42 protein-coding genes (1 of these 42 running past the window's edge) are annotated in these 49,916 nt (G+C 33.1%); 11 read left to right on the top strand and 31 right to left on the bottom strand.

Features of this window, described 5'->3' with window-relative positions; translation table 11 throughout:
• Nucleotides 1-271: 271 nt before the first annotated feature.
• The 5 genes from B0A81_RS11530 to gcvT form a co-directional block, all read right to left on the bottom strand.
• Nucleotides 272-928 carry a hypothetical protein gene (locus tag B0A81_RS11530; protein ID WP_089058174.1) on the bottom strand — a complete coding sequence of 219 codons (657 nt, stop codon included), beginning with the start codon at nt 926-928 and terminating at the stop codon, nt 272-274.
• A gap of 21 nt (nt 929-949) precedes the next feature.
• Nucleotides 950-1,378, bottom strand: coding sequence for an SMI1/KNR4 family protein (locus tag B0A81_RS11525; RefSeq protein ID WP_089058173.1), 429 nt, complete (start codon nt 1,376-1,378; stop codon nt 950-952).
• Between the two features lie 364 nt (nt 1,379-1,742).
• Nucleotides 1,743-2,456, bottom strand: coding sequence for a YebC/PmpR family DNA-binding transcriptional regulator (locus B0A81_RS11520; protein ID WP_026729302.1), 714 nt, complete (start codon nt 2,454-2,456; stop codon nt 1,743-1,745).
• 191 nt (nt 2,457-2,647) lie between these two features.
• Nucleotides 2,648-4,678: a S41 family peptidase gene (locus B0A81_RS11515; protein WP_089058172.1), complete on the bottom strand. Its 2,031-nt coding sequence runs from the start codon at nt 4,676-4,678 to the stop codon at nt 2,648-2,650.
• A gap of 220 nt (nt 4,679-4,898) precedes the next feature.
• Nucleotides 4,899-5,981 (bottom strand): glycine cleavage system aminomethyltransferase GcvT, encoded by a 1,083-nt coding sequence (gcvT, locus tag B0A81_RS11510; protein ID WP_089058171.1) that lies wholly within the window; start codon nt 5,979-5,981, stop codon nt 4,899-4,901.
• A gap of 344 nt (nt 5,982-6,325) precedes the next feature.
• Here gcvT and B0A81_RS11505 point away from each other — a divergent pair, with 344 nt between their 5' ends.
• The 3 genes from B0A81_RS11505 (at nt 6,326) to B0A81_RS11495 (ending at nt 8,602) form a co-directional block, all read left to right on the top strand.
• Nucleotides 6,326-7,174 carry an NAD(P)H-hydrate dehydratase gene (locus B0A81_RS11505; protein ID WP_089058170.1) on the top strand — a complete coding sequence of 283 codons (849 nt, stop codon included), beginning with the start codon at nt 6,326-6,328 and terminating at the stop codon, nt 7,172-7,174.
• A gap of 272 nt (nt 7,175-7,446) precedes the next feature.
• Nucleotides 7,447-8,229 carry a HipA family kinase gene (locus B0A81_RS11500; RefSeq protein WP_089058169.1) on the top strand — a complete coding sequence of 261 codons (783 nt, stop codon included), beginning with the start codon at nt 7,447-7,449 and terminating at the stop codon, nt 8,227-8,229.
• Nucleotides 8,219-8,602 carry a DUF3037 domain-containing protein gene (locus B0A81_RS11495; protein ID WP_089058168.1) on the top strand — a complete coding sequence of 128 codons (384 nt, stop codon included), beginning with the start codon at nt 8,219-8,221 and terminating at the stop codon, nt 8,600-8,602. Before B0A81_RS11500 ends, B0A81_RS11495 begins: the two co-directional genes overlap by 11 nt.
• Before the next feature lie 241 nt (nt 8,603-8,843).
• On the opposite strand, the gene B0A81_RS11490 is transcribed toward B0A81_RS11495, so the two are convergent.
• The gene (locus B0A81_RS11490) at nt 8,844-9,392 is read right to left on the bottom strand and encodes a HutD family protein (RefSeq protein WP_089058167.1); all 549 of its coding nucleotides are present in this window, start codon (nt 9,390-9,392) and stop codon (nt 8,844-8,846) included.
• A 284-nt stretch (nt 9,393-9,676) separates the two neighbouring features.
• Entirely contained in the window at nt 9,677-10,183 is a 507-nt protein-coding gene (locus tag B0A81_RS11485; protein ID WP_089058166.1) for a GNAT family N-acetyltransferase, read from the bottom strand.
• 235 nt (nt 10,184-10,418) lie between these two features.
• On the opposite strand from B0A81_RS11485, the gene B0A81_RS11480 reads away from it, so the two are divergent.
• A complete protein-coding gene (locus B0A81_RS11480; RefSeq protein ID WP_089058165.1) occupies nt 10,419-11,483 on the top strand; it encodes an endonuclease/exonuclease/phosphatase family protein in 1,065 nt (354 codons plus the stop codon).
• A 125-nt stretch (nt 11,484-11,608) separates the two neighbouring features.
• Nucleotides 11,609-12,001, top strand: coding sequence for a helix-turn-helix domain-containing protein (locus tag B0A81_RS11475; RefSeq protein WP_089058164.1), 393 nt, complete (start codon nt 11,609-11,611; stop codon nt 11,999-12,001).
• A gap of 190 nt (nt 12,002-12,191) precedes the next feature.
• Here B0A81_RS11475 and B0A81_RS11470 read toward each other — a convergent pair whose 3' ends face one another.
• From B0A81_RS11470 to thrA, 6 genes are all read right to left on the bottom strand, one after another.
• A complete protein-coding gene (locus tag B0A81_RS11470; RefSeq protein ID WP_089058163.1) occupies nt 12,192-13,301 on the bottom strand; it encodes an MBL fold metallo-hydrolase in 1,110 nt (369 codons plus the stop codon).
• A gap of 2 nt (nt 13,302-13,303) precedes the next feature.
• The gene (locus tag B0A81_RS11465; protein ID WP_089058162.1) at nt 13,304-13,894 is read right to left on the bottom strand and encodes a hypothetical protein; all 591 of its coding nucleotides are present in this window, start codon (nt 13,892-13,894) and stop codon (nt 13,304-13,306) included.
• Entirely contained in the window at nt 13,876-14,529 is a 654-nt protein-coding gene (locus tag B0A81_RS11460; protein ID WP_089058161.1) for a hypothetical protein, read from the bottom strand. The genes B0A81_RS11465 and B0A81_RS11460 overlap by 19 nt, the downstream gene beginning before the upstream one ends.
• Nucleotides 14,530-14,722: 193 nt before the next feature.
• Nucleotides 14,723-16,012: a threonine synthase gene (gene thrC, locus B0A81_RS11455; protein ID WP_089058160.1), complete on the bottom strand. Its 1,290-nt coding sequence runs from the start codon at nt 16,010-16,012 to the stop codon at nt 14,723-14,725.
• A gap of 205 nt (nt 16,013-16,217) precedes the next feature.
• Nucleotides 16,218-17,138, bottom strand: coding sequence for a homoserine kinase (locus tag B0A81_RS11450; protein ID WP_089058159.1), 921 nt, complete (start codon nt 17,136-17,138; stop codon nt 16,218-16,220).
• A 151-nt stretch (nt 17,139-17,289) separates the two neighbouring features.
• On the bottom strand, nt 17,290-19,737 hold the full coding sequence (gene thrA, locus B0A81_RS11445) for a bifunctional aspartate kinase/homoserine dehydrogenase I (RefSeq protein ID WP_089058158.1): 2,448 nt from the start codon (nt 19,735-19,737) through the stop codon (nt 17,290-17,292).
• A gap of 558 nt (nt 19,738-20,295) precedes the next feature.
• On the opposite strand from thrA, the gene hutH reads away from it, so the two are divergent.
• Genes hutH through B0A81_RS11430 form a run of 3 tightly spaced genes read left to right on the top strand, consistent with a single transcriptional unit; the run spans nt 20,296 to nt 23,868 of the window.
• The gene (gene hutH / locus B0A81_RS11440; RefSeq protein ID WP_089058157.1) at nt 20,296-21,810 is read left to right on the top strand and encodes a histidine ammonia-lyase; all 1,515 of its coding nucleotides are present in this window, start codon (nt 20,296-20,298) and stop codon (nt 21,808-21,810) included.
• A gap of 48 nt (nt 21,811-21,858) precedes the next feature.
• Nucleotides 21,859-22,503, top strand: coding sequence for a DUF47 domain-containing protein (locus tag B0A81_RS11435; protein ID WP_089052333.1), 645 nt, complete (start codon nt 21,859-21,861; stop codon nt 22,501-22,503).
• A 30-nt stretch (nt 22,504-22,533) separates the two neighbouring features.
• Complete coding sequence (locus B0A81_RS11430) at nt 22,534-23,868, top strand: inorganic phosphate transporter (protein ID WP_089058156.1); 1,335 nt, start codon at nt 22,534-22,536, stop codon at nt 23,866-23,868.
• Nucleotides 23,869-23,956: 88 nt separating this feature from the next.
• Here B0A81_RS11430 and B0A81_RS11425 read toward each other — a convergent pair whose 3' ends face one another.
• The 3 genes from B0A81_RS11425 to B0A81_RS11415 all read right to left on the bottom strand — a co-directional run bounded on the left by B0A81_RS11425 (nt 23,957) and on the right by B0A81_RS11415 (nt 28,641).
• The gene (locus tag B0A81_RS11425) at nt 23,957-24,478 is read right to left on the bottom strand and encodes a DUF421 domain-containing protein (protein WP_089058155.1); all 522 of its coding nucleotides are present in this window, start codon (nt 24,476-24,478) and stop codon (nt 23,957-23,959) included.
• Nucleotides 24,479-24,586: 108 nt separating this feature from the next.
• Nucleotides 24,587-25,954, bottom strand: a complete 1,368-nt coding sequence (gene rimK, locus B0A81_RS11420; RefSeq protein ID WP_089052330.1) for a 30S ribosomal protein S6--L-glutamate ligase — start codon at nt 25,952-25,954, stop codon at nt 24,587-24,589.
• 140 nt (nt 25,955-26,094) lie between these two features.
• Nucleotides 26,095-28,641 carry an ATP-dependent Clp protease ATP-binding subunit gene (locus B0A81_RS11415; protein ID WP_089052329.1) on the bottom strand — a complete coding sequence of 849 codons (2,547 nt, stop codon included), beginning with the start codon at nt 28,639-28,641 and terminating at the stop codon, nt 26,095-26,097.
• A 258-nt stretch (nt 28,642-28,899) separates the two neighbouring features.
• Between B0A81_RS11415 and gyrA the strand changes: the two genes are divergently transcribed.
• A complete protein-coding gene (gyrA, locus tag B0A81_RS11410) occupies nt 28,900-31,542 on the top strand; it encodes a DNA gyrase subunit A (RefSeq protein ID WP_089058154.1) in 2,643 nt (880 codons plus the stop codon).
• A gap of 43 nt (nt 31,543-31,585) precedes the next feature.
• Nucleotides 31,586-32,857 (top strand): tetratricopeptide repeat protein, encoded by a 1,272-nt coding sequence (locus tag B0A81_RS11405; protein WP_089058153.1) that lies wholly within the window; start codon nt 31,586-31,588, stop codon nt 32,855-32,857.
• Nucleotides 32,858-32,930: 73 nt separating this feature from the next.
• On the opposite strand, the gene B0A81_RS11400 is transcribed toward B0A81_RS11405, so the two are convergent.
• The 8 genes from B0A81_RS11400 to B0A81_RS11365 form a co-directional block, all read right to left on the bottom strand.
• Nucleotides 32,931-33,350 (bottom strand): OsmC family protein, encoded by a 420-nt coding sequence (locus B0A81_RS11400; protein WP_089058152.1) that lies wholly within the window; start codon nt 33,348-33,350, stop codon nt 32,931-32,933.
• A gap of 359 nt (nt 33,351-33,709) precedes the next feature.
• Nucleotides 33,710-35,701 carry a DUF349 domain-containing protein gene (locus tag B0A81_RS11395; RefSeq protein ID WP_089058151.1) on the bottom strand — a complete coding sequence of 664 codons (1,992 nt, stop codon included), beginning with the start codon at nt 35,699-35,701 and terminating at the stop codon, nt 33,710-33,712.
• Between the two features lie 293 nt (nt 35,702-35,994).
• Nucleotides 35,995-36,756 (bottom strand): lipid A phosphoethanolamine transferase, encoded by a 762-nt coding sequence (locus B0A81_RS11390; protein WP_089058150.1) that lies wholly within the window; start codon nt 36,754-36,756, stop codon nt 35,995-35,997.
• A gap of 66 nt (nt 36,757-36,822) precedes the next feature.
• The gene (locus B0A81_RS11385; protein WP_089052323.1) at nt 36,823-37,572 is read right to left on the bottom strand and encodes a shikimate dehydrogenase family protein; all 750 of its coding nucleotides are present in this window, start codon (nt 37,570-37,572) and stop codon (nt 36,823-36,825) included.
• Nucleotides 37,572-38,969, bottom strand: coding sequence for a tetratricopeptide repeat protein (locus B0A81_RS11380; protein ID WP_089058149.1), 1,398 nt, complete (start codon nt 38,967-38,969; stop codon nt 37,572-37,574). Before B0A81_RS11380 ends, B0A81_RS11385 begins: the two co-directional genes overlap by 1 nt.
• 226 nt (nt 38,970-39,195) lie before the next feature.
• The gene (locus B0A81_RS11375) at nt 39,196-40,389 is read right to left on the bottom strand and encodes an aspartate aminotransferase family protein (RefSeq protein WP_089058148.1); all 1,194 of its coding nucleotides are present in this window, start codon (nt 40,387-40,389) and stop codon (nt 39,196-39,198) included.
• A gap of 102 nt (nt 40,390-40,491) precedes the next feature.
• The gene (locus tag B0A81_RS11370) at nt 40,492-40,971 is read right to left on the bottom strand and encodes a hypothetical protein (RefSeq protein WP_089058147.1); all 480 of its coding nucleotides are present in this window, start codon (nt 40,969-40,971) and stop codon (nt 40,492-40,494) included.
• 38 nt (nt 40,972-41,009) lie between these two features.
• Nucleotides 41,010-42,692: an OstA-like protein gene (locus B0A81_RS11365; RefSeq protein WP_089058146.1), complete on the bottom strand. Its 1,683-nt coding sequence runs from the start codon at nt 42,690-42,692 to the stop codon at nt 41,010-41,012.
• 375 nt (nt 42,693-43,067) lie between these two features.
• On the opposite strand from B0A81_RS11365, the gene B0A81_RS11360 reads away from it, so the two are divergent.
• Entirely contained in the window at nt 43,068-44,939 is a 1,872-nt protein-coding gene (locus B0A81_RS11360; RefSeq protein WP_089058145.1) for an alpha-amylase family glycosyl hydrolase, read from the top strand.
• A 51-nt stretch (nt 44,940-44,990) separates the two neighbouring features.
• On the opposite strand, the gene B0A81_RS11355 is transcribed toward B0A81_RS11360, so the two are convergent.
• The 7 genes from B0A81_RS11355 to ftsH form a co-directional block, all read right to left on the bottom strand.
• Nucleotides 44,991-46,049: a glycoside hydrolase family 130 protein gene (locus tag B0A81_RS11355; RefSeq protein WP_089058144.1), complete on the bottom strand. Its 1,059-nt coding sequence runs from the start codon at nt 46,047-46,049 to the stop codon at nt 44,991-44,993.
• 64 nt (nt 46,050-46,113) lie between these two features.
• Complete coding sequence (locus B0A81_RS11350) at nt 46,114-46,893, bottom strand: superoxide dismutase (RefSeq protein ID WP_089058143.1); 780 nt, start codon at nt 46,891-46,893, stop codon at nt 46,114-46,116.
• A gap of 9 nt (nt 46,894-46,902) precedes the next feature.
• Nucleotides 46,903-47,172, bottom strand: a complete 270-nt coding sequence (locus tag B0A81_RS11345; RefSeq protein ID WP_089052316.1) for an acyl-CoA-binding protein — start codon at nt 47,170-47,172, stop codon at nt 46,903-46,905.
• Nucleotides 47,173-47,826, bottom strand: a complete 654-nt coding sequence (locus B0A81_RS11340) for a phosphatidylserine decarboxylase family protein (RefSeq protein ID WP_089058142.1) — start codon at nt 47,824-47,826, stop codon at nt 47,173-47,175. It abuts the gene before it with no gap.
• The gene (locus tag B0A81_RS11335) at nt 47,816-48,706 is read right to left on the bottom strand and encodes a phosphatidate cytidylyltransferase (protein ID WP_089058141.1); all 891 of its coding nucleotides are present in this window, start codon (nt 48,704-48,706) and stop codon (nt 47,816-47,818) included. The genes B0A81_RS11340 and B0A81_RS11335 overlap by 11 nt, the downstream gene beginning before the upstream one ends.
• A gap of 1 nt (nt 48,707) precedes the next feature.
• Nucleotides 48,708-49,313 (bottom strand): lactate utilization protein B/C, encoded by a 606-nt coding sequence (locus B0A81_RS11330; protein WP_089052313.1) that lies wholly within the window; start codon nt 49,311-49,313, stop codon nt 48,708-48,710.
• Nucleotides 49,314-49,428: 115 nt separating this feature from the next.
• A protein-coding gene (gene ftsH / locus B0A81_RS11325) for an ATP-dependent zinc metalloprotease FtsH (protein ID WP_089058140.1) crosses the window boundary here: on the bottom strand, nt 49,429-49,916 show its 3' end. The gene runs 1,438 nt beyond the window's last position; the window shows 488 of its 1,926 coding nt (coding positions 1,439-1,926); the start codon falls outside the window, past its right edge; it ends in the stop codon at nt 49,429-49,431.

Here is a 49,916-nt window from a genome sequence, read left to right as displayed (position 1 = left end):
TTTCTCTGGAGTTCAATTTTATAATATAAAAAGAAAAGACTATGCAATCCGGAAAGCTTTAGGAACTGACTTTGCATCATTTAAATATAAATCTACTTTAAGAAAACCGAAATTTTATACAGTCTGAGACTTTAAATGTTAAGTGCTTTTGATATGTAAACATTTAAGTAGTAAAAAAATAGAGTTAAAATATTAAATTCTAAAACAATAAGAAATTGAAGTTTAAATTTAAAAATTACGTTAATGGGGCAATTATTGCGATAGAGAAAAATTAAACTTCCATTTTTGCTAAGTATTCATTTATGTTAAAATCAGGATTCGGATTCTCTTTATATTCTCTTATTAGTACTTCTTGAGATAGAAAAATATCATATCCAATTTGTAAACTCCCCCTTTCATTAAATTCTTTTTGTAATAGATTTTCGTTCTCCCAGCCTAAACTTTTATTTATTTTTTCTAAAACAGATGACAATCTATGATTATTTAAATTATATCGTTCCAGATTCCAAATATATGAATGACTATTTTCGTCAAAAGACATTGGCATCCAGATATCAGACTTTGTTGATAATACGAAACTTTGCTGAAACGTACGAAAGCTTTGCAGGCAAAAGATACTTGAATGTATTTCTTCACCTTTTTCGGTATATATTACCGTGTCCCCACTAATATCAAACTCAAAACAGGTTTGTAAATAATTATCTTTTTCTATTAAAGAGATTAAATCGTCGATGTTTTTATATTCCAATTTTTGATTCTTACCGTCTAATAATTTTGGAATTAATAATTGCGATTCGATGAGAATAGTTAATATGATTTTTAAATCTGATCTAATCTCAGGGTATGGTGAAATGTCATAATCATAATCGTATTTATTGCTGTCAAAATGCCAACTTCCTCTTAATTTTCTCGGTACATAAAGTTTCATAACTTAAAAATTAATAAATCATTATAAATTTATTTCCTCTTCAATCTTTAACCCATTTATAAAATCTTCAAAACTATCTGCAATTTTTAAAAATTGCTCTTCAGGAAGATAATCTGTCCAGCGGTTGACTAAGATAGTTTCATAATTTTGACCCTGATCTAGACATAAACAAAAATGCCATCCTCCCATATCTAAAGCAAAAGGAATGAGTTTGCGATGATAATTTTGAAGAAACTCTTCGGTAAGTTTAAACAAATCAGCATAGTTTAAATAATTTTTAACTTCCCAGACAGTTTTGTCATGATCTACAAAATATCTCTCATAATGACATAATCCTCCATTTAATTTTAAAAAGTCTTTAAAATATTCAGGTAAGTTTTCACTAATGATACTTTCGATGTGTCTCATATTTGAGTCACCCATTCTTGGATATAGATTTAATTTTCTCATTTTTTATGGATATCTTCTAAAAATACTGCGCAATCCCGAAAACTTTCGAGACCGACTTTGCATCATTTAAATACAAATCTACTTTAAGAAAACGGAAATTTGATACAGTCTAAGACTTTAAATGTAAGATACTTTTAAAATATGAATATATAATGTAATGAAAAAAATAGTGTTAAAATATTAATTTCTGAAGCAATAAGAAATTGACATTTAAATTTAAAGATTACTATGATTGACTTATTACAATGAAAAACAAGATTAGAAAACTTTGACTGACGGTTATTTACGAGCTGATTTTCATTAATAAGTAAAAAAAAACTCCAGATTTCTCTGGAGTTCAATTTTGTAATATAAAAAGAAAAGACTATTCCTCTTTCATAGTGTGATAAACGTTCATTACGTCATCATCTTCTTCAATTTTTTCGATTAATTTTTCAACATCAGCGATTTGAGCTTCTGTTAATTCTTTAGTGATTTGCGGAATACGCTCAAAACCTGATGATAAAATTTCAAGTCCTCTGTTTTCTAATTCTTTTTGCAAAGCACCAAAACTTCCAAAAGGAGCATAGATTAAGATTCCGTCTTCATCTTCGAAAACTTCTTCGGCACCAAAATCAATTAATTCAAGTTCTAATTCTTCAGCATCAAGACCGTTGTTTGCAATTCTAAAGTTACAAGTGTGGTCAAACATGAATTCAACAGAACCTTGAGTTCCCATAGTTCCGTTGCATTTGTTAAAATAACTGCGAATATTAGCAACTGTTCTGTTATTGTTATCAGATGCAGTTTCAATCAAGATTGCAATTCCGTGAGGCGCATATCCTTCAAATAAAATTTCCTTATAGTTGGCAGTATCTTTATTACTTGCATTTTTTATCGCGCGCTCCACATTGTCTTTCGGCATGTTTGCGGCTTTTGCATTTTGTATAACAGCTCTTAATCTAGAATTGGCATCAGGGTTTGGACCGCCTTCTTTAACTGCCATAACGATATCTTTACCAATTCTGGTAAATGTTTTAGCCATTGCTGACCAACGTTTCATTTTTCTTCCTTTTCTAAATTCGAACGCTCTTCCCATTTCTAATTTTTAGTTTTTGTGATGCAAAAATACGGTTATTCCTTAATTTTTCCAAAATCAAAATTTAAGTTTTTTTGATTTATTTTGAGGTTCAGGTTTTAAGTTTCAAGTTGGTACAATATTGCGTAAAATTTAGCACGCTATGTGTAAAACCCGAAACTTGAAACAAAAAAACTTGGAACAAAAAACTTTTATTTCGAAGAATTAAAGTCATTTATAATATTAACCGCTTCGTTTAGATATGGATTTATTTTTAAATGATCCATTTGGTACTGATTTATTGTTTTGTCATTAGGATATGCACTCAATAAATACTGATTTACAGTGGAGTTGTAAACGTCCAGCGGATTATTTTCGTCATTAAAAGTATTGATTTCTTTCCACAAAGAATTTACTATTTTTTTCTGATTAAAAACAGCATCAATCGTCATTGGTACTTCAGCTTTTGGAGTGTTTACCAGTTGATCGATTTTTAGATTGATTTTTTTAATATCATTAAAATAAAAATTATCAGCCAATCTTGCCTTACTGTTTTTGGCTAGTTTATCAATTAAAGCTCGTTTTACATACGGGCGGTATTTTAGCGTTGAAGTAATGCTGTCATTTTTAATAGCAGTTGGAAAATCGCTTTCTTTTTGATAAACATCTTCATAAAACTCAGGAAGAACTACGTCTGGTGTAACACCTATATATTGATGACTTTTTCCTGTTACTCGGTAAAATTTATTAATCGTAATTTTTAGAAAGTCTGTATTTTTTGTTTCGTCAAGCGAAAGAATCGTCTGCATAGTTGCTTTGCCAAGCGTACTGCTGCCTACTAAAAGTGCGCGGTTATAATCTTGCATGATAGAAGAGAAAAATTCACTGGCCGATGCCGTATTACTATTTACTAAAATTACAATTGGACCTTTGTAGATCACACCTTTAAAAGGGTCGTTTATAATAGATTTTTCTTTAGTATGGTCGATAACAATCGAAAGCGGACCATAATCAACAAACATTCCGGCAAGTTTGATGGCTTCTTCCATAGAACCGCCGCCATTATCTATTAAATCTATAACAAGACCTTTGATATTGTCTCTTTCTAATTTTATAATTTCTCTGGCTACATCATCAGCGCAGCCTTTTCGGCTGTTTCCATCCAGATCAGCATAGAAACTTGGAATTTTGATATATCCAATTTTACTGTCTTTGCCAATTATAAAACTGAAAACCGAATTTTCTTCATCTTTCATTACTTGCTTTTCAATGTAAACCTCAAAACTTTTACCTGAATTCCTTTTAAGAGTAATAGTCAAGCTCTTATTCGCCTCAGATAAAATCATGGTCGAAATAGATTCTAATGAAGCACACGAAACCTGAAGCGTTTCTTTTTGATTAGAAACCGAAACGATTTGATCGCCTTTTTTTATCTGGCCAGTTTGATATGCAGGACCATTTGGGTCAAGTTCTTGTACAATAATTTCATTTTTTTCATTAAGGTTTACCGTCATTCCTAATGATAAATGCTCTTTGGACAACGACGCAACAAAGCTCGATTTAGAATCGTCGCTAAAATAGGCTGTATGCGGATCAAAATAGGTGCAGAAAAAATTATAAAGATTTTCGTTTTGATTCGTTTTGGTTTCTAACAGCGTATTAATACGACAGATTTCATTTGATAAAATCAATTTTCTAGATTTTGCCTCTATAGATTTAAAATTGGCTTTAATAGAATCTAAATTATCGCTTGTTTCTGCCATATCATCAAGAATTTGATAGTGTATTTTTTTTCGCCATACTTTCTCTAAATCTTCTTTTTTCAAATAGAAAGGAAATGATTTTTTGTAGAATCTAATGGTGTCTTTTTTACTGTAATCAAAAGGTGCAGCTTGAATTTTTTCAAGAATACTTTTTGTTCTTTCTAATCCAGCGATGTATTTTGATGTAATGTCAGTCAAAAAACTGCAGTCGTTTTCTAGAATTAAATCGTCTAAGTTTAAACGATATTTTGCGGCCATTTCATCGTATTCATTCTTAAAAAAAATGTTTCGAGAGGGATCTAATTCATTAATTAGATTGTCAAAAACAAAAACTGATAAACTGTCATCGACTGGTTTCGGACGTAGGTGTTCTGCTTGGATTGTCGCATTTATTTTGTTTAGTATTTCGCAGGTGTTGTCACTATTTTGACTAAATAGAACGTTGGCAGTTAACATCAATACTAATACTATTTTTTTCATAAATCGAAAATCTTCGTTTAGACTAAAATTACGTTTATTTTTTCATAAAAATTACGTTTTTTCTAAAAAATCTTACATTCGAATAAATGTTTTTAACAGCCATAAATGCATTTGAAAATAACGCAGATTAAATCACTTTTTCTTGTAAATACTTTAATTTTTGGCCAAAAAAAAATGCATTACAATTTGTAATGCATTTTCTAAATATTTTAGGAAAATATTATTTCTTGTAAAAAGGCAGTTTCACCACTTTTGCAGGAACATCATTTTTTCTAATTCTAATAAAAACATCACTGTCAACAGCGCTGTTAGCAACAGTAACATATCCTAAACCAATACCTTTGTTCATAGAAGGAGACATTGTTCCAGAAGTTACAATACCAATTACTTCACCTTGAGCATCAACGATTTCATAATCGTGTCTTGGCACCGCACGTTCCTGCATTTCAAAAGCTACTAATTTTTTTGTAACACCAGCTTCTTTTTGTTTTTTCAAACTTTCAGAATTTGTAAAATCTTTAGTGAATTTAGTAATCCATCCTAAACCAGCTTCAAGAGGAGAAGTTGTATCGTTAATATCGTTTCCGTATAAACAGAATCCCATTTCCAAACGTAAAGTATCACGGGCAGCAAGTCCAATAGGTTTGATTCCGTAAGCTGCACCAGCTTCAAAAACTTTATTCCAAATTGCTTCAGCATCTGCATTTTTGCAATAAATTTCAAATCCGCCAGAACCAGTATATCCAGTAGCAGAAATAATTACATCATTAAAACCTGCAAAATCACCAACTTCAAAGTGGTAATATGGAATTGCAGCTAAATCTAATGACGACAAAGGCTGCATTGCTTCAACCGCTTTTGGTCCTTGAATTGCCAATAAAGAATAATCATCAGAAAGATTTTTCATTTCAACACCTAAATCATTGTGAGATGAAATCCAGTTCCAGTCTTTTTCGATATTCGAAGCATTTACAACAAGTAAATACTCTTCCTCTTTCATTTTATATACAATCAAATCATCTACAATTCCGCCTTCATTGTTTGGCAGACAAGAATATTGAGCTCTTCCAATTGTCAAAGTCGAAGCATCGTTTGAAGTTACTTTCTGAATCAAAGCCAAAGCATTTGGACCAGTAAGTAAAAATTCGCCCATATGCGAAACGTCAAAAACGCCCACACTGTTTCGAACTGTTTCATGTTCAGCATTTACACCTTCGTATGTAATAGGCATATTGTAACCTGCAAAAGGCAGCATTTTTGCTCCCAAACTCTCATGTATGTGCGTAAGCGCAGTATTTTTCATTGTGTTGTTTTATAAAATTGAATCGCAAATTTATTTAAAAAATATCAAATTTGAATGGTATAAATTATAAATTTCGCAATGATTAGGAGCTATTTCCTGCTATCCGCTATATCTTTTACTTTTTAAAGAAAAAAGTAAAAGGATGCCGCTGTTATCAGGGCTAGGGCTGATCGTTTAAAAGAAATATTCGTGCTTTCGATTTTTTATGTAACTTTAATCAAGAAACATAAAAGAATCCTTTATACAAAGTTTTTATAATCAGCTATGTTTGTTCAAACAAGTGAAGCGCCATTATTCGCAAAGAAAAGCTATGATTCTATGTGTTTAAAATAAAAAAGCATCAAATGAAATCTCCGTATTTAATCACAAAAGAGGAAGCTTTAAGAGTATACAAACCTGTAAATCCTCATACACACAAAGGACTTCAAGGCCATGCCGTTATTATTGCGGGAAGTTACGGAAAAATTGGAGCCGCCGTTTTGGCCTCAAAATCCTGTTTAAAATCAGGATGCGGACTCGTAACGACTTTTATCCCAAAATGCGGTTATCAGATTCTTCAAATCTCAATTCCCGAAGTAATGACAGTTACAGACGAAAATACAAATTTCATTACTAACATTCATTTACCGTTAATTCCGCAGGCAGTTGGCATTGGACCAGGAATAGGGAAGGAACTCGGAACACAAAAAGCTTTATTTGAATTTTTAAGAATCAATAAAGCACCTTTAGTTATCGATGCAGATGCCTTAAATATTTTAGCCGAAAATCTATCTTGGTTTGAATTAGTTCCAGAAAACACCATTTTAACGCCGCATCCAAAAGAGCTGGAACGTTTAATAGGTAAATGGAATTCAGATTCCGAAAAATTTCAAAAAACAATTGCATTTTCAGAGAAATATAAAGTGATTGTAGTAATGAAAGGCGCGCCGACTTTTATCATCAATAAATCTGAAATTTACCAAAACACAACTGGAAATGCTGCTCTTGCCACCGCAGGAAGCGGAGATGTTTTAACCGGAATCCTTACAAGTCTGCTTGCACAAGGTTATGAGCCCAAATATGCAGCAAAACTAGGCGTCTATCTTCACGGATTAACAGCCGATTTAGCTTTACCAAAAACAGGTTATGAGTCTTTTACCGCTTCTACAATTATTAAATATCTAGGAAAAGCTTTTCTTGAATTAGATAATTAGAAAATATGTTAATCAGATAATGTTGTACTTTTTTTGTGTACAGTATTGTTTCAAAATGTATATAATTACAAATGTCAGTCTGAGCGAAGTCGAAGACTAATTGTAATGTGAAGTCCTTCGACTTCGCTCAGGATGACACAAAGGGAATAAATCTGCAAAATCTGCGTGAACAGGGGAAAAATCTAAAATCTGCTTTCTACAATCTAAAATCAAAAATCGTAAGTTTGTATTATCAAAGATTAGAAACTTAGCATCTTTGAATCTTTAAAAAAATGAAAAACAACTTCGATCTTAGAACGGTAAATGTTACTCGTTATATTACGCCTTTGCGCGAAGGCGGATCTTTGCCCGCTTTGGCAGAAGCCGATGATGATTTTAAATACGTCTTAAAATTCAAAGGAGCCGGACACGGTGTAAAAGCCCTTATAGCCGAATTAGTAGGCGGACAAATTGCAAAAGCTTTAAAATTGCAACTGCCAGAATTGGTTTTTGCTAACCTTGATGAAGCTTTTGGAAGAACCGAAGCCGATGAAGAAATTCAGGATTTACTGCAAGGAAGTCAAGGATTGAATCTTGCGCTTCATTTTTTATCAGGTGCCATTACTTTTGATCCAGTTGTAACCACTGTCGATGCCAAATTGGCTTCACAAATCGTGTGGCTGGACGCCTATATTACAAACGTTGACAGAACTTTTAAAAATACCAATATGCTGATTTGGCATAAAGAACTATGGCTCATAGATCATGGTGCTTGTTTGTATTTTCATCATTCTTGGAACAATTGGGAACAACATGCCAAAAGTCCGTTTGCATTAATAAAAGATCACGTTTTATTGCCGCAGGCTTCACTTTTAAAAGAAGTTGACGCCGAGTTTAAAGCGCTTTTAACAACAGAAATTTTAGAAGATATTGTAAATACAATTCCGCTCGAATGGCTGCAATGGGAAGATACCGATGAAACGCCCGAAGGTTTAAGAAATGTGTATTTGCAGTTTTTAAAAACCAGATTAGAAAATTCAGAAATCTTTGTAAATCAGGCTCAAAATGCAAGATAATCACTTATATGAGTATGCCGTGATTCGAGTTGTACCAAGGGTAGAACGCGAAGAATTCCTGAATATCGGAATTATTTTATTTTGTAAAAAAGCCAAATTTATAAAAGTACTTTTTCATCTTAATAAAGAAAAAATTCAAGCGCTTTCTGACGATTTTGATATCGAACAATTAGAATGTAATTTGACTTCATTAGAAAAAATCACAAACGGAGCCAAAGACGGCGGACCAATTGCAGAATTCGATATTCCAGAGCGTTTTCGATGGTTGACCGCAATTAGAAGTTCGGCGATTCAAACGTCAAGACCACATCCAGGTTTGTGTCAGGATTTAGAGAAAACAATTCAGCGTTTGTTTGAGGAATTAGTTTTGTAAGGCTCAAAGGCACAGAGGTTCAAAGCGACAAAGGTTTTATTTAATGCATTTATCCCCAATCTTGTCATTTCGATCCCGAGGCTTCGGGATCGAAATGACAAACTGTATGGAACTGTATCAAAAGATCTTTGCTACTTTATTCTCAATAGCTATCGGGATTTCGAGAAAAAAAAACTTGCGAGCTTTGCGTAAACCTTTGCGAACTTTGCGGTTAAACTTTTAAACCCAATACAGGATCAGATTAAAAATCCAGCATTCCAAAAAGGCATTCAGTAGAAAAATCAAGTATTACATTTTCCTTTTCTTGATTTTCAATCACCAATAAATCATACGGTTCTAAAGAGTAATGCTTCTCATTAATTGTAATAACGGTTGTCTGTAAAGAAAATAAAAGTAGTATTTGAGCATCACAATTCTGATTACCATTTGTTATTTCCAGTTTGTGATGAGGTATTTTTTCAGAAATCATCCAGTTAAAATCAATCCCTTTTGTATAAGAAGTCACTTCATCATCCGAATTGAATTCCATGATTTCATATTTCTCGTATACTTTTTTTTCTTTGTTTATCTCAATATGCAAGCTGTTATCGAGCATAACCAAGTATCGGTAATAGCCTTTAAATTTGGTAAACTCTGAAGGAACTTCGTCTATGGTAGCGCTGCTTATTCTAAATACAAAATCTCTATCGGCATAACTTGCTGTTTTCGGATATATTGTATATTCATATGTCAATCCGCCGCTCCAAATAGAAGCAGTAACATTTTTTTTAGGCAAAAAACGTATGTTCATTATATTAAAATTTTTAATCCGTTGGGTGAAATTATTTTAACACATAGAAACATAGATTTTGTTTACGTAAAAAAGGCGTTTCACTTATTTAAAATGCATATAGCCTTCTATGTGAAAGAAATATATTTCTTTTTGTATCCTTTTTTACACATAAAATCTATGTTTCTATGTGTTTAATATTTTTTAATAAGACTTCAAGTTTTTAAATACATAATTGATCCTGCTTTTAGAATAACTTATACTGTAAAAAAATGTGGTGTCTTTATTTCTTCGCGGTAAAAAACTTAAATCTTTTTCTCGAGGCAAAAGAACTCCAAAGGTTCTTCCGAAACCGTTATATGTACGCCGCTTTCAGGAAAAGCTTCTCTTTCGCCAGTATCAACATAACCGTGTCGTTTGTACCAAGCGATGAGTTCTTCACGAACCGAAATAACCGTCATAATAATGCTGGATAAACCAAGAGTTTTAGCATGAATTTCGGCTTCAGCCAAAAGCTTTTTCCCAATTCCGCTATTTTGAAGTTCAGGCGAAACTGTCAACATTCCTAAATACAATTGATGTCCTTTTTCGACTAATAAAACCGAACCAATAATCTTATCATTCTCCGTAAATTTCAAAATCGTGTTTTTAGGATCCTGCAAAATTTCGGTCATTTCTTCTTCATCAGTTCTTTTTCCTTCCAGTAAATGCGCTTCGGTTGTCCAGCCTTTTTTAGAAGTTTCTCCTCTGTAGGCAGAGTTAATTAAAGTTACTAATGCGGGAATATCTTGTAGTGCTGCTTTGGTAATCATTATAAATTGGGTTGTATTTTATAAAATTGAATTGCCTTCTGCTTTATCGGGAAAAACAAAATTACAATATTGAAGAATTGCTTTAGCCAAAATACAAACGTTTTTTGATTGAAGCTATTTTTGTATTAATTTTTAACAACTATTTCTCTTGATTTGTATTATGATGTATATTTGAATTTAGCAAATCAATAATGTAGACGAGAGAAAAACTCAATCTAATTTTTTAAGATATTCAATGAAAAATAAAATACTATTCCTTGTTTCTTTGTTGTTTTTTGGAGCGGCAATTAGTTCTGTGTCAGCTTTTGGTGTGAAGTCTTTGACGGAAGATAATTTTAAGAAAGAGTTAAAAGTGCTGTCATTAAATACTTGGCACGAAGGAACTACAGTAAAGGGAGGATTTGACGCGATTGTAGACGTAATTCTTCAATCTGATGCGGATATTGTTTTGCTGAGTGAAATACGTAATTATAAAGAAGTATTGTTTACACCGCATATTTTAGAAGCTTTAAAAGCCAAAGGCAAGATTTTTTATGGCTCGAGCCTTAAAACAGATGCTGTTATTTTGTCTAAATTTCCTATCGAATCTACGACATCAATAAGTTCAGAATCGCTAATAAAATGCATGATTAGGTTAAACAAGAAAACTAGTGCTGCCGTGTATGCCGCACATTTAGATTATACACATTATGCTTGTTATCTGCCAAGAGGTTACGACGGAGTTAATTGGAAAAAATTACCAGAACCCATTTTAGATACCGAAAAAATTCTGAAACAAAATATTGATTCACAGCGTGACGAAGAAATAGCACTTTTTGTAAAAGATGCTCAAATCGAACGTAAAAAAGGAAATCTAGTGCTTTTAGGAGGCGATTTTAACGAACCTTCGCATTTAGATTGGACAGCAGCAACAAAAGATTTATACGATCATAACGGCGTTATTATATCGTGGCATAACAGTGTAACGCTTAAAAATAGCGGTTTTCTAGACGCTTATCGAGTAAAATACCCTGATCCGGTTAAAAATCCAGGATTTACTTGGCCGGCTTATAATACAGATGTGGAATTGTCAAAACTATTATGGGCAAAAGACGCGGACGAAAGAGATCGTATTGATTTTATCTATTTTTATCCAAATAAAAAACTCTCGCTGACAGATACTGTAATTGTTGGACCAACGGCAAGTATTGTAAAAGGAAAAGGAGTGGAGACTCAGGACGGAGATACGTTTTTGAAACCAAATGGTATTTGGCCGTCTGATCATAAAGGAGTTTTGGCAACTTTTTCGATTGCTGATTAATTACTGACGTTATATAAAGTCTCTCGGCTTCATACGCATTGGTTATGAAAAGGGTATCTTACAAAAATAGGTTTGTTTTTTACGGAAATCTATTTTCGTTTAAGAATTTTAAATATCTTTGAATTATGAGTATAGCAATAAAACCAAAACATATCGGCAGAAATATAAGCCGTATCAGGGAGCTTAAAGATATGAAACAGGATGCACTGGCATTTGCTTTAGGAATAACCCAACAGACCATTTCGAATATTGAAAACAGCGAAACGGTTGACGAACAAAAACTAATTGAGATAGCAAAAGCTCTTGATGTTTCTGTTGATGCGATTAAAAATTTTTCAGATGAAGCTGTTATTAATTACTTTAATAGTTTTCATGATAATATTGTTACTACAGGCAGTATTTTTGCGACAAATTGTACTTTTAATCCTTTAGATAAAGTTGTTGAACTTTACGAACGTTTGGTGCAAGCTGAAAAAGATAAAGTGGAATATTTGGAGAAGTTATTGAACGGGAAATAAATGTTTTTAAAGATATATTAAATTGAAAAGAGACCTTTTTTATTGGTCTCTTTTTTATTTATGTTCAATTACTAGCGCGAACGTCCAGCTTATGAGTATTTGTTTTTTTGAAAAATTTCGTTGGTTATTGAGCAGAACGCTCTCGCTAGCAAAAGGTGCGCGATTAAATAAGACAACTATGCATTTTTTTTCATTGACCGCCAATTTTATATGCATTTCTATATATTTGTGTATGCCATCCTGTGGGATTAATATAATCAAAGCGAGATGTTATAATTCCTTCAGTAAATTTTACTTCCTCTAAAGTTCTATTAAAATCTTGAATTATTTTTGATATTTCTTTTGACCGTTGTTTTGCTTTTGGTTTTTTATTGGATATTATTGGTGACGTTATAAAAATTTCTGAAGAATGTACTGTATAATTATCAATCATTTCTCCTGTTGGTAATTTACTTCCATGATTCCATGGAGTCAATTTTAGAATAGAATTCTTTTCTATTAGCTTTTCGAATATTCGAATGTCATAGCCGTTTTCTGAACCATGATGTGGAAGCTTAAAAAGTTGTGCCTTTATATGATCTATAACTTTTACATTATTAAGTACATCTAGCCATCCTTCATTAGGATCTGTTCCAACTTCTAGGTCACCTCCTAAAATAATTCGCTGATCTAAAAACTTTACAAGAATAGCCACACTAGTTTCATTTGGTTTTTTGTGAATTACTGTGCGTTTTTTCTTTGCTACGATCTCAATTAAATTACCAATTTCTTTATCAAAATTTGTTACAACACTTTCTGATGGAGATATAGCATATATTTCAAAAAAAGTTGCATCGATTTTTCCCTGATAAATTACAGTGTCTGCGTTTAATCTTCGTGCAATATTTTTTTTTGTTCTCTTATTCAGGATTTTAAGGCATTTACTAAACTCTTCTGTGGATCTGAAGCCTCTTTGTGAATTAATTTTTTCATCAAAGCCTATAAATTGAAGAAATTTTGGAATGTCATTAACTCTTGTTGGGGAAAAATCAGCATTAGGACAGAGTTCTAATATTCTAGACATTCCTTTAATATGATCATCATGCCAATGAGTGCAAATTACTTGTTTTACTTGATTTGTAAAATCTACACCGATTGATTTTAAATACTCAATTGGTAATGGTTCTTTTGTCTCAGGATTTATGCAACTATCAACAATGAGCCAATCTGATTCTCCTAACTTTATTAAGATGCATTCACCATATCCGCCTCCAGTTCCAATTAAAGTTATTTCAACTTCATTTTTTTTTGGTCCAATCATATTTAAACCCAATTGATGTTACCGTATTGAGTATCTAAGCTGTCATGGAGTTCATCAAATTCTTTAACAGTAATATCCGCCAAACGTCTCATACGAATTTCAGAACGTTTCGTTTGAGTTTTATTTTGTATTATATTTCCAATAGACCAATAAAAAATGGCACCTAAATCTATTAGTTCATGATCCTGTTCCGTAATATCCGTTTTTATGTTAAAGGATGCAATCTCATATGTTCCACAATGATTATCTAAATCGTATAGTTTAGCTTTAAATATGGGGTAATTGATGTCTACAATTACACCTTTCCAAGTTTTATTGTTTTTAGTATATACCTTTCTTTTAAAGATATTAAATCTGTTATTTACATGAGTATAAGGAACTTCAATGTTCATTTTTTTTAATCTATTAACTTCCGTCTTGATTATATTGACTGTTTTTTTTTCAGTTTGTGTATTATTGGGTTCAGCATTAATTTGCTGATTGACCGATTCAACATCTTCCTTAGAATAATTTGTAGATAATATTCCAATAGAATCATTGTCCAATGCCCAATGCTTTTTTGACATACTGTGACCTAATTGTATTTTTTCCATATCTCCATTATTATATTTTCAGAGTTGTTTAGAATAGATTCCCAGTTTGCTGATAAAAAATCAGAAAATGATCTGCCATCAAAAAAGTCATCATAATGACTATTTACATTTATAGCAACTCCTCTGGCTGGTATCAGGTCGGAAGGAAAAATTTTTATATTTTTAGTTGGTGTGTTTTTTGTCTTTTCGGGTTTTTGATCAGTAATTATGATCTCCAATAATCTAGGATCTTCTATAAAATCAAATGTTTTATTTATGGGAGCAAGATGATATCCAAAATTTACATATTCTTTTTCAGATTGCATTTTAAAATGCTTTCCATAATTTATTCCAAAAGCAGAGATAGGAGTTTCACTTAGTAGTTGAAAAATACTTGCGCACAGATCTTTTAAAGGTTCCCGATATGACTCTTGAAATGTTTGTAATTCAAGTCTTGAAGGTCTTATTTCAAGTTTAAATTCATCAGTTTCAATAACTGTCAAATCAGCGTGAACCATTTTTAAATTTTCTGGATCGCCTTCGGATTCCCTAATCAATTTTTTATTTACGAGCCATTCTGGTTGAAAAATTCTCGGATTGAAACTTCCAATTATGACTATAGAAATATTGAAAATCTCTTGTTCAGGTATCTGCATAACTATATTTGTGAATTTAAGCTATATATTAATTTAAACTAGACAACTTAAGTTTTTTTAAATAAGTGTCATAATTTCAAGTAAATATACATTTATTTTTTATTTTACAAGTTTACAAATAGAAAAGATTATGTGATTTTTCGGATTTTTATAATCTGTATTTACAATTTCAAATTTTATAAAAGAAAAAACTTTACCCCAAGAAATCCTTCAACTCCTCATAAGTCCCAATCTTCACACTAACTTTCTCCTCATTAATAACACTCTTAATTTGAGCAGGAATAGGAAGTGTAATTCCCAAGGCAGGTTCAACAACATCTAAAAACTTAATAGGATGCGCTGTTTCTAAGAAAATACCAATCGCGTTAGGGTGTTTTTCCAGTTCTTTTTTCAAACCTAAATAACCAACAGCGCCGTGTGGTTCTGCGATATAACCGTCTGTGTTATAAATATTCTTTAGGGCTTCAAGTGTTTCTTCGTCAGTATAACTATAAGAAGAAAAGTCTTTTTCGAAAGCTTTTAAGTCATTATTGTACAATTCCTGAATTCTAATAAAGTTACTTGGGTTTCCAACATCCATGGCGTTAGAGATTGTTGCTTTAGAAGGTTTTGGGTCGTATTTTCCGTTTTCTAAGAATCTTGGCACCGTATCGTTTACGTTTGTAGACGCTACAAAATGTTCAATTGGCAAACCTAATTTTTTTGCCATAATTCCGGCGCAGATATTCCCGAAGTTTCCGCTTGGGCAAGAGAAAACTAACGGTTTGTTTTGGCTTTTCAACGCTTTGTAAGCAAAGAAGAAATAAAACATTTGCGGTAACCAGCGCGCAATATTAATAGAGTTTGCTGAGGTTAGGTTTTTATGCGCCAGAGTTTCATCAAGAAATGCTTTTTTTACCATATCCTGACAATCGTCAAAAACACCGTCAACTTCAAGCGCTTTTATGTTTTGCCCTAAAGTAGTCAATTGTTTTTCCTGAATATCGCTCACTTTTCCTGACGGATATAAAATGACAACATCAACACCGTCAACGCCAAGAAATCCGCTCGCAACAGCTCCGCCTGTATCTCCAGAAGTGGCTACTAAAACAGTGTTTTTAGCGTCTTTTTTGTCTTTATTGAAATATCCCAAACAACGCGACATAAAACGTGCTCCAACGTCTTTAAAAGCCATTGTTGGTCCGTGAAATAATTCTAATGAATAGATTCCATCTTCTACTTTTACAACAGGAAAATCAAAAACCAAAGTATCGGCAATGATTTCTTTTAATTTGTCTGTAGGTATTTCGTCGCCAACGAATTGTTTAATCGCTTCAAAAGCAATTTCTTCGTGGCTTAAACTTTCGATCTTATCAAAAAACGAAGAATCTAAAGCAGTGATATTTTCTGGAAAATATAATCCTTTATCACTCGCTAATCCTTGTATAACAGCTTCCTGAAAAGAAACTTTTGGGGCATTGTGGTTTAAACTATAGTATTTCATTGGTTGTTTTTTTATTTAACCGCAAAGAGCGCAAAGAATTGGTTTCTTTTGAAAACGCAGAGATCGCAAAGCTTTGTGGTACTATTTTTTATTTCAATAATTTATATTTTCAATTATATATTAGCTCAGCCTGACAAACGTTGTGTTTTTCCTTTTTGTTTAAATTATTTCACAAATCAATTCGTGCAAATTCGTGAAATTCGTGTTATATAATTCTCACACCATCAGGATTAATCTTCGAAACGTGAATTTCATACGGTAAACTCATTTTTTCGTACACTTCGCTCATGGCTTTTGCGATTTGGTCAGCGGTTTCTTTTCCTCTGCTTAAAGCAAAAATCGATGGGCCTGAGCCTGAAATTCCAGAACCTAAAGCGCCGTTTTCGTAAGCCGTTTGTTTGATTTGATCAAATCCCGGAATTAAAACACTTCTTAAAGGCTCAACGATTTCATCATGAAGCGATCTTCCAATCAAATCGTAATCTTTGGTATAAAGACCCGCTACAAGTCCGCCTACATTTCCCCATTGCATAATGGCGCTTTTCAGCGAAACGTTTTGTTTTAAAACCGAACGTGCGTCAGACGTTTTCAACTCAATTTGCGGATGAACAACCGTTGCGTACAATTCTTCTGGACCGTCAATTCTGATAATATCAAGCGGAGCATAACTTCTTACCAAGGTAAATCCGCCTAAAAGGGCAGGAGCAACGTTATCTGCATGCGCATTTCCGCTGGCTAATTTCTCGCCCTGCATCGCAAACTGAACTAAATCTTTACGAGAATAAGGTCTTCCTAATAATTCATTAATTCCAAAAACCGCTCCCGCAGAACTTGCAGCACTGCTTCCAATTCCGCTTCCCGCTTTTATGTGTTTGTAAATTTCGATTTCGAATCCAAAATCCAAATCGCCTAAAGTTTCAAGCATTGCCAAAGCCGCAACTCCAGAAACGTTTTTCTCGGTTTCCATAGGCAGATCGGCACCCACAATTTTAGTGATTCGAACTCCTTTTTGATCGACTTTTCGAACAATCATTTCATCGCCTGCATTATCTAAGCAAAGTCCAAGTACATCAAATCCGCACGAGAGATTTGCGATAGTTGCCGGGCAAAATAGTTTTATTTCCATTTCTAAGGTTCTGAGGTTCTAAGATGCTAAGATTCTAAGGTCTCTGTAGCAACTTTTTATTTTTTAGTTTCTAAGGTTTTGAGATTCTAAGAGGCTAAGATCAGTTTTGAAAAAAAACTCAGAACCTTAGCATCTTAGAACCTTAGCACCTTTAAATATTACCTATTCTAATAACATCTGCAAAAATTCCCGATGCTGTAACAGCTGCTCCGGCACCCGCACCTTTGATCAATAAAGGCTGATCTACGTAGCGATCTGTGTAAAACAATACAATATTGTCTTTTCCTTCTAAGTTGTAAAAAGGGTGATCTTTTGGAATGAATTGGAGACCAACGCTTGCTTTTCCGTTTTCGAATTGTGCCACGTATTTCAATCTTGAATCTTTGGCTAAAGCTTCGTTGTAAATACCTTCAAAATGAGCAGCGTGTTTGATTAGCGAAGCAAAAAAGTCTTCGTTGTTTGTTGTTGCTAAACAATCTGCAGGCAAGAACGATTCATTTGCAATCGCGTCAATATCCATTTCGTAACCGCTTTCGCGAATAAGAATCAGGATTTTACGAGCCACGTCGATTCCGCTTAAGTCAATTTTTGGATCTGGTTCTGTAAATCCTTGAACTCCCGCTTCTTTTACCACATCGTGGAAAGAATTGTTTTTGTCGAAATTATTGAAAATGAAGTTCAAACTTCCAGATAAAACCGCCTGAATTTTATGCACTTTGTCGCCAGAAGCAATTAAGTTTTTTACCGTGTCTATAATTGGTAATCCCGCACCAACATTTGTTTCAAATAAAAACGGAGCGTTGTATTGGCGAGATAAGCTTTTTAGTTTTTTATAATTATCATAAGCAGATGAACAGGCAATTTTGTTGCAAGTTACAACTGCAATACTTTGTTTTAAGAATTGCTCGTACAATTCAGAAACGCTTGCATTTGCTGTAATGTCAACAAAAATACTATTACGTAAATTCATTTCTTTTGCACGCAGGATAAATTCTGCAGCATTAACAGGTTCGCCTTTGTCTAAAGCCGATTTCCAGTCTTTTAATGAAATTCCGTCTTCATCAAAAAGCATTTTTCTAGAGTTTGACAAAGCGATTACGCGAACATTAATTTTTAAATTGTCTTTTAAAAATTTTCTTTGGTTGTGAATTTGTTCGATGAATTTTTCTCCCACATTTCCAACTCCCATTACAAATAAGTTGAGCTGTTTTGTGTTTTCTTCAAAGAAATTTTCATGTAAAGTATTCAGTGCTTTTTTAACGTCTCTTTCGTTAATTACAGTCGAAATATTTCTTTCGGAAGCACCTTGAGCAATGGCACGAATGTTTACGTTGTTTTTACCTAAAGTACTGAACATTCTTCCGCTTAAACCTTGGTGATTTTTCATGTTTTCGCCAACCAAAGCAATAATGCAAAGATCTTTTTCGACGATACATGGATCTATTTTATTTTGAAGAATTTCAATTTCAAAAGCTCTATTAATTGCAGCTTCGGCATTATCAGCATCCGAATTTAAAATTCCAATACAGATTGAGTGCTCAGAAGAAGCCTGAGTAATAAATATAACATTGATTTTTTCCTGAGACAAGACTTCAAACAAACGTTTTGATGAACCCGAAACTCCAATCATTCCCGGACCTTCAAGTGTTACAAGCGAAATATTATCGATATGACTGATTCCTTTTACAACAGTATCTTTTGAGGAAACATGGTTGGAAATTAAAGTTCCTTCGGCTTCTGGTTCAAAAGTATTTTTGATTAAAATTGGAATGTTTTTTCTTAAAACCGGCTGAATTGTAGGCGGATATAAAACTTTGGCTCCAAAATGCGATAACTCCATCGCTTCCTGATACGAAATGTTTGCAATAGGTCTTGCTTGTTTTACAATTTTTGGGTTTGCAGTAAACATTCCGTTTACATCAGTCCAAATTTCCAATTGTTCAGCTTCAAGAGCACCTGCCGCAATTGCAGCAGTATAATCAGAACCGCCGCGGCCTAAAGTAGTTGTGATTCCGTCAAGAGTTTGTGCAATAAAACCTGGTAAAATATTGATTTGAGCTTGATTTTGTGCAAAATATTCTTGAATTAAATTATTCGACACTTCAAAATTTACAACCGCTTTACCAAAGTTATTGTTTGTTTTTATCAATTCGCGGCTGTCTTTGTAAACCGCATTTTTATCAATTTGCTGATAAGCCTGAGCAATGATAAAAGACGAAAGCAATTCGCCAAAACTTAGAATAGTATCAGCAGTTCTTGGAGATAATTCTCCTAATAAAAAACAACCGTCTAGTAAAGTTTCGAGATGATTTATGATTCTTTTTACATGGCTCAACAAACTGCTTTGCTCACTTACAGGGATAAGTTCTTTTAGCGTGTCAAGATGTTTTTTCTCTATTTCGGCAACAATATCTCTAAAGCTCTCATCACTAGCTGCCGCTTTTGCTGCTGCTAATTGCAATAAATCGGTTACTTTACTAAGTGCAGAAACTACAACAACTAATTTATCTGTTTTTGATTTTTGAGTAACAATGTCGAGAACGAGTTTTATATTTTGAGCATTGGCTACCGAAGTTCCGCCAAATTTTAATACTTTCATTTTGATGTTTTTTTCTTTTATGCAAATATTTTATCTATCCAATAACTCTCTTCTTTCAAGAAAAAAGTATAGGTAACCTAGGATTATATGTAAAAATGTATACCCCTAAGGGGTAGTAGTTGTTGTAGTAGAAGTAATGGTAGCAGCAATTGCAACTCTAGTTTGAGTTGTTATTGTAGATTGATATTTAGTGCTGTTACTTTTCATTTTGATTTTTCAAAAGTACAGTTTTTTAGATGTATATAAAATTACTTTAGCCTTTTTACGAATATTTTAATAATTCAAATCTCAAAAATTCAATATTGAGTATTTGTTAAAATTAGATAAGCTAAATTGAGGTTTTGATATATTTAAGAGCGCATTTTACAATAAAAACCTATTGCAAAGAGTTGATTTTTAATGAAAAGATAATTAAAAAGCAGTAAAAGACTCCATTTTTAGCATTGAGAAAAAAATAAAAGCGAAGAATGTCTTGTGTTGAAATTTTAATTATTGTGATAAAATGTTGCTTTTTAATATTGATTTGTTGAATTTTGACATCTTAAATTGAAAAACATCATGAGAGAAATCCATTATATAAGTACAGAAACATTAAGTTTAGAAGCTTTACAAGAAATCATCGTTCTAGACAAAAAACTTGAATTGTCTGAAGAGGCAAAAGTAAACGTGCAAAAATGCCGTGATTATCTAGATAAAAAGATGGCTTCACATTCAGAACCTATTTACGGAATCAATACCGGTTTTGGATCGCTTTGTAATGTGAAAATCTCTAATGAAAATTTATCACAGCTTCAAGAGAATCTTGTTAAGTCGCATGCTTGCGGAACTGGCGAAGAAGTTCCTGCTGCAATTGTAAAATTAATGCTTTTACTTAAGATTCAATCTTTAAGTTACGGACATTCTGGCGTACAGCTTGTTACATTAGAGCGTTTGGTTGATTTTTATAATAATGATATTCTACCCGTTATTTATACGCAAGGTTCGTTAGGAGCTTCTGGAGATTTAGCGCCATTGGCACATTTATCTTTACCGTTATTGGGTGAAGGTGAAGTGTTTTTTGAAGGTAAAAGAATGGCTTCTGCCGAAGTTTTAAAACATTTTAACTGGGAACCAATTGTACTTCAGTCAAAAGAAGGTTTGGCTTTATTAAACGGAACGCAGTTTATGAGTGCTTATGGAGCTCATATTTTATTAAAAGCCTATAAATATTCGTATTTGGCAGATTTAATTGGAACAATTTCGCTTGAAGGTTTTGATGGAAGAATTGAGCCATTTAATGAATTGATACATTATATACGTCCGCACAAAGGACAAATTGTAACGGCACAACGTATTAATGAATTTTTAGAAGGAAGCGAAATCATTGCTCAAGAGAAAAAACACGTTCAAGATCCGTATTCTTTCCGTTGTATGCCTCAAGTTCATGGAGCGTCAAAAGATGCAATCGATTATGTTAGAAAAGTATTCAAAACAGAGATTAACTCAGTTACAGATAATCCAAATATATTTATTGAAGCAGATCAGATTATTTCTGGTGGAAATTTCCATGGACAACCTTTAGCTTTAGCTTTAGATTTTATGGCAATTGCTTTGGCTGAATTAGGAAGTATTTCTGAAAGAAGAACTTATCAATTGATTTCAGGATTGCGTAATCTTCCTGCTTTTTTAGTTGATAATCCAGGATTGAACTCTGGTTTCATGATTCCGCAATATACAGCGGCAAGTATTGCAAGTCAGAATAAACAATTGGCAACTCCGTCAAGCATAGACAGTATTGTTTCGAGTAACGGACAGGAAGATCACGTGAGCATGGGAGCAAACGGAGCAACTAAAGCTTTACGTGTTATGGATAATTTAGAGCGTATTTTGGCAATTGAATTGTTAAATGCTTCGCAGGCAATTGCTTACAGAGAGCCTTTGAAGTCAAGCGATTTTATTGAGATGTTCTTGAATAGTTATAGAGAAGTAGTGCCTTTGGTAAAAGAGGATAGAATCTTACATTATGACATTGAAAAGACTATTTCGTTCCTTGATAGTTTCCAAATTGAAAACGATTTGTTAACAATGGCTTAACATTGTAAAATATTATTGAAGTAATTTTGCACTATCAAAAATATAAAAATGTCAATAAACAGTATTTTCCAATTTTTAGTGCCGAAAGACAAGAAATTCTTTCCACTTTTTGAAGAGGCTTCAAGCAATTTAATTGAGTTAGCTTCTAATTTACACGAAGCTGTAAACCTTCCATTGAAAGAAAGAGAAGTTCTTTTTCAGAAAATTGATGAATTAGAGCAAAAAGGTGAAGATATTACGCGTCAAACCAATCTTGAATTGAGTAGAAATTTCATTACTCCATTTGATAGAGAGGATATTCATACCCTAATTACTTCTATTGATAACGTTGCTGATTACCTTCATGGTGCAGCAAGCCGTATGAAATTGTATCAAGTTGATAAGATTACAAAATCTATCAGAAAGATGACAGAAATCAACCTTGAAGCTTGTCAAAATATTGACAGTGCAGTAAAAGAGTTGAGAAACTTAAAGAATTTTAAAGTTATCAAAGATTCTTGTGCTAGAATTAACAAGCTGGAAAACAAGTCTGATAATGTATATAACAAAGCAGTTTTTGAAATTTTTGAAAACGAAACAGATGCTAAAAATATTATTAAATATAAAGAAGTGTTATCTGTTTTAGAATCAGCAACAGACAAGTGTAAGAGTGTTGCGAACATACTAGAATCTATTTCTGTAAAACATTCTTAATTCAATTTTTCATTCTGAAGTTATAATTTTATGACGCTACTTATATTAATTATAGTATTAGCTTTAATATTTGATTACATCAATGGTTTTCATGATGCGGCAAATGCTATAGCGACTGTTGTTGCTACAAAGGTTTTAACGCCTTTTCAGGCCGTTCTTTGGGCAGCATTTTTTAACTTTCTGGCTTATTGGGTTTTCGGATTTGGTGTTGCGGATACTGTTGCTAAAACAGCGCACACAATGGAAATTAACCTAGTGGTAATTCTTGCCGGTGTTATTGCGGCAATCTGTTGGAACTTACTAACTTGGTGGTTAGGAATTCCTTCGAGTTCTTCACATACTTTAATTGGAGGTTTTGCGGGAGCGGCTGTTGCACATGCAATTGCAGTTCATGGTTTCTCTGGTTATATTGGTGAAGACGGAACAACACATTATTGGTACGAAATTGTAAGCTGGTACAAGGCAGGAAAAGATGGAGCAATGCCTTCTGGAGTTCTTATTATCATTGCATTTATTGTTTTAGCGCCTTTATTAGGAGCTTTAGCTTCGTACTTAATTTCGATTTGGCTTTTAAATGCTTCTCGTAAAAGTATTGGTCCTAAGATTTTTACAGGACTTTTAATGATTGCAACTGTTTGGTTTGTTTATACTCAAATGATACCATATTCTGAAATCGAAAAACCTAGATTTGATTCGCATTTTTGGAGTGTTGCTTTTGAAGGTCATAATATTAAATGGTTTTTAGTTGCCTTTATTATCTTAACGGTAAGTGCTTTTTGTTTAATATTCAGTAGTTTGAATCTTCATCAAGCTGATGCTGCTTTGAAAAAAATGCAATTATTATCTTCTGCAGCTTTTAGTTTAGGTCACGGAGGAAATGATTCTCAAAAAGTAATGGGTATTATCGCTGCTGCGGTTGCGGTATATATCAACACAAATCCTGGTGTTCATATGGATGCTTGGTTAGATGTTGTTTTACCAAATGATGATTTAGGAATTAAAGGAGTAATGCCGGGATGGATTCCGTTAGCGTGTTATTCTGCAATTGCTGCGGGAACTTTAAGTGGTGGATGGAAAATTGTGAAAACAATGGGTTCTAAAATCACAAAAGTAAGTTCGTTTGAAGGTGTTGCAGCTGAAACTGCAGGTGCATTAACACTTTACTTTACAGAGCATTTAAAAATTCCTGTAAGTACAACGCATACTATTACTGGATCGATCATTGGAGTTGGATTAACAAAACGTGTATCTGCAGTAAGATGGGGAGTTACGGTAAGTTTAATTTGGGCTTGGGTATTAACTATTCCGATTTCAGCTTTATTAGCAGGTTTGGTTTATTTTGTACTAAGTATATTTATTTCGTAAAATGATTATTATGAAATGTGAGTTATAAATTGCATTTCATCTAAATATTTAAAAGCCGATTTCAATTTGAAATCGGCTTTTTTTTGTTTTAAAACTTTTGAAGATTTTTACGATTGTGTTTTCGTTTGTAATGCGTTTGTTTTAATTTCTTTTGGTCTTGCGAAATAATACTGATTGTGCCGTCTATTTCTAACATAGCGAGCTTTATATCTGTTAAATGTTCTAAGCCATGTTCACGTGCCGCTTCTTTTAATTCGTCGTGTGATATGTCTAATTTGCTTAAGGCTTTAAAATCTAGTTTTCCGTTATGAATAAGAATCTCGGGTTTGTCTAAAAGTAAATTATTGAGCACTTTGTATCGGTGTGTTAGCTTTTTTATCGTGAAGTTAATTACAAATAAAACCAAAGCGGCTACTAAACCGCCAACAAGACTGGTATCTGGACCAACCATTGCATTCTGAACTGAATTACTGATTAACAGAATTAAAATTATATCGGCTGTATTTAATTGCGAAAGTTCTTTTTTGCCAAATATTCGCAGAGCAATAGTCATAAAAAAGTAGACAGCGACACTTCTGATTATTATATCTAAATAAGGGAATTGTATCATTTTTATTCTTTTGTTTTACTAAAGTTAAATAAAAAAGCTTTGTCAAAGTTTTAAACTTTGACAAAGCAGCTAAATTATTTATGTGTTATTAAGTTTAAATGAACTTAATTATAGTTTGAAATTTTTCTCAATGGCTTTAATCATTTCGCCTGCAACATCTTTATTGGTTGCGCCTTCGATTCCTTCAAGACCTGGTGAAGAGTTTACTTCAAGTAATAAAGGTCCTTTAGACGAACGAATAATATCAACTCCGGCCACTTTTAAATCCATTGCTTTTGCGGCTTTTATAGCGATCTTTTTTTCTTCGGCAGTTACTTTTATTACAGATGCGGTTCCGCCAAGGTGAATATTAGCTCTAAACTCGCCCGGCATAGCTTCACGCTGAATGGCGGCAACTACTTTTCCGTCGATTACAAAGCATCGAATATCTTTTCCGTTGGCTTCTTTAATGAATTCTTGAACTAGAATATTAGCATTTAAACTTTTAAAAGCATTGATAACACTTTCTGCTGCTTTTTTTGTTTCGGCTAAAACAACTCCTTTTCCTTGTGTTCCTTCTAATAGTTTGACAATTAAAGGTGAACCGCCAACCATTTTGATTAAGTTGTCTGTATCAAGAGGAGAATTAGCAAAACCAGTTGTTGGAATATCAATTCCGCTGTTTAAAAGTAATTGTAGTGAGTATAATTTATCGCGAGATTGTGTTATAGCTGTTGCTGAGTTTAAACAGAAAACTTTCAAAGCTTCAAACTGACGTGTTAATGCACAACCGTAGAATGTAATACTTGGACGGATTCTTGGGATAATTGCGTCAAATTGGTTTAAAATTTTTCCGCCTCTGTAATGAATTTCAGGAGTTTTGGCGTCCAGTTTCATGTAGCATTCTTTGATGTTTAAAAAATGCATTTCATGACCGCGCATTTCGCCCGCTTCCATGATTCTTTTATTGCTGTATAATTCAGGATTACTGGCTAATAGTCCAATTCGTAAACCTGAACTGGCTTTTTCTGAATTTTGATATAATTCTTTAAGAGATTCTGGAGTAGGCTGTCCAAGAAGGTATTTTTCTTCTGGATCGACCAATACACGACCGCTCATGGCTTCGCGTCCTAAAAGCATTCTAAAGCCCATAGAATCACGATTGGTCAACGTCATTTCGATCGGCCATTTTGAATCGCCAATTTTAATGCTGGTTTGAATTACGTAACGATGTTCTCTAAAGCCGCTTGAGCTTTTTACAATTCTTTTGTCAACCAGCGGTGCTTCACAATGAATGATGGTTTTGATGTTATTTTGAATTGGATTAATGTCAAATTTCACCCAATTGGCATCATTTTTTATAAAAGGAGCTATGTTTATGGCGTGCATTGCCGAAGTTTTGGCACCAGAGTCAACCCGAGCCTTGATTGTCGGGATTCCTAGTTCTGGAAATGAACACCATTCTTCGCTGCCTAAAATGACTTTGTGTTGAAGCATACGTTGTTTTTTATTATAGAATTTAATATCCAAAAATAGCTATTTGCTTTTACTAAAGATAGTAAATTATCCAAAAAAAATACCCGTTATGTTATGAAAACGTAACGGGTATATTATTTCTGTTATAAATTTAAATCATTTTATTGATTTGTAGGCTCTTCAGCTTTGTGAATTTCTACTGAAAGCTCTTGTGAATCGTCTTTTAAGTCCATCATGATCTCATCACCAGAATGTATTTTTGAAGTGATGATTTCTTCGGCTAATAAATCCTCAACGTATTTCTGAATTGCTCTTTTAAGCGGTCTTGCGCCAAATTGTCTGTCGAAGCCTTTTTCAGCAATAAATGCTTTTGCTTTGTCAGTTAAGCTTAGTTTGTAACCTAATTCAGCAATACGAGAATATAGTTTTTTAAGTTCAATTTCGATAATTAAGTCAATATCAGCTTTTTCTAATGCGTTGAATACAATTACGTCGTCAATTCTGTTTAAGAACTCAGGAGCAAAGGTTTTCTTTAAAGCATTTTCGATAATGCTTTTTGAGTTTTCATCGGCTTGAGCCACTTTTGCAGCAGTTCCGAATCCTACACCTTGTCCAAAGTCTTTCAACTGACGTGCACCAACGTTAGATGTCATGATGATTATGGTGTTTTTAAAGTCGATTTTGCGACCTAAACTATCTGTTAAATATCCATCATCTAAAACCTGAAGCATCATATTAAATACATCTGGATGTGCTTTTTCGATTTCATCTAAAAGAACAACACAATATGGTTTTCTACGAACTTTTTCAGTCAATTGTCCGCCTTCTTCGTAACCTACGTATCCTGGAGGCGCTCCAACTAAACGAGAAATTGCAAATTTCTCCATGTATTCACTCATGTCGATACGAACTAATGCATCTTCAGAATCGAATAATTCTTTTGCAAGAACTTTTGCTAATTGCGTTTTACCAACACCAGTCTGACCTAAGAAAATAAATGAACCAATTGGTTTGTTAGGATCTTTAAGTCCGGCTCTGTTACGCTGAATAGAACGTGCAATTTTAAGAACAGCTTCGTTTTGACCAATTACTTTGTTCTGAATTAATTCAGGTAATTGAGCTAGTTTGTTGCTTTCTGTTTGTGCAATTCTGTTTACAGGAATACCTGTCATCATTGATACAACATCGGCTACGTTATCTTCTGTAACTTCAATTCTGTTGTTTTTAGAATCTTCTTCCCATTGTTCTTGAGCAGCAGCTAGATCTTTTTCTATGCGTTTTTCATCGTCGCGAAGTTTGGCAGCTTCTTCATATTTTTGTTTTTTAACTACCATGTTTTTCATTTCACGAACTTCCTCTAATTGACGTTCTAAATCAAGAATTTGTTTAGGAACATCAATATTGGTAATGTGAACGCGAGATCCTGCTTCGTCAAGAGCATCAATCGCTTTGTCTGGTAAGAAGCGCTCAGACATATATCTGTTTGTTAATTTAACACAGGCTTCGATTGCTTCTTGGGTATAAGTTACGTTGTGGTGATCTTCGTATTTATCTTTTACGTTATTTAAAATTGCAATTGTTTCTTCAACAGAAGTTGGCTCAACAATTACCTTTTGGAAACGTCTTTCTAAAGCGCCGTCTTTTTCAATATATTGTCTGTACTCGTCTAGAGTAGTAGCGCCAATACATTGAATTTCTCCTCTTGCTAAAGCAGGTTTGAACATGTTTGAAGCATCAAGTGAACCTGTTGCTCCGCCGGCACCTACAATAGTGTGAATTTCGTCAATGAAAAGAATAATATCGTCGTTTTTTTCAAGCTCGTTCATTACGGCTTTCATTCTTTCTTCAAATTGTCCTCTGTATTTTGTACCAGCAACTAAACTTGCTAAATCAAGAGTTACAACACGTTTGTGGAAAAGAATACGAGATACTTTCTTTTGAATAATACGCAAAGCAAGTCCTTCTGCAATAGCAGATTTACCAACTCCAGGTTCTCCAATAAGAAGCGGATTGTTCTTTTTTCTACGGCTTAGAATTTGTGAAACGCGTTCAATTTCTTTTTCGCGTCCAACAACTGGATCTAGTTTTCCTTCTTCCGCCATTTCTGTTAAATCTCTCCCAAAATTATCCAAAACAGGAGTTTTAGATTTTTTGTTTGACTTATTGGCTGGATTATTGAAACTACTTTCTTTTAGACTGTCATCTTGTCCTGAATCGTCATTATACGATTCGTTTCTTGGCAAGTTTTCTAAGAATTCTTCTTCGTTTGGCGTCATGTTTAAATATTGTTCTTTAGCTATGTCATAATCTATTTTTAGTTTATTCAACAGCTTGGTTGTTGGATCGTTTTCGTTTCGTAAGATACATAAAAGCAAGTGAGCTGTACTAATTGATGAGCTTTGGAATACTTTAGCTTCAAGAAAAGTGGTCTTCAGGGCTCTTTCGGCCTGTCGGGTAAGATGAAGATTTTTCTTTTCGGCATTTACTTCCACGCTGTGGTTAGCTGGACTCAGTATTTCTACTTTCCTGCGTAAATGATCTAAATCGACTGCTAGGTTATTAAGTATATGAATAGCTTTTCCGTTACCATCTCTTAAAATGCCCAGCATTAGATGTTCAGTACCAATAAAGTCGTGTCCTAAACGAAGGGCTTCTTCTTTACTGTATGTAATAACATCTTTTACTCTTGGTGAAAAATTATCATCCATAATATATAATTGGTATTGTAAATTTAGTGAATTACAGTTTGAAAAACAAAAACCGTACCCATCGAGAACTCCTGTCAGCTAATTGACAAAAAAAATAACAAAAAAACAGTTAAAAAACGCTTAATTTATTAACTAAAAGGCAAAATAAAGTTGTTAATAAATCATTGAAATAAGTGTAAGTAAATAGCTGAAAAAATTCCAAAAAAACGTATCTTGGCACGCTTTGAAACTAATATAATTATTTAAACATAACAACTTATGTCTGAAGGAGAAAAGTTAATTCCTATTAACATTGAAGATGAAATGAAATCAGCTTACATCGATTATTCGATGTCAGTAATTGTATCGAGAGCGCTTCCGGATGTTAGAGATGGCTTGAAACCAGTACATCGAAGAGTTCTTTACGGAATGTATGATTTAGGTGTGACGTCAAGATCTGCCCATAAAAAGTCTGCGAGAATTGTAGGAGAGGTTCTGGGTAAGTATCACCCGCACGGAGATACTTCTGTATATGATGCAATGGTGCGTATGGCTCAAGAATGGAGTATGCGTTATTTATTAGTGGACGGTCAAGGTAACTTTGGATCTGTAGATGGAGACAGCCCGGCAGCAATGCGTTATACTGAGGCTAGAATGCGTAAAATCTCAGAAGATATTATGGCAGATATCGAAAAAGAAACAGTTGATTTTCAATTGAACTTTGACGATACTTTATATGAGCCAAAAGTAATGCCTACAAGAGTTCCTACTTTATTAGTAAACGGAGCAACTGGTATTGCAGTTGGTATGGCGACAAATATGCCGCCGCACAATTTAACTGAAGTTATTAATGGTACTTTAGCATACCTTGATAATAATGATATTGAAGTAGATGAATTAATGACGCATATTAAAGCTCCAGATTTTCCAACTGGTGGTGTAATATATGGTTATGAAGGAGTTCGTGAAGCTTTTAAAACGGGTAGAGGACGTATCGTAATGCGTGCCAAAGTTGGTTTTGAAGAAGTTGATGGAAGAGAGTCTATTATTGTAACCGAAATACCTTATCAAGTTAACAAAGCCGAGATGATTAAACGTACGGCTGATTTAGTTAATGAGAAAAAGATCGAAGGTATTGCAAATATTCGTGACGAGTCTGATAGAAATGGTATGCGTATCGTTTATATTTTGAAACGTGATGCTACACCAAACGTAGTTTTAAATACCTTATATAAGTATACTTCTCTACAATCTTCTTTCAGTGTAAATAACATTGCACTTGTAAAAGGCCGCCCGCAAATGTTGAATCTAAAAGATATGATTCACTATTTTATTGAGCACCGTCATGATGTAGTAGTTAGAAGAACGCAGTTTGAATTACGCAAAGCAGAAGAAAGAGCTCATATTTTAGAAGGTTTAATTATTGCTTCTGATAATATTGATGAAGTAATTGCAATTATTAGAGGTTCTAAAAATACAGAAGAAGCTCGTGATAAATTAATCGAAAGATTTAAATTGTCTGATATTCAAGCTCGTGCAATTGTTGAGATGCGTTTGCGTCAGTTAACAGGTCTGGAGCAAGATAAATTAAGAGCTGAGTTTGAAGAGTTAATGAAGTTAATTGAGCATTTGAAAGCTTTGTTAGCAGATGTTAATTTAAGAACGAATTTAATTAAAGAAGAATTAGAAGAAATTCGTGAGAAATATGGAGACGCTCGTCGTTCTCAAATTGAATATGCAGGTGGAGATGTAAGTATCGAAGATTTAATTGCTGATGAAAATGTAGTAATTACAATTTCGCACGCTGGTTATATCAAACGTACAAATCTTACTGAATACAAAACTCAAAATAGAGGTGGAGTTGGACAAAAAAGTGCAGGAACAAGAGATCAAGATTTCCTTGAGCATATGTTCGTTGCGACAAACCACCAATATATGATGTTCTTTACGCAAAAAGGAAAATGTTTCTGGATGCGTGTTTACGAAATTCCAGAAGGAAGTAAAACAGCTAAAGGAAGAGCAATTCAGAATTTAGTGAACATTGAAAGTGATGATAAAGTAAAAGCTTTCATTTGTACACAAGACTTAAAAGACAAAGATTATATCAATACTCATAATCTTGTGATGGTAACTAAGCAAGGACAGGTTAAGAAAACTTCTCTAGAGAAATATTCTAAACCTCGTGTAAATGGAGTTGCTGCTATTACAATTAAAGAAGGAGATGAGCTTCTTGAAGCGAAATTAACTGATGGAGAAAGCCAAATTATCTTAGCAGTTAAATCAGGTAAACTAGTTCGTTTTGAAGAAACAAAAACACGTCCGATGGGAAGAACAGCTTCTGGAGTTCGTGGAATTACTTTAAAAGATGAAACTGATGAAGTAATTGGTATGGTTACCGTTGCTAAAAATGATGTAAACGATTCGCAAATTCTTGTTGTAACTGAAAATGGATACGGAAAACGTACCAAATTAGTTGATGATGATGGTGAAGATGTTTACAGAATTACTAACCGTGGTGGAAAAGGAGTTAAAACTCTTAATATTACGGAGAAAACAGGAAAATTAATTTCGATTAACGCCGTTACAGATGCTGATGATTTAATGATTATCAATAAATCTGGATTAACTATCAGAATGGCTATTGAGGATTTACGTGTTATGGGACGTGCAACTCAAGGTGTGAGATTAATTAACTTAAAAGGAAAAGATTCTATCGCTGCAGTTACAAAAGTAATGAAAGATGATGTTGAAGAAGTTGTTGTAGATGAGGATGGTAATGTTGTTGAAAATGTAATCGAAAGAGTTAAGCCAGACTTAGAAGTTCTTGAAGACGATGGTGTTGTAGAAGATGATGATGAAGATGACTCTGAAGAAGAAATTGAGGACGAAGACGATTCAGAGGAAGAAGAATCAGAAGAATAATTATAAACCACTAAAATAAAATTAAATATTCAAATTGAACATTATGAAAAGTAAATATGTAATACTTGCATCAGCACTACTGATTTCAGTAGCTACTTTTGCTCAAAAAGATCAAATAAAAAATGCTGAGAAGGCATTAAAAAGCGGAGATGCTCAAGGAGCAGTCACTATATTAAAAGATGCACAAAACTTGATCGCTAATGCTAAAGATGTTGAGCAGGCTCAGTACTATTTTGTACAAGGAAATGCTCTTTTAGATTTAGCAAACAAAAAAGTTGAAGAAAGTAAAAACTTATCTGCAGCAGCTGAAAGCTATAAAAAATTAATTGAGGTTGAAAAAACATCAGGTAAACTTAAGTATTCAACTCAAGCGGCAGCTTCAATCGTAGAAATCAAAGGAAAATTGATTAATTCTGCAATTGCTGATACACAAAATAATAAAAGCAAAGAAGGTGCTCAGAAATTATATGACGCATATTTGTTAGATAAAAAAGATACTATTAATCTTTATTACGCAGCTTCTACAGCGGTAAATGCTCAAGATTTTGATACTGCACTTCCAATGTACGAAGAGTTGAAAAAATTAAACTATTCTGGAAAAGGAACTATGTATACTGCAGTTAATAAAGCAAGCGGTAATGATGATAGTTTTAACAACGCAAAAGAAAGAGATTTAGCTGTAAAGTTAGGAACTCACGAAAAACCTAAAACAGAAGCGATTCCTTCAAAAAGAGGTGAAATCTATAAAAACTTAGCATTAATTTTAGTTCAAAAAGGACGTACTGAAGATGCTAAGAAAGCTATTTCTGATGCAAGAAAAACAAATCCAGAAGATACTTCTTTGATTTTGACAGAAGCAAACTTATACCTAGAAACTAAAGATTTCGATATGTATAAAAAATTGGTTGGTGAAGCATTAGAAAAAGAACCAAACAACGCTGATTTAGTTTTTAATTTAGGTGTATTAAGTGCCAATGCAAAGAATACTGCTGATGCTGAGAAATATTATTTAAAAGCTATCGAAATCAATCCTAGTTATACTAATGCATACCTTAACCTTGCTGCATTAAAATTAGAAGCTGAAAGACCAATTATCGATGAGATGAATAAATTGGGAACTTCTGCAAAAGATATGAAGCGTTACGATGTTTTGAAAGCACAAAGAGAAAATGTTTTTAAAGGTGTAATTCCTTACCTTAAAAAAGCAAATGAGCTTGATCCTAAAAACGAAGATGTTGCTAAAACATTATTAGGAGTTTACAAAGCGTTAGAAATGACTGCTGAAGCAAAAGCGCTAAAAGCTACTATGAACTAATAGTTTTATAGTTGTTATATAAAAAAAAACCATCAGCCGCGGCTGATGGTTTTTTTTATGATTTGTTTTCAGCTTAATTTACTAGTGCTGCCGAAAGAGTAATTGTTGTGTTTAAGAGTTTCGAAATCGGACAGATTTCTTTTGCTTTTGCCGCTGTTTTATCAAACTCTTCTGAAGAAATTCCAGGAACTTTTCCTTTTAGGTCCAAATGAATTAAAGTGATAGAGCCGTCTTCAAAAGTTACTGTCGCTTCTGTAGATAGATCATCAGCAGTAAAACCTGCTTCGTTAAGTAAGAAACTTAATTGCATCGTAAAACAGCCAGAATGAGCTGCAGCGACTAATTCTTCAGGATTTGTACCAACGCCATCCGCAAATCTAGTCTTAAAAGAGAGTTGGGCTTTATCTAACGTTGTGCTTTGTGTACTTATAGTTCCTTTTCCTTCCATACCGGTTCCTTGCCAGTTGGCATTTGCTTTTCTTGTAAATTTCATTTTCTGTCGTTATTAGAATTAATACTAGTACGCTTAATTTGTTGATTATCAAATATAATCAATATTTTTTAGAACGGTTTTACGAAGTTTGATGATAATGTTAAATTTCGGGTTGAAATGAGATGAAGGTTGGGGCGAATTTTACCTTAAAGCACGCTAAGATTTTTGTTTTACATTGCGGTTAAAAAAACACAAAGTTCGCAAAGCTTTGTATTGAATCAGCTTTGCGAACTTTGTGTGTTTATAACAAGTTTGCATATAGAAACTTTGCATGCTTTGCGTTGAAAAAAACGGTTTAACATAAAAAAGGTGTAACGAATAAATCATTACACCTTTTTTTATTGTTTAAACTTAAAACGTTATTCTTGACCTAAGTTTCTTAATTGCTTTAATTTGTCTTTCCAAACGTCTAGACTTTCTTTGTGAATCGCTATATTTTTGCGAACTTCAAGAACAATCGAATTCTCTTTTTTAGCATTTTTAGTATTCGCAAAAAATTGAATATTGTTCTCTAATTGGAAAATTTCGTTTTGAACTTCTTCAATTTTACGCATTAAGAAAATCTTTTCATTATCTAATTTACGAGTGTCGTTGCTGTCACTCAATGAATCAATTCGATTAGAAAAACGAATCATTTCAGTTTCTTTTTTGCTTAAGCTTAATTTTTCAAAAAGAGCATCAAGGATTTTGTTAAATTTTCCTTCAATATGACGTCTTGAAAAAGGAACTTTTCCATAACCTTTCCAGATTTCAATATGCTTTTTAATAGCATCTAAATCAGTTTTATGGTCTCCTGTCAATTGATAAGTACGAAGAATATCTAAATATGCTTTTTTGTTGTCAAAAGCAGCAACTTCGTCACCGTTTTCTTCTGATTTGTGTTCTTTTAGTTTATCGAAATAATGATTGCAGGCATCTTTGAATTCTTTCCAGATTTTGTCTGAATATTTTTTAGGAACGTGACCAATCTGTTTCCACTCTTCTTGAATTTGTTTCATGATTGGAGTAGTTGCATTAAAGTCAACACTTTCCTGTAATTCTTTGGCTTTAGCAACAAGAGCCATTTTTTTATTCAAATTGTCGTTTTGATCTTTTTTAATGTCTTTGTAAAACGAATTTTTAAATGCATTAAAGTTTCTTACGGCAGTTTTGAACGCAGCCCAAGTCTCTTCATTAACTTCTGACGGTACTTTTCCTGCTGCGAAAAACTCATTTCTAAGCGCTTCAACTTTTTGAATTTGTACCAGCCATTGCGAATGTGAATTTACTTTCTCAGTTCCTAGAACTTCGATCTTTGCAATGATTTCTTTTTTTACTTCAAGATTATTGTGTTCGTTTGCACGCTGACTTTCAAACAAAAGCTCTCTTTTGTCATGGATCTTTTTTGTCAGTTCGCTAAACTTATTCCAAATACTATCGCGGTGTTCCTTAGAAACGGGACCAATATCTTCTTTCCAAAGCCTATGTAAATCTTGTAATTCACGGAATGCTTTGCTTATGTCGCTTTCATTTACAAGTTCTTCAACTCTTGCAATAATTTTTTGCTTTTGCTCTAAATTGTGTTTAAAGTCTAAGTCTCTCGCTTCACGATCTAAATGCAGATAATCATAAAAATTTTCTACATGAAAATGGTAATTGTTCCAAACGTGATTGTATTTGTCTTTTGGAATCGCTCCAGCATTTTTCCATCGTTCTCTTAAATCATTAAAATGCTTAAGAGTGTCTTTTATATTTTCCTGTGGATTTATCAACTCTTTTAGCTCTTCTACAATCGCAAGACGATTCTCTAAGTTTGATTTTAAGTTGCTTTGTAAATGTTTAAAATGAGCATTTCTTTTCTCTCTAAAAACATTATAATATTCATCAAATTTAGATTTCAAAGGAGAATGATATTCAAACTCTTCGTTTGGATCTTCTTTAGAAGCATTAAACTCTTCTTTTTTCTCTTCTATAAGATGATTGTATTGTAGTAAAAATGATTTCTTTATTTCTTCAATATGGTCTTTTACAGACATTATTTTGTCTATACTTACCAGTTTCTTTAACTCGTCAACAAGTGCGTCTAATGTAAAAGTGTGATAATCCTTCATAGGAATATCATGACGCTCTTTCAGCGTTTCGTCTTCACTTTCTTCAGCATTAGAATTTGTGATGGCATCCAGCGCATTTTGATGATCTGTCTCTTCAGTTTCTACATTTTTTTCTTCTTCAATTTCAGTGTTCGAAATTGAAATTTCAGATACTGGTTCAGAAACGGGTGTTTCTATTGTATCGTTTTGTGTAGAATCAGTAGTATCGATTTCTAATTTTCCGTCTGCTTCTTGCAGGTTATCATTCTTTTCTTCTAACATTTTAAATGTATAAGGTTTTTACTTTAACAGTGCGAAAGATAGTAAAGGTGTTTCTAAATACAAAATAAATCGTTTGTTTATACGCTATTTTACGATGAAATTCTTATTTAATGAAGATGTTTAGAAATATGATATCTGTTTTTTAGATTTTTTTTTGAAGTAAATTTAAATTGAGAATAGATATTCTTTTAAGAAAAAAGCTTGAAAGTTTGCATTTCTATTGAGGAGTGTTGCTTTTGTTATTAGAAAGAAGAAAAGTATTAATTGTTAAATAATCTTCGGACACGATAACATTAAAATAAAATCAACATCCCGACTTCGATACCAAAGTTGTAGGTTTTATGACCGCCAAAAGCAACGCTTGGATGAACATACGCCATATCATTTTTGGTAATTTTTCTGCCAAACTCAACAAAAGCATTATTCGGAAAACCTTTGTTTATGGCATTGTATCTAAAAGCAGCATCGGCTGCAATCCAGTTTTTGCCAATAATGAACATAAAGTAGTTTTCGAATGCGGTGGTATTAATGTCATTTCTATTGCTGGATCCAGCAAAGCTGCTTTGATTTTCTAATGAAGTGATCCATAAAAGTTTATTCGGGATAAGATATTTTCCGTAGAAAACTGCTGGAGCAAATACCCATTTTCCAGATCCTAAAGCAGGATCTGCAGCTGAATTTGAAAGTACTCTTGCACGAAAAGCGATGCCGCCATTTTTTTGTTCTAAGTATGGAATATAACTAACACCAACGCCGATATCTCCAATTCCAGTTTTATTGATAGAAGAAGTATTTGAAGAAACTAGCGGAAGATCGACTCTTAAATTCCATGCTTTGTTTGCAATTGGATGTAAGAATCGAAGTTCAGTTGTATTAAATGAGCCATTGTCTGTATCTAAATATTCATTAAAAAGCAAAATTGTTTTTAGATAGTAATGATAACGGGCTTCTGAATAAAGGTTTGATGAATTTATGTCGATATCACTAGAGTCCTGTGCCTCTGCAGAAAAAGTAATCAAAAAGCATATAAAAAAAAATAGTGGCGATTTTTTCATAACTACTTATTAATGAGTAGTCTAATTTATGAAAAAATACTTTACTATTTTTATTTTAGGTGCATATTACTTGTTCCATATTTTCCAAGCTTTTTCAGCTTGAAAAATAAGCATATCGTATCCGTTTTTTATTACAGCTCCTCTTTCTTTTGCATTTTTTAAGAATTGAGTTTCTGCCGGATTGTAAATTAAGTCATAAGCAATATGCTTGTCTGTAAAAAACTCGTACGGAAGATCTGGACAAGCTTCTATATTTGGACTTGTTCCCACTGGTGTACAATTGATAATGATTTTGAAATTATCAAAAGTAGTAGCATTGATTAAATTATAATCGATGATATTTTCTTTTGCTTCTCTTGAAACAAAAATGTACGGAATATCAAGTTCATCTAGAGCAAAGGCAACGCCTTTTGATGCGCCGCCTGTTCCTAGAATAAGTGCTTTTTTATGATGTGGTTCTAATAAAGGTTTTAAGGATTTTTTAAAGCCGTAATAATCGGTATTGTATCCTTTTAGTTTGCCTTTTTTAGTGAATTTAATCGTATTTACAGCGCCTATTAGAGCTGCTTTTTTTGAAAGTTTGTCTAAAAAGGGAATGACTTGCTCTTTGTAAGGAATTGTTACATTTAAACCCTTTAAATCAGGGTTATTCTTGATCAATCCTTTGAAATGATCAATTTCAGAAATGTCAAAATTTTCATAGGTGTTACCGGCAAAAACTTCATCATTGAATTTCTCTGTGAAATAACCTTTTGAAAATGAGTAACTAATATTACGACCTAGTAAGCCAAAACGTCTTTTTAAAATACCAATCATTATTGTTTTCTGTGTTTTTCGATATAATTTTTAACTGTTTTTTTTGTCCAAACTACTGGAAATAAATCTTCGATCAAAATATAATTATCGAAGTTTAAGCGTAAGCCATTACTTAAATGAAATTTTGCTTTTGTATTATCTTGAATCATAAAGTACAATCCTGCCAAACGATATTCGATTTCATTTTCTTCTGGAAAATACTCAGAAGCTTGTAATAAAGTTTGTATTGCGCTGTCAAATTCTCCTAAAAACTGAAGAATATCGACCCAGAATAACCAAGTATCTAAAGCATGATCTCCAAATTCTACTGCTTTTCTATAACCAAATTCAGCTTCTTCAAAAAAGTTCATTTGTTTGTTTATGGTTGCATAACGCTTCCAGTACAAACGATTTTGATTGTCGATAGCTAATGCTTTGTTGACAAAAAATAATGCCTTTTGAAAGTTTTTTTGACGAACATAAAAATCTGTAATAGCGATCCATCCTTTATCTAAAAGAGGATCTTCGTGTACAGTTTGATTGTAATACTGTAACGCTTTTATCGAATTTCCAAGCTTTTCGTAGCATTTTCCAATACGCAATAAAGCATAAGAAGTTGCATCGTCTAATTCGATTGTACGATTATAGCTTTCTATTGCTTCATTGTATTTTTTTAGACGTTCGTAAGCTTTGGCTTTTTCCATAAATGCACCTAAAAACTCATCGTCGATTAAGGTTGCATAATCAAAAGCGCGAATTGCATTTTCGTATTCTTTTACTCCGTAATGTAAACGCCCAAGCTGATGCCAAGCAATTTCGCTGTACGGATTTTTGTTAATGTATTCGTTAAGATAGAGAATGGCTTCTTGGTTTTGATCTAAAAATTCAAAACAATAAACCACATTGTATAAGGCAGATTGATCTTCTAAGTCTTCTTCAAGACATTTGATGAAGTTGTCTTTTGCCATTTCGAGGTTATCCATAAAAAGATATTCCATTCCAATCAAGTTGTACACGTCAGCATAGTCATCTGTATATTGCAGTGCTATTTTAAGTAGTTCTACCGCTTTTTCGTGTTGATCTCTTTTCGAACAAATATTGGCTTTCTGGATGTAAATTTCCTCGTTGTTAGGTTCAATCGCATATAACTCGTTTAAAAGCTTTTCAGCGATTTCAAGTTTGTCGTCATAAACCAGCATTTCTACTTGTACTAATTTTAAGCCTGTAGATTTTGGATGTTGGTCTAATGCAAGTTTTAAGGCCTTTTTTGCTAAATTAGCCTTGCCTATGTCTAAATAATGAAGAATGATTTCTTCAAATTCTTCAGAATCAAAAAAGAGTACTTTGTTAGTTTTTAACATCGACTCAAATTTGGATAGGGATAGGTTATAATCTTCTTCTTCGTTGCTTAATTGCATACTTTGTTTTATTTGAAATTAGCCTGTTATAAAATTAGGCAACCATATTATTGATGTGGGAAAGGAAAATTAATTGTTGTGAACAATTTAATTAACAATATGGACAGAATTCCGATTCTGTTTTTAGTCATAATCTTCTGATAACAAAAAGATTATTTGATTATTATTTTAGTAACTGAGATGTCAAACAGGTTCTAATTGCTGTTGAAATAAGTCTTACTATTTATTAGACTTGTTCCTTTTTCAATATTTCATCCATAACATTTAAAATTATGGCACAGCCTTCTTTTATTTCTTCTTCTGAAATAGTTAATGGCGGTGTTATTCTTATAGCGCATCCTTCAAAGAGCAGCCAGAATAAAATTAGTCCTTTGTCTTGACAGTTTAAAATGACCTGATTGGTTATTTCGGCCGTTTCAGTCATAGCGGCAAGCATTAATCCTTTTCCTCTTACTTCTTTTATCAAAGGATGTACCAAAAGTGATCTAAAAAGTTTTTCTTTCTCTAAAGTTTGCTGCATTAAATTTGTTTCAGTTAATTCCTGCAAAGTAGCAAGACAGGCTGACGCAATGACAGGATGACCTCCAAAAGTAGTGATATGTCCAAGTTTAGGATTCTCGGTTAAAAGATCCATTTTTTCAGCCGAAGCTGTAAATGCTCCAACAGGCATTCCGCCTCCCATACCTTTTCCCATTACCACAATATCAGGAATAACATCATAGTTTTGAAAACCAAAAAGCTTTCCTGTTCTTCCAAATCCCGGTTGAATTTCATCTACAATAAACATTGCACCAACTTCATCACAACGCTTGCGCACCTTTTGCAGAAAATTATTTTCGGGCTGAATAAAACCAGCTCCGCCTTGAATAGTTTCTAGCAAAATTGCAGCTGTTCTAGTTGTGATTTTTTCTAAATCAGCTTCGTTATTAAAAGTGATAAAATCTACATCAGGAAGTAAAGGGCGAAAAGCTTGTTTACGCTCTTCAAATCCCATTACACTCATAGAGCCCATTGTGTTTCCGTGATATGCGTTATGACAAGAAATAAGCTGGCTTCGTCCAGTTACTCTTTTAGCTAGTTTTAAGGCACCTTCAATTGCTTCTGTACCCGAATTTACTAAATAGGTTTTATTTAAAGATTCTGGAAGCAGAGAAGCCATTAATTTGCAATATTGAACAGCAGGACTTTGCGAATATTCTCCATAAACCATTACATGAGAATATTTGTCCAGCTGGTCTTTTATGGCTTGATTGACTCTTGGATGCTGATGTCCCAGCGTACAAGCCGAAACCCCGGCAACAAAGTCTAAATATTTTTTATTACTTGTATCGTAAATATAGGAACCAATGGCATGCGAAACTTCCATTCCTAATGGATATGGAGATGTTTGTGCTTGGTATTTTATAAAATCTGGATTCATTTTTTTAAAGGTTCAAAGTAACAAAGGTACTAAGGTTTAAAAGTCTTAAAGTTAATTGTATGTAATCTTTAAAATTAGAACCTAAATACTATTTGTGATTTGTTATATTTTTTCAATAGACTCAATATCTAATACATCACTCAATCGGCTTAAACTTCTTTTAGATAAACGTCTAAATGCTAATTCAATAAAAATAAACCGAATCATTAGGATTTGAACTGTCGCGGCTGCAATTAATACAACAGCTAAATTTGGTTCTTGACTAAGTAATTGAGCAATAAGGCCTGCAATTGGCAGACATAAAATGATGCTTAGCAAAATCTGAAAAGCTTTGTTTATCTCTATTTTTACAGTTCCGTTTTTATTACTAATCTCTCCATTTAAAACACAGAACGCACCTTTTCCAATTTCAGATGAAATTATTCGAAAGCTATTGTTAGTAATAATTCCAAGAAAAGACTTATCTGTTATTTTTGAGCTTAAGCTCTCAGAAATTTGTGTTCTTCTTTTTAAACGTTCAAGAGATTCTACTGGTTCTCCAATTATTTTGAAGCTGTAATTGCTTGTTGGAAATATTTTCATTTTTGCGAACGCCGTATAAGCTTAGAATTTGAAAACTATTATTTGCTGCTTTTTTTATTTTCTTTAGCAGCAGGTTTTGCAGCGGGTTTCTTTTTGTCGTAGTCTCGTGTCTCTTTCCTGACTTTCATTGGGACATTCTCTTTAGCTTCCTCGTCTTTTCCTTGCTTTACTAATTTGTCATTCATTTCATTATCTTCGGCAGTAAAAATATCATCTTTTGATTTTATTCTTTCATCGCCGCGCCAGACGAAACCTCGTAATTTACGCGCATTTTCAGGTAAATCTTCTTCAGGATAAATATCGCCGTCGACTCTGTTAAAGAATGTAATAGTTTCTACTGCGTTATTTTCTAAAATCAGATTAATTTTACTGCTTACATTTTTATTAATTCCAATTAATTCATTGGCGTCATTCCTCATGAAATAAACAACTTCGGTGTTTTTAATAACATCCACATCGTGAAGTTTACCTTCCTTAAATTTCCCGAACAAATTGAGTCCCTTGACTTGATTGTAGCCCGTTCCTAATGTATCCTTTGAAATAAGAAAAGTATTGTTGAGGACTTTTAAAGAATCTAGTTTTTTAGTGTTATTATCGCCAATTAAATGCATAATATCACCAGTAATTTGACTGCCGCCATTCCATAAAATTGGATTGCCAATAAGTTTGGTTAAAGCCGTTTTAGAATTAGAATGTATCGAATCACATTTACCGCTCATATCTGTTTTGTAGAAACGTACATTTTTAAAAGCCCTTAAAATGCGTTCGCCTTCTTTTCCAGTAACCATTAGTTTTTGACCGTGAATATATACAGAGTCATTTTCTACAAAGTTAACCGCAACAGCTCTTTTGGTCACAAACATGGAATCTTTTAGTTTATAAACTTCGGCATAATGACCTTTTACAATACCTCGATTTATAGAATCAGTGATTTTTACATTTCGAGTTGCCGATGCAAATTCAGTATTTCGGTTATAATACAAACTATCGCCTTCTATAAGTCGATCATCATATTTTATATACGATTTTCGCAGAAAATGCGCGAGGTTTTTTTTGGTGTCATAAAAACCTTTTTCTGTATAAATATAGTTGGCTTTACTAGTTATAGTCGATGGTCCAAGTAAATAGGTGTGTCCCGAATTACTGTAATAATCTAAGTGATTTGATTTTACAACATATTTTGGGTTGGTAAGAGTAACCGCAGTTAAAAACTGAAATTTTTTCTCTGCCACAAAATATTTCCCAGATTTACTGACTAATGTATTGTCTTTGTTGATGATTGTACCTTTGGTATTATAAAAAACCTCTTGAACATTTCTATCAAAATTGATAGTGTCTGTTTGTAAAGTTGCATCTGGCGAAGTCATTACAGCGTTTCCTGTTGCGAATGCTTTTTTGATATTTCCGCTGTACTCTGCATATTTACTGTTTAGAAACAAAGTATCGCCTTGAACCAGTTGTACATTTCCGAAGGCTTTTAGATAATTTTCTTTTTGAAAAAAGTAGGCTTTGTTGCAAGTAAGAACAACGCCATCATGATTTACCTTTACATTTCCAGTTAGTAAAATTCCGTCAGGTACTAAAACTTGATCAACATCTAAGAAATCAGAATGCTCTATGTTAATTTTTTTTGGTGCCTGAGCAGTTTTTGAAGCTTGTGCAGAAATGAATTGTATGCTTAATAAAAGCAGACAAGATATAATAAAGAGTAATTTCTTCAAGTGATTAAATTTTTGTCAAATTTATGAAAAAGGTTACAACCTTATATTGTTATTAGCATTAATTTATAAATGTTTATTTTTAGGTTCAGAGGTTCAATGAAGCAAAGGTTCAAAGTTTATATTTGAAACATAGTTCATTTTTTTTACTTATTTTAAACCTTTGCTTCTTTAAACTTTTGCAACTTTGAACCTTCTCCTGTAATTTATCAACAAAATGTTTAACTCTCACGTTGTAGTGATGCATTTTTGAAGTTAAAAAGTGTAAATCAAAATTTGTGTTCTTTGGGGTGTAGAAAATAAACTAAATTTAGGAATTAGTTTTTGGATTAGGATTTAAGTTTCTAGTTCAAGAAAGTATGTCTTAGATTTAAAAATATGATAAAAAGTAAATTATTTGCTGTTGGAACAGCCGTAACAATTTTGTTTTCGGGCTGTAAAACAAAAGATTTAAAAATGAGTGAAGTAAAAGAAGAAAATTCAAAAGAGTATAAAATTGTAGTGTATCAGGTTTTTACCCGATTGTTTGGCAATAAAAATAAAACCAATAAACCTTGGGGAACAATTGAAGAGAATGGAGTAGGGAAGTTTAATGATTTTACTGACAAAGCACTTAACGAAATTAAAGATTTAGGAGTTACTTACATTTGGTATACCGGCGTTCCACATCATGCGTTGGTTGGAGATTATACCGCATACGGAATTTCAAATGATGATCCTGAGGTAGTAAAAGGTCGTGCGGGATCACCTTATGCGGTTAAAGATTATTATAATGTAAATCCAGATTTGGCAGTAAATCCAGCAAATAGACTTCAGGAATTTGAAAACTTAATTGCCCGAACGCATAAAGCTGGTCTAAAATTAATTATTGATATTGTTCCCAATCATATCGCCAGAAAATATGAAGGAAAGAACAATCCTGAAGGCGTTAAAGATTTTGGTGCTGATGATGATGTAAATGTGGAGTACAAGAGAGATAATAATTTTTATTATATTCCAAAAACACACTTTGAAATTCCTGATGGAGATATTCCGTTAAACGGAGAAAAAAATCCTATGGTTGATGGTTTTTTTGATGAAAACCCTGCAAAATGGACAGGAAATGGTTCACGTAAAGTAAAACCAGACCAAAATGACTGGTACGAAACGGTAAAGGTGAATTATGGTGTTCGTCCTGACAGCTCAAAAGATTTTCCAGAACTTCCGGCCGGATTTGATCAGAAATCATATCAAGAACATTTTGCATTTTGGCAGGATAAAGATGTTCCTGATTCTTGGAAAAAATTCAAATCAATTGCTTTGTATTGGACAGCAAAAGGTGTTGACGGTTTTCGTTATGACATGGCCGAAATGGTTCCGTATGAATTTTGGAGTTATATGAACTCAGCCATCAAAATGAAAAATCCAAAAGCTTTTTTATTAGCAGAAGTTTATAATCCGAATGAATATCGAAATTATATTCGCTTTGGTAAAATGGACTATTTATACGATAAAGTAGAAACCTACGATAAATTGAAAGATATTATTCGTGGAAAATCTACTCCAGATGGATTGTCAGATATTCAAAAAGGAATGTCAGATATCGAGCATCATATGCTTCATTTTTTAGACAATCATGATGAGCAGCGTTTAGCTTCGCCTGAGTTTGCAGGAACGCCTGAGAGAGGAAAACCTTTAATGGTAGTTTCAACAACTTTAAGCACGTCGCCTACGATGATTTATTTTGGACAGGAAGTAGGAGAGGCTGGAAACGAAAATGCAGGTTTTGGTACTCGTTCGAGAACTTCTATTTTTGATTATATCGGAGTTCCAAATCATCAAAAATGGATGAATGATGGCAAGTTTGACGGCGGACAGCTTTCGGAATCAGAGAAAAACTTGCGAGATTTTTACAAGCGCTTATTGAATTTCTCTATTAAGAGCCCGGCTTTAATGGGAAGTTTTCAAGAAATACAATCTGAAAATCGTCAAAATAATGTTGGATATGACGAATTGCTTTATTCTTACGTTCGCTGGTCAGAGAACCAAAAGCTAATCATTGTTGCTAATTTTTCTTCAGAAAAAATTAGTGAATTCGAATTGAAAATTCCCGCGGATGTCATTGCAAAATGGAATTTAAAAGAGGGAGAGTATAAACTTACTGATCAATTGTATCAGCAAAATTCTGTATTGCTAAAAGTCGAAAATGGAGTAGGCAAGGCTAAAATTAAAATTATGCCTTCTGAATCATTTATTTTTGAGCTGCCTTAATATAAAAAAAAGCTTGTTTGAAGTGATTAACTGATTCTTCAAACAAGCTTTTTAGATATCTTTTAAAAGTGAAAGGATTTCTGTGATCGAAAATTTCGCACCGCAGACAAACTCATCTGAAGCTCCATAATAGATTGTCAGTGTTTCTTCATCTGGATCTAAAACATGACCATTTGTAAACACAACATTTCCAAAAAAGCCGCTTAATTCGTAATTTGTTTTAGGAAACATAATTGGATCTTCTGTTCTGGCGAGAACTTTTGTTGGGTCTTCAAGATCCATTAAAAAAGCACCTAAACAATATTGATGATTTTCATTGGCTCCATGATAAATTTCTAACCAGCCTTTTGCGGTTTTTATAGGTGCAGCGCCAGCGCCAACTCTTTTGCTGTCCCAATACTCTTTTCTAGTTTTGATAATGCAATGATGATTTCCCCAGTGAATACCATCTGGAGATGAAGCTATCCAAATATAATTGCCTCCAATGTCAACGCTGCTAGGACGGTGTAATGCGTAAAATAAGCCGTTTATTTTTTCTTCAAAAATGGCGCAGTCCTTATTGTGAGGAGGTAATATCATACCGTGTTTTTCAAATTTTTGCCAATCTACGGTAGTTCGTAAGCCAACACCAACACCATTTTCTGATACAGAAGTAAAAGTTAGGTAATAGATTTGATCAATCAACACAACACGGCAGTCTTCGATTCCAAACGTCTCCAGTATGCCTTCTCCAACCAGTGATGGGTAGTTTTTTGGCTCATAAAAAGTGCGTCCATCTTCACTGCATAATAAACGAAGATGCGAAAGTGTGGTTAAATAATCGGCACCTTTATAGTTTATTACTCTTGCATCTGTTGCAATTAATTCAGGATTGTCTTTTTTGATCTCAATAATTTCAATAGTCCCTTTATTGGTTAGTATTGGAAAAGAGATGCTGTTTTCGATTTGTTTAGGTCGTTCGGCAACTCTTATCAGGAGCCAGATTTTGTTTTGAAATTGAAATACTCCAGGATTTAAAAGGCAGGTTATTTCCAGTCCTTCTCTGCTTGGCGTTAAATCTGAAGGTGACAGCAGTGGATTTTCTGTAAAACGAACGGCTATATCTTTCATACATTCTGTATTTCTTTGGTAAATAAAAAAAAGCTGATACATAATTTGTATCAGCTTTTTTGTGTTATACTTTTTTGACTTTTTTCAAAGCTTCAATATAATTTTCGTTTACTTTTTCCCAGTTTATATGTTCGTAAAAAGCATCGATATAACTACCTTTTCTATTTTGATAGTCCAAATAATAAGCATGTTCCCATAAGTCAATACCTAAAATTGGTGTTCCTGGAATTAATGCATTTTTCATTAAAGGATTATCCTGATCTTCAGTTGTAGTGATTTGTAATTTTCCGTATCTGTCAACAACAAGCCAAACCCATCCAGAACCAAATTGTTTTTCAGCTTGTCCTTTAAACTGACTCGTTAAGTTGTTGAAAGATCCAAACTCTTTATTAATAGATCCTGCTAGAGTATCTTTTGGAGTTTGCTCTTTTTGCGTTAAAATGTTGAAATAAAGAGTATGATTGTAATATCCTCCAGCATTCTGGCGAAGTTTTGCGTTGCTTAAATCTAATTTCTTTAGAATGTCTGCAATTGGCATGTTTTCGTATTCAGTCGACACAATTTCTTTATTGAAATTATTTGTGTACGTTAAATAGTGTTTAGAATAATGAGTTTCTAAAGTTAATGATCTTATTGCAGGAGATAATCCGTCATATCCAAAAGGAAGTTTTGTCATTTCAAATGATCCTGGATCTGCCTTTACATCATTTGGCGACCCAATCATTATTTTTTCCTCTTTAGTAGGAAGAGGAACCTCGACAACTTCAGTTAGTTTATTATCGTTACAAGAAAATAATAGTAAAAATGAAGGCAAAATGCTGAAAAGTACAATGTTTTTCTTCATAATGTTAATTTATTTTGATGTTAATGAATTGATGATCTCGATATAACACTCTTTAGCTTCATCAACAGAAATATGACTAATCTGCATCCAAGCATTGGTTTTGAAAGCATCTCGTAAATCAAAATTCTCAGATTGATTGTACACAGCAGTTCCAAAAGTTGCTTGTTTGTAATAGGCATAAAGTCTTAGCTGCACATCTTGCGGCAGTGAGGCTTGAGTCATTTTTAGAGCAGTTTCAACAGCCTCTGAAAAACGAGTATCTAAATCTTTTTTTGTCATTTAAGCTTTTGTAGCGATAATAGTTTTTCCGCCAATTGCTTTTTGGTCTAGAACTACATTAATTGGCGTACCTAAAGGTAAAAATAAATCTACTCTCGAACCAAATTTTATAAATCCAGCATCAGTACCTTGAATAACCTGCATTCCTTCTTGAGCGTAATTTACAATTCTTCTTGCCAAAGCACCTGCAATTTGTCTGTATAATACTTGACCAAAAGTATCATTTTCGATAACAACAGTTGTTCTTTCGTTTTCTTCACTAGCTTTTGGGTGCCATGCAACCAAAAATTTACCCGGGTGGTATTTGCTGAATTTAATAATTCCGTCCATTGCGTAACGTGTAACGTGAACGTTTATTGGCGACATAAAGATAGAAACCTGTAAACGCTTATCTTTAAAATATTCTCCTTCATAAACTTCTTCAATAACAACCACTTTTCCATCAACAGGAGCAAGAATATGATCACTGTTTCTAACTGCAATTCTTTTTGGGTTTCTGAAAAATTGCAAGATGATAATTAAAATCAATAATACTGCTATTTGAACAAGCATTCTCAGCCAATTGATATCTATAAATCTATCAGCAATTACAAGTACGGCAACAGTAAAAACTGTTCCTAATAAAATAGATGGGGCTCCTTCTTTATGAAACATAATATAAAATTTGATAAAATAAAAATATAATTGGTGCTACAAATATAACACTATCTAATCGATCTAAGATACCGCCGTGTCCCGGCATGATAGAACCGCTGTCTTTTACGCCGGCAATTCTTTTAAATTTTGATTCAATCAAATCACCAATAGTACCAAAAACGCTTACAATTAAGGCGATTATAGTCCATATTAAAATAGATTTTGCGCTAAAAGCTGGATTAGGCTGAATGTATAGTTTTGAAATCAAGAAACCTGCAAAAGCGGCAAATACAGCTCCGCCAAGAAATCCTTCAATAGTTTTTTTAGGAGAAACACGTTCAAAAAGTTTGTGTTTTCCCATAGATTTTCCAATTAAATAAGCGAAAGTGTCATTTGTCCAGATTAAAATGAATAAGCCAAGAATAATTTTTGGATTATAATCATTAGTTCCAAAGGAAATTTTGACAATAAAAATAAAAGGAAGTGTAATGTAGCCTAATAAATATAAGTATTTAGAAGAGATGCTTATTTTTTGAACTGAGTCGTAAAATAAGAATAGAATACATTTAATTGAAACCACAATTGTAACAGCAAGAAGTACAAGATCTAACTGTTGTATATTGATTTCTAAGTTTAAATTTGATTTGAATAAATTGTTTAGGTAAGCAGCTGTTTGTTTGCCGTAGTGGCTTACAAGTACAATGGCGCTGTAAAACAAGGTTCCAAATAAAATTGAAAAGACTTTATTGAGATTTACTAAGTTAGAAAACTCATAAATAGTAATAACTAGAAAAATGCCAAAAAGGATGATAAAGCTTTCAGTCGAAAACAAGATTGAAGTTAATAACAGAGCAATATAAACAGCACCAGAAATGGTTCTCTTGAGTGTTTCATTCATCTTAAAGATCTTCTAAGAGCAATAAATATAGGTTCTTGGCAACACTTCCGTATTGCGTAAAATCTTCTTCTTTTGCTTTTTCGAAATATTTTATTGTGGTAATATTAGTTGGAATATCTCTATCGTATTTACGTTTAATGGCTGTTAAACCATCACTTTTCATAGGTAGAATTTGACTTGTAGTGGCAATAATAACAATGTTTGCGGGTAACTCGTTTGGTTTGTTTTGTCTAATTTGTTTTGATGAAAATAAAATTGAACCCTCATCGGCTATAAGATTTTCACACACAGCTAAAAGAAATTTTGGTTTAGTTGGTGCAGTATAAAATAATTTATTTTCGTCTAATAAATTAAATAGAGCTGGTTCGTAGCATAGTACTTCACTCTCAAACCAATCATTCTCTTCAAGGATATTTTCAAACTGTTCAGCAAGTTCTTGGTTGTTTTCGCAATACAAGAATTTTCCGCCATTTTTTTTGAAATTGAAAATGAATTGCTCGTCAAGAGACAAATGACTATTTTGGACTGGATTTCCTCCATATTCACTTTCATGTTCTTCGTCAGAAGCGGATTCACTGGACCCAAATATTTTTTTGAAAAAATTCATTTTTATATGAAATGCTTTACATGTTAATTGAAAACGTTCAAAGATAAAAAAATCTTAATTCAAAAGGCTATTTTGAATTAAGATTTTAAAAAATATTACATATTTCCTGATTAATTTACGAAACCACTTCTTCTAAATTTTTATCAAAAGTACGTTTTCCGAAAATTGTTTCTAAGTCATCTTTAAAGATAACTTCTTTTTCTATTAAGATATCAGCAAGTTGATTTAACTTATCTTTATTCTCCTCAAGAATCTGAATTGCTCTTTGGTATTGACCTTCAATTAATTCTGAAATTTCTTTGTCAATAATTTTTGCAGTTTCGTCAGAATATGGTTTTGAGAAATTGTATTCACTTTGTCCGCTTGAATCATAATAAGTAACATTTCCAATTTTATCATTCAAACCGTAAATAGTTACCATAGCACGAGCTTGACGTGTTACTTTTTCTAAATCGCTTAACGCACCAGTAGAAATTCTGTCGAAAGTTACTTTTTCAGCAGCTCTTCCTCCCATAGTAGCACACATTTCGTCTAACATTTGATCTGTTCTAACGATTTGTCTTTCTTCTGGTAAGTACCATGCAGCTCCTAAACTTTGTCCAC

It is taken from the genome of Flavobacterium plurextorum, assembly GCF_002217395.1.
GTDB lineage: Bacteria > Bacteroidota > Bacteroidia > Flavobacteriales > Flavobacteriaceae > Flavobacterium > Flavobacterium plurextorum.
The sequence above is the reverse complement of the archived record's forward strand: the minus strand, read 5'-3'. Positions and strand labels throughout refer to the sequence as shown.

Excerpts from the sequence above, each read along its gene's own strand:
- B0A81_RS11530 (WP_089058174.1), bottom strand. The coding sequence starts at position 928 with ATGAAACTTTATGTACCGAGAAAATTAAGAGGAAGTTGGCATTTTGAC.
- B0A81_RS11525 (WP_089058173.1), bottom strand. The coding sequence starts at position 1,378 with ATGAGAAAATTAAATCTATATCCAAGAATGGGTGACTCAAATATGAGA.
- B0A81_RS11520 (WP_026729302.1), bottom strand. The coding sequence starts at position 2,456 with ATGGGAAGAGCGTTCGAATTTAGAAAAGGAAGAAAAATGAAACGTTGG.
- B0A81_RS11515 (WP_089058172.1), bottom strand. The coding sequence starts at position 4,678 with ATGAAAAAAATAGTATTAGTATTGATGTTAACTGCCAACGTTCTATTT.
- gcvT (WP_089058171.1), bottom strand. The coding sequence starts at position 5,981 with ATGAAAAATACTGCGCTTACGCACATACATGAGAGTTTGGGAGCAAAA.
- B0A81_RS11505 (WP_089058170.1), top strand. The coding sequence starts at position 6,326 with ATGAAATCTCCGTATTTAATCACAAAAGAGGAAGCTTTAAGAGTATAC.
- B0A81_RS11500 (WP_089058169.1), top strand. The coding sequence starts at position 7,447 with ATGAAAAACAACTTCGATCTTAGAACGGTAAATGTTACTCGTTATATT.
- B0A81_RS11495 (WP_089058168.1), top strand. The coding sequence starts at position 8,219 with ATGCAAGATAATCACTTATATGAGTATGCCGTGATTCGAGTTGTACCA.
- B0A81_RS11490 (WP_089058167.1), bottom strand. The coding sequence starts at position 9,392 with ATGAACATACGTTTTTTGCCTAAAAAAAATGTTACTGCTTCTATTTGG.
- B0A81_RS11485 (WP_089058166.1), bottom strand. The coding sequence starts at position 10,183 with ATGATTACCAAAGCAGCACTACAAGATATTCCCGCATTAGTAACTTTA.
- B0A81_RS11480 (WP_089058165.1), top strand. The coding sequence starts at position 10,419 with ATGAAAAATAAAATACTATTCCTTGTTTCTTTGTTGTTTTTTGGAGCG.
- B0A81_RS11475 (WP_089058164.1), top strand. The coding sequence starts at position 11,609 with ATGAGTATAGCAATAAAACCAAAACATATCGGCAGAAATATAAGCCGT.
- B0A81_RS11470 (WP_089058163.1), bottom strand. The coding sequence starts at position 13,301 with ATGATTGGACCAAAAAAAAATGAAGTTGAAATAACTTTAATTGGAACT.
- B0A81_RS11465 (WP_089058162.1), bottom strand. The coding sequence starts at position 13,894 with ATGGAAAAAATACAATTAGGTCACAGTATGTCAAAAAAGCATTGGGCA.
- B0A81_RS11460 (WP_089058161.1), bottom strand. The coding sequence starts at position 14,529 with ATGCAGATACCTGAACAAGAGATTTTCAATATTTCTATAGTCATAATT.
- thrC (WP_089058160.1), bottom strand. The coding sequence starts at position 16,012 with ATGAAATACTATAGTTTAAACCACAATGCCCCAAAAGTTTCTTTTCAG.
- B0A81_RS11450 (WP_089058159.1), bottom strand. The coding sequence starts at position 17,138 with ATGGAAATAAAACTATTTTGCCCGGCAACTATCGCAAATCTCTCGTGC.
- thrA (WP_089058158.1), bottom strand. The coding sequence starts at position 19,737 with ATGAAAGTATTAAAATTTGGCGGAACTTCGGTAGCCAATGCTCAAAAT.
- hutH (WP_089058157.1), top strand. The coding sequence starts at position 20,296 with ATGAGAGAAATCCATTATATAAGTACAGAAACATTAAGTTTAGAAGCT.
- B0A81_RS11435 (WP_089052333.1), top strand. The coding sequence starts at position 21,859 with ATGTCAATAAACAGTATTTTCCAATTTTTAGTGCCGAAAGACAAGAAA.
- B0A81_RS11430 (WP_089058156.1), top strand. The coding sequence starts at position 22,534 with ATGACGCTACTTATATTAATTATAGTATTAGCTTTAATATTTGATTAC.
- B0A81_RS11425 (WP_089058155.1), bottom strand. The coding sequence starts at position 24,478 with ATGATACAATTCCCTTATTTAGATATAATAATCAGAAGTGTCGCTGTC.
- rimK (WP_089052330.1), bottom strand. The coding sequence starts at position 25,954 with ATGCTTCAACACAAAGTCATTTTAGGCAGCGAAGAATGGTGTTCATTT.
- B0A81_RS11415 (WP_089052329.1), bottom strand. The coding sequence starts at position 28,641 with ATGGATGATAATTTTTCACCAAGAGTAAAAGATGTTATTACATACAGT.
- gyrA (WP_089058154.1), top strand. The coding sequence starts at position 28,900 with ATGTCTGAAGGAGAAAAGTTAATTCCTATTAACATTGAAGATGAAATG.
- B0A81_RS11405 (WP_089058153.1), top strand. The coding sequence starts at position 31,586 with ATGAAAAGTAAATATGTAATACTTGCATCAGCACTACTGATTTCAGTA.
- B0A81_RS11400 (WP_089058152.1), bottom strand. The coding sequence starts at position 33,350 with ATGAAATTTACAAGAAAAGCAAATGCCAACTGGCAAGGAACCGGTATG.
- B0A81_RS11395 (WP_089058151.1), bottom strand. The coding sequence starts at position 35,701 with ATGTTAGAAGAAAAGAATGATAACCTGCAAGAAGCAGACGGAAAATTA.
- B0A81_RS11390 (WP_089058150.1), bottom strand. The coding sequence starts at position 36,756 with ATGAAAAAATCGCCACTATTTTTTTTTATATGCTTTTTGATTACTTTT.
- B0A81_RS11385 (WP_089052323.1), bottom strand. The coding sequence starts at position 37,572 with ATGATTGGTATTTTAAAAAGACGTTTTGGCTTACTAGGTCGTAATATT.
- B0A81_RS11380 (WP_089058149.1), bottom strand. The coding sequence starts at position 38,969 with ATGCAATTAAGCAACGAAGAAGAAGATTATAACCTATCCCTATCCAAA.
- B0A81_RS11375 (WP_089058148.1), bottom strand. The coding sequence starts at position 40,389 with ATGAATCCAGATTTTATAAAATACCAAGCACAAACATCTCCATATCCA.
- B0A81_RS11370 (WP_089058147.1), bottom strand. The coding sequence starts at position 40,971 with ATGAAAATATTTCCAACAAGCAATTACAGCTTCAAAATAATTGGAGAA.
- B0A81_RS11360 (WP_089058145.1), top strand. The coding sequence starts at position 43,068 with ATGATAAAAAGTAAATTATTTGCTGTTGGAACAGCCGTAACAATTTTG.
- B0A81_RS11355 (WP_089058144.1), bottom strand. The coding sequence starts at position 46,049 with ATGAAAGATATAGCCGTTCGTTTTACAGAAAATCCACTGCTGTCACCT.
- B0A81_RS11350 (WP_089058143.1), bottom strand. The coding sequence starts at position 46,893 with ATGAAGAAAAACATTGTACTTTTCAGCATTTTGCCTTCATTTTTACTA.
- B0A81_RS11345 (WP_089052316.1), bottom strand. The coding sequence starts at position 47,172 with ATGACAAAAAAAGATTTAGATACTCGTTTTTCAGAGGCTGTTGAAACT.
- B0A81_RS11340 (WP_089058142.1), bottom strand. The coding sequence starts at position 47,826 with ATGTTTCATAAAGAAGGAGCCCCATCTATTTTATTAGGAACAGTTTTT.
- B0A81_RS11335 (WP_089058141.1), bottom strand. The coding sequence starts at position 48,706 with ATGAATGAAACACTCAAGAGAACCATTTCTGGTGCTGTTTATATTGCT.
- B0A81_RS11330 (WP_089052313.1), bottom strand. The coding sequence starts at position 49,313 with ATGAATTTTTTCAAAAAAATATTTGGGTCCAGTGAATCCGCTTCTGAC.